This is a genomic window from Syntrophotalea carbinolica DSM 2380 (assembly GCF_000012885.1).
Lineage (GTDB): Bacteria > Desulfobacterota > Desulfuromonadia > Desulfuromonadales > Syntrophotaleaceae > Syntrophotalea > Syntrophotalea carbinolica.
Genome location: NC_007498.2, coordinates 3,620,615 through 3,665,893, shown reverse-complemented (window position 1 = coordinate 3,665,893; position 45,279 = coordinate 3,620,615). Strand labels below are relative to the sequence as shown.

The 45,279-nt window shown below is 56.4% G+C and carries 44 protein-coding genes and 1 tRNA gene (1 of these 45 running past the window's edge); 28 read left to right on the top strand and 17 right to left on the bottom strand.

Translation table 11 applies throughout. The features are described 5' to 3' along the window. The first annotated feature begins 261 nt into the window (after positions 1 to 261). The 18 genes from rpmH to dinB all read left to right on the top strand — a co-directional run bounded on the left by rpmH (position 262) and on the right by dinB (position 16,835). A complete protein-coding gene (rpmH, locus tag PCAR_RS18530) occupies positions 262 to 414 on the top strand; it encodes a 50S ribosomal protein L34 (protein ID WP_011342937.1) in 153 nt (50 codons plus the stop codon). Positions 415 to 423: 9 nt separating this feature from the next. Beyond that, positions 424 to 792 (top strand): ribonuclease P protein component, encoded by a 369-nt coding sequence (rnpA, locus tag PCAR_RS19305; protein ID WP_081425113.1) that lies wholly within the window; start codon positions 424 to 426, stop codon positions 790 to 792. Continuing rightward, positions 789 to 998, top strand: a complete 210-nt coding sequence (yidD, locus tag PCAR_RS16985; RefSeq protein WP_011342935.1) for a membrane protein insertion efficiency factor YidD — start codon at positions 789 to 791, stop codon at positions 996 to 998. Before rnpA ends, yidD begins: the two co-directional genes overlap by 4 nt. 42 nt (positions 999 to 1,040) lie before the next feature. Continuing rightward, a complete protein-coding gene (yidC, locus tag PCAR_RS16980) occupies positions 1,041 to 2,669 on the top strand; it encodes a membrane protein insertase YidC (protein ID WP_011342934.1) in 1,629 nt (542 codons plus the stop codon). 167 nt (positions 2,670 to 2,836) lie between these two features. Beyond that, positions 2,837 to 4,207 (top strand): tRNA uridine-5-carboxymethylaminomethyl(34) synthesis GTPase MnmE, encoded by a 1,371-nt coding sequence (gene mnmE, locus PCAR_RS16975; protein WP_041532046.1) that lies wholly within the window; start codon positions 2,837 to 2,839, stop codon positions 4,205 to 4,207. Between the two features lie 65 nt (positions 4,208 to 4,272). Continuing rightward, on the top strand, positions 4,273 to 6,132 hold the full coding sequence (mnmG, locus tag PCAR_RS16970; protein WP_011342932.1) for a tRNA uridine-5-carboxymethylaminomethyl(34) synthesis enzyme MnmG: 1,860 nt from the start codon (positions 4,273 to 4,275) through the stop codon (positions 6,130 to 6,132). 7 nt (positions 6,133 to 6,139) lie between these two features. Further along, complete coding sequence (gene rsmG, locus PCAR_RS16965) at positions 6,140 to 6,793, top strand: 16S rRNA (guanine(527)-N(7))-methyltransferase RsmG (RefSeq protein WP_011342931.1); 654 nt, start codon at positions 6,140 to 6,142, stop codon at positions 6,791 to 6,793. A gap of 89 nt (positions 6,794 to 6,882) precedes the next feature. Then, entirely contained in the window at positions 6,883 to 7,647 is a 765-nt protein-coding gene (locus PCAR_RS16960) for a ParA family protein (protein ID WP_011342930.1), read from the top strand. Between the two features lie 2 nt (positions 7,648 to 7,649). Then, positions 7,650 to 8,504 carry a ParB/RepB/Spo0J family partition protein gene (locus PCAR_RS16955; RefSeq protein WP_011342929.1) on the top strand — a complete coding sequence of 285 codons (855 nt, stop codon included), beginning with the start codon at positions 7,650 to 7,652 and terminating at the stop codon, positions 8,502 to 8,504. 19 nt (positions 8,505 to 8,523) lie between these two features. Further along, a complete protein-coding gene (locus PCAR_RS16950; RefSeq protein ID WP_011342928.1) occupies positions 8,524 to 8,931 on the top strand; it encodes a bactofilin family protein in 408 nt (135 codons plus the stop codon). Between the two features lie 119 nt (positions 8,932 to 9,050). Then, a complete protein-coding gene (locus PCAR_RS16945; protein WP_011340668.1) occupies positions 9,051 to 9,476 on the top strand; it encodes an ATP synthase F0 subunit B' in 426 nt (141 codons plus the stop codon). Further along, positions 9,473 to 10,048 (top strand): ATP synthase F0 subunit B, encoded by a 576-nt coding sequence (locus PCAR_RS16940; RefSeq protein ID WP_011340669.1) that lies wholly within the window; start codon positions 9,473 to 9,475, stop codon positions 10,046 to 10,048. The genes PCAR_RS16945 and PCAR_RS16940 overlap by 4 nt, the downstream gene beginning before the upstream one ends. A gap of 2 nt (positions 10,049 to 10,050) precedes the next feature. Beyond that, positions 10,051 to 10,590 carry an ATP synthase F1 subunit delta gene (gene atpH / locus PCAR_RS16935; RefSeq protein ID WP_011342927.1) on the top strand — a complete coding sequence of 180 codons (540 nt, stop codon included), beginning with the start codon at positions 10,051 to 10,053 and terminating at the stop codon, positions 10,588 to 10,590. Between the two features lie 80 nt (positions 10,591 to 10,670). Beyond that, positions 10,671 to 12,179: a F0F1 ATP synthase subunit alpha gene (atpA, locus tag PCAR_RS16930; RefSeq protein ID WP_011340671.1), complete on the top strand. Its 1,509-nt coding sequence runs from the start codon at positions 10,671 to 10,673 to the stop codon at positions 12,177 to 12,179. 94 nt (positions 12,180 to 12,273) lie between these two features. Continuing rightward, a complete protein-coding gene (gene atpG / locus PCAR_RS16925; RefSeq protein ID WP_011340672.1) occupies positions 12,274 to 13,140 on the top strand; it encodes an ATP synthase F1 subunit gamma in 867 nt (288 codons plus the stop codon). A gap of 300 nt (positions 13,141 to 13,440) precedes the next feature. After that, a complete protein-coding gene (atpD, locus tag PCAR_RS16920; protein WP_011342926.1) occupies positions 13,441 to 14,847 on the top strand; it encodes a F0F1 ATP synthase subunit beta in 1,407 nt (468 codons plus the stop codon). A 203-nt stretch (positions 14,848 to 15,050) separates the two neighbouring features. Continuing rightward, positions 15,051 to 15,467 carry a F0F1 ATP synthase subunit epsilon gene (locus tag PCAR_RS16915; RefSeq protein ID WP_011342925.1) on the top strand — a complete coding sequence of 139 codons (417 nt, stop codon included), beginning with the start codon at positions 15,051 to 15,053 and terminating at the stop codon, positions 15,465 to 15,467. Between the two features lie 138 nt (positions 15,468 to 15,605). Next, positions 15,606 to 16,835: a DNA polymerase IV gene (dinB, locus tag PCAR_RS16910; protein WP_281047803.1), complete on the top strand. Its 1,230-nt coding sequence runs from the start codon at positions 15,606 to 15,608 to the stop codon at positions 16,833 to 16,835. Here dinB and PCAR_RS16905 read toward each other — a convergent pair. Together PCAR_RS16905 and PCAR_RS16900 are read right to left on the bottom strand one after the other, a co-directional pair. Then, positions 16,821 to 17,594 carry a sugar phosphate isomerase/epimerase family protein gene (locus tag PCAR_RS16905; protein ID WP_011342923.1) on the bottom strand — a complete coding sequence of 258 codons (774 nt, stop codon included), beginning with the start codon at positions 17,592 to 17,594 and terminating at the stop codon, positions 16,821 to 16,823. The genes dinB and PCAR_RS16905 overlap by 15 nt on opposite strands. After that, positions 17,587 to 18,600 carry a potassium channel family protein gene (locus PCAR_RS16900; protein ID WP_011342922.1) on the bottom strand — a complete coding sequence of 338 codons (1,014 nt, stop codon included), beginning with the start codon at positions 18,598 to 18,600 and terminating at the stop codon, positions 17,587 to 17,589. Before PCAR_RS16900 ends, PCAR_RS16905 begins: the two co-directional genes overlap by 8 nt. A 210-nt stretch (positions 18,601 to 18,810) precedes the next feature. Here PCAR_RS16900 and PCAR_RS16895 point away from each other — a divergent pair, with 210 nt between their 5' ends. From PCAR_RS16895 to PCAR_RS16875, 5 genes are all read left to right on the top strand, one after another. Beyond that, on the top strand, positions 18,811 to 20,199 hold the full coding sequence (locus PCAR_RS16895) for a glutamate--cysteine ligase (protein WP_011342921.1): 1,389 nt from the start codon (positions 18,811 to 18,813) through the stop codon (positions 20,197 to 20,199). Between the two features lie 61 nt (positions 20,200 to 20,260). Further along, entirely contained in the window at positions 20,261 to 22,255 is a 1,995-nt protein-coding gene (tkt, locus tag PCAR_RS16890) for a transketolase (RefSeq protein ID WP_011342920.1), read from the top strand. A gap of 92 nt (positions 22,256 to 22,347) precedes the next feature. Further along, positions 22,348 to 22,992 (top strand): RNA polymerase sigma factor, encoded by a 645-nt coding sequence (locus PCAR_RS16885; protein ID WP_011342919.1) that lies wholly within the window; start codon positions 22,348 to 22,350, stop codon positions 22,990 to 22,992. Continuing rightward, a complete protein-coding gene (locus tag PCAR_RS16880) occupies positions 22,989 to 23,438 on the top strand; it encodes an anti-sigma factor family protein (protein ID WP_011342918.1) in 450 nt (149 codons plus the stop codon). Before PCAR_RS16885 ends, PCAR_RS16880 begins: the two co-directional genes overlap by 4 nt. 36 nt (positions 23,439 to 23,474) lie before the next feature. Next, entirely contained in the window at positions 23,475 to 23,945 is a 471-nt protein-coding gene (locus PCAR_RS16875; RefSeq protein WP_011342917.1) for a DUF3106 domain-containing protein, read from the top strand. A 215-nt stretch (positions 23,946 to 24,160) separates the two neighbouring features. On the opposite strand, the gene PCAR_RS16865 is transcribed toward PCAR_RS16875, so the two are convergent. The 3 genes from PCAR_RS16865 to PCAR_RS18200 form a co-directional block, all read right to left on the bottom strand. Further along, on the bottom strand, positions 24,161 to 25,867 hold the full coding sequence (locus tag PCAR_RS16865) for a hypothetical protein (RefSeq protein WP_041531438.1): 1,707 nt from the start codon (positions 25,865 to 25,867) through the stop codon (positions 24,161 to 24,163). Positions 25,868 to 25,984: 117 nt separating this feature from the next. Next, a complete protein-coding gene (locus tag PCAR_RS16860) occupies positions 25,985 to 27,367 on the bottom strand; it encodes a histidine kinase (RefSeq protein ID WP_148204445.1) in 1,383 nt (460 codons plus the stop codon). Between the two features lie 397 nt (positions 27,368 to 27,764). After that, entirely contained in the window at positions 27,765 to 28,292 is a 528-nt protein-coding gene (locus PCAR_RS18200; RefSeq protein ID WP_011342914.1) for a peroxiredoxin family protein, read from the bottom strand. A 281-nt stretch (positions 28,293 to 28,573) separates the two neighbouring features. Between PCAR_RS18200 and PCAR_RS16850 the strand changes: the two genes are divergently transcribed. From PCAR_RS16850 to PCAR_RS16840, 3 genes are read left to right on the top strand one after another with little or no spacing between them, the layout of a single operon-like run. Next, entirely contained in the window at positions 28,574 to 29,653 is a 1,080-nt protein-coding gene (locus tag PCAR_RS16850) for a hypothetical protein (protein ID WP_011342913.1), read from the top strand. Further along, entirely contained in the window at positions 29,650 to 30,396 is a 747-nt protein-coding gene (mqnB, locus tag PCAR_RS16845) for a futalosine hydrolase (protein ID WP_011342912.1), read from the top strand. The genes PCAR_RS16850 and mqnB overlap by 4 nt, the downstream gene beginning before the upstream one ends. Beyond that, positions 30,396 to 31,226, top strand: a complete 831-nt coding sequence (locus tag PCAR_RS16840; RefSeq protein ID WP_011342911.1) for a 1,4-dihydroxy-6-naphthoate synthase — start codon at positions 30,396 to 30,398, stop codon at positions 31,224 to 31,226. Before mqnB ends, PCAR_RS16840 begins: the two co-directional genes overlap by 1 nt. 114 nt (positions 31,227 to 31,340) lie before the next feature. On the opposite strand, the gene serA is transcribed toward PCAR_RS16840, so the two are convergent. The 6 genes from serA to PCAR_RS16805 form a co-directional block, all read right to left on the bottom strand. Then, positions 31,341 to 32,948 carry a phosphoglycerate dehydrogenase gene (gene serA / locus PCAR_RS16835; protein ID WP_011342910.1) on the bottom strand — a complete coding sequence of 536 codons (1,608 nt, stop codon included), beginning with the start codon at positions 32,946 to 32,948 and terminating at the stop codon, positions 31,341 to 31,343. 260 nt (positions 32,949 to 33,208) lie between these two features. Beyond that, positions 33,209 to 33,466, bottom strand: coding sequence for a hypothetical protein (locus PCAR_RS16825; protein WP_011342909.1), 258 nt, complete (start codon positions 33,464 to 33,466; stop codon positions 33,209 to 33,211). A gap of 24 nt (positions 33,467 to 33,490) precedes the next feature. Beyond that, positions 33,491 to 34,510: a 3-deoxy-7-phosphoheptulonate synthase gene (gene aroF / locus PCAR_RS16820; protein WP_011342908.1), complete on the bottom strand. Its 1,020-nt coding sequence runs from the start codon at positions 34,508 to 34,510 to the stop codon at positions 33,491 to 33,493. Between the two features lie 320 nt (positions 34,511 to 34,830). Further along, on the bottom strand, positions 34,831 to 36,261 hold the full coding sequence (locus tag PCAR_RS16815) for an alpha,alpha-trehalose-phosphate synthase (UDP-forming) (protein WP_011342907.1): 1,431 nt from the start codon (positions 36,259 to 36,261) through the stop codon (positions 34,831 to 34,833). Positions 36,262 to 36,320: 59 nt separating this feature from the next. After that, positions 36,321 to 37,583 (bottom strand): glycosyltransferase, encoded by a 1,263-nt coding sequence (locus PCAR_RS16810; protein WP_011342906.1) that lies wholly within the window; start codon positions 37,581 to 37,583, stop codon positions 36,321 to 36,323. Beyond that, entirely contained in the window at positions 37,583 to 38,257 is a 675-nt protein-coding gene (locus tag PCAR_RS16805; RefSeq protein ID WP_011342905.1) for a DUF5752 family protein, read from the bottom strand. The genes PCAR_RS16810 and PCAR_RS16805 overlap by 1 nt, the downstream gene beginning before the upstream one ends. 166 nt (positions 38,258 to 38,423) lie before the next feature. On the opposite strand from PCAR_RS16805, the gene PCAR_RS16800 reads away from it, so the two are divergent. Then, positions 38,424 to 38,499 (top strand) — tRNA-Phe (locus tag PCAR_RS16800). A 219-nt stretch (positions 38,500 to 38,718) separates the two neighbouring features. Continuing rightward, positions 38,719 to 39,114 carry a YkgJ family cysteine cluster protein gene (locus tag PCAR_RS16790; protein ID WP_011342904.1) on the top strand — a complete coding sequence of 132 codons (396 nt, stop codon included), beginning with the start codon at positions 38,719 to 38,721 and terminating at the stop codon, positions 39,112 to 39,114. 134 nt (positions 39,115 to 39,248) lie between these two features. On the opposite strand, the gene PCAR_RS16785 is transcribed toward PCAR_RS16790, so the two are convergent. The 6 genes from PCAR_RS16785 to PCAR_RS16760 all read right to left on the bottom strand — a co-directional run. Beyond that, positions 39,249 to 39,941 carry a lipid-binding SYLF domain-containing protein gene (locus PCAR_RS16785; protein WP_011342903.1) on the bottom strand — a complete coding sequence of 231 codons (693 nt, stop codon included), beginning with the start codon at positions 39,939 to 39,941 and terminating at the stop codon, positions 39,249 to 39,251. 39 nt (positions 39,942 to 39,980) lie between these two features. Then, positions 39,981 to 40,520, bottom strand: coding sequence for a Slp family lipoprotein (locus PCAR_RS16780; protein WP_011342902.1), 540 nt, complete (start codon positions 40,518 to 40,520; stop codon positions 39,981 to 39,983). Positions 40,521 to 40,604: 84 nt separating this feature from the next. Beyond that, on the bottom strand, positions 40,605 to 41,183 hold the full coding sequence (locus PCAR_RS16775; RefSeq protein ID WP_011342901.1) for a cob(I)yrinic acid a,c-diamide adenosyltransferase: 579 nt from the start codon (positions 41,181 to 41,183) through the stop codon (positions 40,605 to 40,607). A 98-nt stretch (positions 41,184 to 41,281) separates the two neighbouring features. Continuing rightward, positions 41,282 to 42,655 carry a UbiD family decarboxylase gene (locus PCAR_RS16770; RefSeq protein ID WP_011342900.1) on the bottom strand — a complete coding sequence of 458 codons (1,374 nt, stop codon included), beginning with the start codon at positions 42,653 to 42,655 and terminating at the stop codon, positions 41,282 to 41,284. Next, a complete protein-coding gene (locus PCAR_RS16765) occupies positions 42,633 to 44,246 on the bottom strand; it encodes a hydantoinase B/oxoprolinase family protein (RefSeq protein ID WP_011342899.1) in 1,614 nt (537 codons plus the stop codon). The genes PCAR_RS16770 and PCAR_RS16765 overlap by 23 nt, the downstream gene beginning before the upstream one ends. Next, positions 44,243 to 45,279: the 3' portion of a hydantoinase/oxoprolinase family protein gene (locus tag PCAR_RS16760; RefSeq protein ID WP_011342898.1), read on the bottom strand. 946 nt of this gene lie beyond the right edge of the window; the window shows 1,037 of its 1,983 coding nt (coding positions 947–1,983); its start codon lies beyond the right edge, outside the window — the gene reads right to left on this strand; the stop codon is at positions 44,243 to 44,245. The genes PCAR_RS16765 and PCAR_RS16760 overlap by 4 nt, the downstream gene beginning before the upstream one ends.

Below are 45,279 nucleotides of genomic sequence, written 5' to 3'. Positions count from 1 at the left end.
ATAAACAGCTGTGGATATGTCCTTTTTACCCTCGTTTTTAGAAGGTTTTGGCGTTTTTTGACCGCGCAAAATCCTGCTGTTAAGCTAACAGAGGGATGGGGGGCTTGGCAAGGGGTTTTTTAACTGTGAGCACCCTGTGGGTATAATCTGGATTTTGTTTTATTGCTTGACAAAAAGCCGTCAACGTGGTTAATAATGCGATTCGCTTAAATGTTGAAAAAACAAAGGCTTTAACCATCATAGATTCAGGAGTTTCCGAACATGTCTAAACGGACCTATCAACCGAGTCGTATTCGTCGCAAAAGAACCCATGGCTTCCGTTCCCGTATGCAGACCAAAAACGGTCAAGCGGTCATTCGTCGTCGCCGTGCCCGCGGGCGTAAGCGCTTAGTGGTAACGATTCCCGTTAAGTAATTTTTTTAGATGATGAAAACTCTGGGCTTCAGCCTGTCCCGGTGCAGTAAAATCCGCTGCTCGGATGAGTACCGTCGACTGCGTAGAAATGGGAGGCGGCGGCATACCCGGAATTTCATCATATACACTCAGTTGCGTGAAAATAGCGGCCCTGCCAGGTTGGGACTGACTGTTAGTCGCAAAGTTGGCAGGGCTGTCACACGTAATCGTGTCAAGAGACTGTTGCGGGAGTTTTTTCGTCTTCATCAGTCATTTATCGGCTGTGGACAGGATGTTTCGATCGTTGCCAAGCCAGGGGCGGCAAACCTCGATTATTGGCAAATATGTGACGAACTGGCGTTCTTGTTTCGACCTGATATAGTTGAAAAATCCCCATGATCCGGAAATTCCTGATCGTCTTGATCATCGCATATCAGCGATATATTTCACCTTTTACGGCGCCTTCCTGCCGATTTTATCCTTCCTGTTCCGAATATGCCCGCCAGTCCCTTATCAAGTATGGATTGATCAAGGGGGTGGTGAAAACTTGCGGTCGTCTTTGCCGCTGTCATCCCTTTCATCCCGGGGGATATGATCCTGTATAGTAGTCGGATCATATCTTTGGGGCCATTGGAGTGTCTCGTCTTATGGAAAACAAAAATGTTATTATAGCTCTTTTGCTCATGGTGTTGATTTGGACGGGCTATACCACTTTTTTTGTCAAGCCCGCTCCGGCTCCTGTCAATGACGAGCCGGCCGTTGCCGAATCATTTCCTGCCGTTACTCCCGAGGTTGTCGGGGAAAGGGTCGTTCCCTCCGTAGATCATGTTATGGCCGCTGCCGCGTCATCGGATATCGCTCCGCGGGATTTTGTCGTGGATACCGAGGATTTTCGGGCCGTATTTACCAATGTGGGCGGGCGACTTAAAAAACTGGAGCTTAAAAACTACCGTGAAACCCTTAAGGAGGATTCAGGGCTTGTTACTCTGGTCGATGCCGATAATGCACTAAGCACTTTCGGTATTCTTGGTCAAGGGGATATAGCCCTGGCTGAGAACACGGTCTATGCGACAGATGTCCCTGCCGAAGGATTAACTCTCGGTTCCGATGATAAAAAAGATCTTCGCTTTACGGCCGTTCTGAGCAATGGCGTGGTTGTGGAGAAGGTCTTTTCACTTAACGGTAAAGGATACGATTTTAATCTTCAGGTCCGGGTAGTTAATCCGGGAGACAGACCTATTCAGGGTAGTCTGGAACTCTTGATGGTTCAGCCCTGGTCGGAAGATCGTGAGGGTTCCCGGTATTCCTTCGTCGGGCCGGCAATTTACGCGGACGATGAGCTGAATACCTATAAGGTCAAGGAACTTGAGGACGGCGCCATCCGGCATGATAACAGTGGTATCTGGACCGCATTTGAAGACAAGTATTTCATGACGGCCGCTGTACCTCTCCGGTCCGAACAACATGCCTTTGTTTTGGAAAAGGTCGGCAATGCCGTCAAAAACATCGTATCCAGCGGAAACTTATCGGTAGGTGGGCAACAATCGGTGACTCTCGATTATCTGCTGTATGCCGGGCCCCGCGACCTGGATGTTCTGGAGCAGGTTAATCATGGTCTGGACAAGGCGATAGATTTCGGTTTTTTCGATATGCTCGCCCGACCCTTGCTTTCCGTTCTTAAATTTTGTCATAAAAATTTAATATCAAACTACGGCGTGGCGATTATTCTGCTCACGGTGTTCATAAAAGTTCTCTTTTGGCCCCTGACGCATAAAAGTTACAAATCCATGCGCGATATGCAGAAGCTACAACCGGAGATGCAGCGGTTGCGCGAAAAATATAAAAAAGATAAAGAGCGCATGAATCGCGAGATCATGGAATTGTATCGTAAAAACCGTGTTAACCCCATGGGCGGTTGTTTGCCCATGTTCGCGCAGATCCCGGTTTTCTTCGCTTTATATAAAGTGTTGTTGGGATCCATTGCTCTTCGTCATGAGCCTTTTATTTTCTGGATTCAAGATTTGGCTGCCAAGGATCCTTATTACATTACCCCTTTGATTATGGGGGTTACTATGTTCTTTCAGCAAAAAATGAGTCCTACCACCATGGATTCCCAGCAAGCCAAAATCATGTTGTTCATGCCGGTTATTTTCACCTTTATGTTCCTTAATTTCCCCTCCGGCCTGGTTATCTACTGGTTGGTAAACAATGTTCTTACCATAGCCCAGCAGTGGTTCATTAATCGTGAAGGGGGGCAACCGGTCAAGGCCGGTTGATATAACCAAGGATAACCAGGTGCTTGTATGCTTTCCCGTGAGCGTCCGGCACCTGGTTTTTTTGACCGAAATTGATTTCAATGTTTTCTTCCGTAGAGTCTTAATCTATACAATATGCTTGAACATTTTTATCTGAGGCATCGGATGTATTCATGAACGACTTATCCATGATCAACGACGATACTATTGTGGCTCCGGCCACTGCACCCGGTGAAGGTGGTATCGGCATCGTGCGTCTTTCCGGGTCTGGGGCTGAAAAACTTTTACTTAAGTTTTTCAGCCCCAGGCGTTTTTGCGAACGTCTTGATTCTCATTTCTTATATTATGGGAAGTTTACGGACGAAACCGGAAAAATCGTCGATGAAGTAATGGCGGTTATTATGCGTAAGCCACGTTCCTATACTCGGGAAGATGTGGTAGAGATTCACTGTCATGGTGGCGGTCTTCTGGTACGGAGTATAATAGACGTCTTTCTTGCTGCCGGTGCACGATTGGCTCGCCCCGGAGAATTTACTTTGCGCGCATTCCTCAATGGCCGCATCGACCTGACTCAGGCAGAAGCTGTTATCGACCTTATACGGTCCCGGTCCAATCTGGCCAGCGATGTAGCCTTGAGTCAACTCGAAGGACGTCTTGCTCAACAGATAGGTGTTTTCGGTCAGGTTATTGCGGATCTGCTTGCTCAAGTCGAGGCGGCAATCGATTTTCCGGAAGAGGATATTGAACTTGACGATCAACAGATGCTCGGGGCTTCTGCCGGCGCCTTGATCGCCGACATGGATAGGATTATTGATACCTTCGAGTCCGGGCGTGTTTTGCGTGAAGGATTGCGGGTTCTTATCTTTGGCAAGCCAAATGTTGGTAAAAGTTCATTAATGAACGGTCTTCTCGGGGAGGCTCGCGCTATCGTTACCGATATTCCGGGTACGACTCGGGATACCATTGAGGAAGATCTCGTTCTCGGCGGATTGCCCCTGCGGATTGTCGATACAGCAGGTATCCGCAATACTCTGGATCCCGTGGAGGAAGAAGGTGTTCGTCGAGCGCGGTCCAAAGTTGAATCTGCCGATCTTGTGCTGCTGGTTATTGATGGTAGCCAGGAGATGGGTGAGGATGATCTTCTTGCCCTGGAGTTTTGTCGTAACCGGGAAGTATTGGTGGTTATAAATAAGTGTGATTTAGCTACCCTTCCCATTTCCAGTGCTTTGGATGGGCTACCCTATGTAAGGACATCCGTCTTGGAAAAAAACGGGCTTGACGGATTGGTGTCAGCGATACAAGAACGCTTTGTCCATAATGCTCATGTCGCTGAGAACAGGGAAACTGTTGTTTTGACTCAGCGGCGGCATCGGCAAGCCTTGGTGAAGGCGAGACAATCCCTTGGTCGTTTCAGGGAAACCCTCGTTCAGGGAATGTCGCCGGAGTTTGGGGCTGTTGAACTCCGTGATGCATTGGATGCTGTTGGCGAAATTACCGGGGAGACAACCCCCGATGATATTTTAGAGCGGATCTTTACGCGATTCTGCATTGGAAAATAGTATGTTTCACGTGAAACATATGCACAAAAACTTTATAAAAAAAGAGTTAGGGTAGTAGAGATATTATGGCCGAATATGGAAAAGACTACGAAGTTATAGTGGTGGGTGCAGGGCATGCCGGTTGCGAGGCGGCTCTGGCGAGTGCGCGAATGGGCTGTAATACTCTGTTGCTTAATCTACACTTGGATGCCGTGGCTCAGATGTCTTGTAATCCTGCTATTGGCGGTTTGGCCAAGGGGCACCTGGTGCGAGAGATTGACGCATTGGGCGGGGAGATGGCCAGGGTGATTGATGCCACTGGTATTCAGTTTAGGACGCTCAATACAAAAAAGGGTCCTGCCGTCAGAGCTACAAGGGCACAGGCGGATCGACGCGCATATCAATTCCATATGAAGCAGGTTGTCGAAAATCAGCCCGCATTGGATTTGAAGCAAGGCTCGGTGAGCCGCTTGATCTTACAGGGAGATAAAGTCAGCGGAGTGGAAACAACCGATGGTTTGCGTTTTTTCGGGCAAACCGTGGTGTTGACCACGGGCACGTTTATGCGCGGGTTGATTCACGTTGGACTTCAGCATTTTCCTGGAGGGAGGGCTGGTGAACCTCCGTCGCTGGGTTTATCGGACCATCTGGCCGAACTCGGATTGCGGGTGGGGAGGCTAAAAACCGGTACGCCTGCACGACTGGATGGAAATACCATAGATTATGACCGATTAGTGCCGCAGCATGGAGATGTTCCCCCTAAACCTTTTTCTGCAGATACCGAGAAAATAACCAGTCCACAGGTGCCGTGTTTTATCACAGCCACAAATGCGCACACGCACGACATTATTCGGCAGGGGCTTGACCGGTCTCCTTTGTATCAAGGGGTTATTGAGGGGGTCGGCCCAAGGTATTGTCCTTCGATTGAAGATAAAATCATGCGATTTCCGGATAAGGATAGTCATCATGTTTTTTTGGAGCCGGAGGGACTTGGTACCAGGGAGGTTTATCCGAATGGCGTATCGACTTCGTTGCCCCCGGATGTGCAGTTGGCCTTTTTACGCACTATTCCCGGATTGGAACATGTGGAAATTATGCGTCCCGGGTATGCCATCGAGTATGATTTTGTCGACCCGATACAACTGAAGCCAAGTCTGGAAACCAAAAAAATTAGAAATTTATTTTTGGCCGGACAGATTAACGGCACGTCGGGGTATGAAGAAGCGGCTGCGCAGGGGTTGATGGCCGGAATCAATGCTGTGCATGCCCTGCGCGACTGTCCGCCTGTTGTCTTGGGTAGGGATCAGGCCTATATTGGGGTGATGATCGATGATCTGGTCACATGCGGGACGTCGGAACCTTATCGCATGTTTACCTCCAGGGCGGAATATCGACTGCTGCTGCGAGAAGATAATGCCGATCAGCGGTTGACCCCCCTTGGGCATCAAGTGGGGTTGGTAAGTGACGAAAGATGGCAACGTTTTACCCGCAAGATGGATAAAATCGTCGAAGGACGGGATTTTCTGGAAAAAAGGCGCCTGTCTTCGTCCGATAAGGAGGCCATCGGCAGGCTCGGGCTGGAAGATTTAAAAAACGGTCTTTCGCTTGTCCAGATTCTGCGTCGCCCGGATATAAATATTGAAGATCTCGTCTTTTGTGATGACCGTTTGGCGGATATTCCGGAAAATGTTCGCGAACAGCTGCAGATAGAGATAAAATACGAAGGCTATATAGCAAGGCAGTATGAAATGGTTGAGCGATTCAGACGTTCCGAACAGATAGCCATACCGTCAGATATGGATTATTCCCCTATAGAGGGTTTGTCTATCGAAGTGAGGGAAAAATTACAAAAGGTACGACCTCAAAATTTAGGTCAGGCCGCACGTATTCCCGGGGTAACCCCGGCGGCGGTGGCTATATTGTCGGTGCTTTTACGCAGGAATTAAATATCTCATGCAGAATAGATTACAGGAGCTATTAACGCGTATTGGTTTGTCTCTGGAAAAGCCGGTCTGCGACCGGTTGCTGTGGTATTTGGATGAAATGCTGCGCTGGAACCGTCGTATTAATCTTACGGCGATAGAAAATAAAGAAGAGGCTTTGGAAAAGCACCTGCTTGATTCCCTGACCGTAGTACCTTTGCTCCGAGGGGATGAACGACTTCTGGATATGGGTTCGGGGGCAGGTTTGCCGTCCATACCGATAAAGATTGCACGACCGCAAATGTGTGTATTATCTGTGGATAGTGTGCATAAGAAAATCGTGTTTCAACAGCATGTTGCCAGGCAGCTTAAATTGCAGGGATTTGAAGCCAGGGCATGTCGCATTCAGAGTTTGAGCCAGGGAGAATCCGAGACTTCCTTTGATGTTGTGACCGCTCGTGCCTTGACCCACCTGTCAGATCTTTTATCTATGGCGGAACCCTTGTTAAATGACAAAGGTCGCTTGATAGCCATGAAAGGACCGGATGGAGAGGCGGAATTAGCGGAATGCGCCCAACAGATAAGGAAAGCGGGGTTCGTTGCCGAACCACTGCAACACTTGTCCCTGCCCCTGTCCGGTTCTGAACGAACACTTGTAGTGTTGAAACGAAAACCGGGGCGATAGCTCTCCGCGAAAGCAGGCCTTTTCACTTTAAAGAACAGGGTATCTATGGTAGGATTTTGCCCCGGATACTGGGAAAAGGAGATCCACATATGGGTCAAATTATTGCCATAGCTAATCAAAAGGGAGGCGTGGGGAAGACGACCACGTCCATCAATCTCTCCGCTTCTCTCGCCGTTGCGGAAAAAAGAACCCTTCTGGTCGACCTCGACCCCCAATCAAATGCCAGTAGTGGCGTGGGGATCGCCGATGAAAATATTCAATACACGACATATCAGGCGCTGCTTGGACAGGTTGAAACAAGTCAAGTCGTAACAACGACGGGTATTGAGTTTCTCAAGGTACTCCCTTCAACTACCGATCTTATCGGAGCGGAAATCGAATTAATAGGCGAGGAGGATCGGGAAACCCGCTTGAAAAAAGCGTTGAATCAGATTCGTAATGATTTCGATTACATTCTGATCGACTGCCCCCCTTCCCTTGGTCTATTGACCATCAATGCGCTTACCGCCGCTGATTCTGTGTTGGTGCCTCTGCAATGTGAATATTATGCGATGGAGGGGTTGAGTCAGTTGACCCGTACTATCGACTTGATCCAGAGACAGCTTAATCCGGCTCTATCCCTGTGCGGCATCCTTTTAACCATGTTTGACGGCAGGAATAATCTTTCTCACCAGGTCAGCGACGAAATCCGCCGCCATTTTTCTGAACGCGTATTTAAAACGGTAATCCCACGTAACGTTCGTTTATCCGAAGCTCCCAGTCACGGTCTCCCCGTTCTACAATACGATATTTCCTCCAGGGGAGCGGAAGCATATCTGGCCCTGGCCAGGGAACTTATCCATACAGGCGAATAGATATGGCGAAAAGACCCGCACTCGGTAAAGGGATCGGCGCGCTGCTGGATCCTTCCATTAAAGAAGAATCGCATCGTTTCTTTTTCTGTCCCATTGAAGAATTGCAGCCGCTGAAAAATCAGCCGCGCAAGGTTTTCGACGATCAAAAGCTGGCAGAACTTGAAGCCTCCATAAAGGTCCGGGGAATCATCCAGCCACTGGTGGTCCGGCGCCTGTCTGATCACTATCAGATTATTGCCGGCGAGCGCCGTTGGCGGGCTGCTCAGCGGGCAGGTTTAAAAAAGGTGCCGGTACTTATCCAGGAAGCGACGGAGGATGCGGCAATCGAGATGGCTCTCATAGAGAACATCCAGCGCGAAAACCTCAATCCTATCGAAGAAGCCGCCGCCTACCAAAGTCTTATTCAGGCTTTCAGCCTGACTCAGGAGGACGTCGCAGGGCGGGTTGGTAAAGACCGCTCGACGGTTACCAACTCTTTGCGTTTGCTGCGTCTGCCGGATCGTGTGAGAGAGGATCTCTCCGCCGGTTCCCTGACGATGGGCCACGCTCGAGCGCTGCTTTCGCTGGAATCGGTCCCTCTGCAGCTGTTAAAAGTGCGAGATCAGGTTCTAGCCAAACGATTATCGGTACGGGAAACCGAAGCACTGGTCAAGCGCACTAAAAAATTGGCCATGTCTCCTCCCCCCCCACCTAAAAAAACAGATCCCAATATGCAGGCCTTGGAAGATAACCTTAAACAAAGCCTGGGAACCAAAGTTAAAATTGTGTCAAAGAAAAAGGGGGGCAAAATCGAAATTAGTTATTTCTCTGCTGACGATCTTGACCGCCTTCTGGAACGTCTTGGAATATCATGTTGAGTAAAGGAAGGAATCTCTGATGGGACGCAAAGAAAAAAAGTCTTCACCCAAAGATACATCCATTCAATCAGGAGAAATCAGGGCTTTTCTCGGCGAGGGCAGCAAATTTGAAGGTACGCTGGTGTTTGATGATATTGTGCGTATGGATGGGCACTTTCAGGGCAGCGTCACTTCAACCGACACCTTGATTGCGGGCCATTCCGCTCAAATACAGGCTGATATCAAGGTCGGCACTCTTATTCTGTCAGGCTCATTTAAGGGTACTATCGAGGCTCGTAATAAAGTTGAACTGCGTGCTCCTGCTGTTGTCGAGGGAACCATCCAGACTCCGGTATTGGTTGTTGAAGAAGGGGTTGTTTTAAATAGCTCCATTACCATGCCGACAGGGCAAGCTGATTTCGCCGGTACGGCCGGCGCTACCGAATAAATACAAATCAAGAATGGGTGGTGATAAGTAAAATATCGGTATTTTAGGTTGTCACCACCCTTGTTTCGTCCAGTTACAAAAAAGTTAAACAGCCTCGGTTTATTATGGAGGAAAAATAGTTGGACAAGATCGATTGGACGCTCCTGGTACAGGCGGGCAATTTTGTGCTGCTGATCGTCATCCTGCAGAAGTTGCTGTATCGGCCGCTGCAGGCCATTCTGGATCAACGCCAAACCCGCCAGGACAACGCAGAGCAGCGCAGCCAAGAGTTGGAGGCGCAGATCGCGCAGCAGCAACAAGCCTTTGATGAGCAGCTTTCGCAGGCGCGGCAGCAGGCCCAGCAGGCCCGCAGCGCCGCGCTGGAGCAGGCCCAGAAGCAAGAGGCGCAACTGCTCGGGCAGGCCCATGATCAGGCCGCGCAGACGCTGGCCCAGGTGCGGCGCGATGTCGCCGCCCAGGTCGAGGCCGAGGCCGGCCGGTTGCAGACCCTGGCCGTGCAGCTCGGCGACGAAGTGGCCGCGCGTCTGTTGGGGAGGCCGTTATGAGCCGACATTCACGCCGTATGCGGATCCTGTGCCTGTGCGCCACCACCCTGCTGATGGCGGGCAGCGCCCTGGCCAGCGAGGCCGGCGGGCACGCCGACGGCCAGCTCAAGGATTTTCTTTACCGGCTGCTCGATTTCGGCATCACCTTCGGGGCCCTGTACTTTTTGCTGCGCGGTCCCTTGAAACGGGCTCTTTCCGCCCGTCGGCAGCGGGTCGCCGAGGCCCTCGAACAGGCCCGCCAGATGCAGGCCAGCGCCGAGCGGCGTTTTGCAGCCTGCCGGCAGCAGCTGGCCGACGCCGACGCCCAGATCGCCCAGTTGACGGCCGATCTGAAAGCCGAAAGCGCCCTGCAGTGCCAGCGCATCGAAGAACAGGCGCGCAAGATGGCCGACGACATCCGCAGCGAAGCGACGCGCAGCGCCGCGCGGGAAATCGAAGCGGCCCGCAAGCAACTGCATCAGGAAGCCGTGCGGCTGGCCATGGAGTTGGCCGAACAACGCCTTAAACAGCAGATCGCGCCGCAGGACCAGGCGCGGCTGGTCGACGAATATCTCCGCAAGACAGGGGAGTGAATGTGAAAAGTACAGCGATATCAAGAAGATACGCCAAATCTCTGGTCAATCTGGCGGCCCCCGACGGGCAGCTGGAGAGCACCTATACGCAGCTGGAGCAGATCCAGCAGGCGTTCGCCTGCGAGCCGCGGCTGTACAAACTGCTGGCCAGTCCGACCCTGGCCGCCGACAAAATCGCAGGCCTGCTGGAAGGCATCGGCAACTACCTGCAGCTTAGCACCACCCTGCGCAACCTGCTGGGATTGCTGCAACAGCGCCAGCGCCTGGAATATTTCGACGCCCTGGTGGCCGACTACCGCGAACTGGCCGATGTGCAACTGGGGCTGGTGCGGGCCCGGGTGTGCAGCGCCGCGCCGCTGGATGCCGAGGTGCAGCAGGCCATCAGCGCCCAGCTGCAAAAACGCTATGGCAAACAGGCGGTACTGGAACTGGCCGTCGAGCCGGAACTGTTGGGCGGCGTGCGCATCGAAGTCGCCGGGCAGGTGCTGGACGGCACCATCCGCTCCGGTCTGCGGCGGATGGCGGGATATCTCAACAGCTGAACACGACCAGTCGGTGACAGATTACGGATTGCCATTCAATAAAGATGTTTTCGCAAAAAGACATAGGGTGAAAAGACGTTATGGACATCAAAGCAGAAGAAATCTGCGCCATCATCGAGCAGCAGATCGAAAACTTCGACCGTGAGATCGAAATCAGCGAAATGGGCACCATCATCTCCGTCGGCGACGGCATTGCCCGCATCCACGGTTTGAACCGGGCCATGGCCGGCGAGCTGCTGGAGTTTCCCGGCGACGTCATCGGCATGGTGCTCAACCTCGAAGAAGACAACGTCGGGGCCGCCATCCTCGGCGATACCCACCACATCAAAGAAGGCGACAGCGTAAGGCGTACCGGCCGCATCGTCGAAGTGCCCGTCGGCGAAGCGCTGATCGGACGGGTGGTTAACGGCATCGGCCAGCCCATCGACGGCGGCGGCGCGCTGGAAGGCGCCGAAGCGCGGCAGGTGGAGATCAAGGCCCCCGGCATCGTCACCCGCAAATCGGTGCACCAGCCGGTACAGACCGGCCTCAAAGCCATCGACGCCCTGGTGCCCATCGGCCGCGGCCAGCGCGAACTGATCATCGGCGACCGCCAGACCGGCAAGACCGCCCTGGCCATCGACGCCATCATCAACCAGAAGGGCCAGGACATGGTCTGCATCTACGTCGCCATCGGCCAGAAACAGTCGACGGTGGCGCAGGTGGTGGACAAACTCAAACAGCACGGCGCCATGGACTACACCATTGTGGTCAGCGCCGGCGCCAGCGAACCGGCGCCGCTGCAGTTCATCGCCCCTTATGCCGGGGTCACCATGGGCGAATACTTCCGCGACAACGGCCGCCACGCCCTGATCGTGTACGACGATCTGTCCAAACACGCCGTCGCCTACCGGCAGCTGTCCCTGTTGCTGCGGCGTCCGCCCGGCCGCGAAGCCTTTCCCGGCGACGTCTTTTACCTGCACAGCCGCCTGCTGGAGCGGGCCGCCAAACTCAACGACGAGCTGGGCGGCGGCAGCCTCACCGCGCTGCCCATCATCGAGACCCAGGCCGGCGACCTGTCCTCCTATATCCCGACCAACGTCATCTCCATCACCGACGGCCAGATTTTCCTCGAGGCCGACCTGTTCTACTCCGGGGTACGGCCCGCCATCAACGTCGGCCTGTCGGTGTCCCGCGTCGGCGGCAGCGCCCAGGTCAAGGCCATGAAGCAGGTGGCCGGCACCCTGCGCCTGTCGTTGGCCCAGTACCGCGAGATGGCCGCCTTTGCCCAGTTCGGCTCGGATCTGGACGCCGCCACCCAGAAACAGCTGGCGCGCGGTGCGCGGCTGGTGGAAATCCTCAAGCAGCCCCAGTACCAGCCGCTGCCGGTGGAAAAACAGATCCTGGTCATCTACGCCGCCAACAACGGCTACGTCGACGACTATCCGCTGACCGTACTGCGGCGCTACGAAGAGGAACTGTACAGCTTCCTGGAGCATCGCCACGGCGACTTGCTCAAGGATTTGGCGGAGAAAAAAGCCATCGACACCGATCTCGAAGCACGCATCAAGGCGGTGCTGGCGGCCTTCGGCGAGCAGTTTACACCCTGAAAAGCAGTGACTGGTGATTCGTGATTGGTAACACCATGGGTTCCATAGGGCTCATCAGGGAACTTAACAGCTTTGCTTTCGCAGAAAGAAAACCATGGCAAACCTGAAGGACATCAAAAAGCGCATCAGCTCGGTAAAAAGCACCCAGCAGATCACCAAAGCCATGAAGATGGTCGCCGCGGCGCGTTTTCGCAAAGCGCAGGCCGCCATCATGGCGGCGCGGCCTTATGCCGCCAAGATGCAGCAGGTGCTGGCCTCCCTGGCGCTGCGCGAAGACCCGGCGGTCCATCCGCTGTTGCAAAAGCACGAGCGGCGCGGCCGGGCGCTGGTGCTGGTGGTCAGCTCCGACCGCGGGCTGTGCGGCGGCTTCAACCTTAACGTCGCCAAAAGCACCGCCCAGCTGGTGACGGACAACCGCGACGGCTTTGACAGCTACGAGCTGCTGGTGATCGGCCGCAAAGGCCGCGAGCAACTCAAAATGCGGGGACTGATCGCCGACAAGGTTTATGAAGATATCACCGCCGATGCCACCTACGCCACCGCCGCCCTGATCGGTCAGGAAGTGGTGGAAGGCTACGAACAGGGCCGCTTCGACGCCGTGTATCTGGTCTACAACGCCTTTTACAGCGCCATCCGCCAGGAGGTCAGCATCGATCGCCTGCTGCCCATCACGCCGGCTGAGGCCGACGACCAGACCCCGCCAGTGCAGCCGCTGTACGAGCCGGCGCGCGGCGAAGTGCTGGCGTCGATCCTGCCCAAGCATGTCGAGGTGCAGATCTATCGGGCGCTGCTGGAATCGGCCGCCTCCGAGCACGGCGCGCGCATGAGCGCCATGGACAGCTCCAGCAAAAACGCCGGCGAGATGATCGACAACCTGACCCTGCAGTACAACCGCGTGCGGCAGGCGGTCATTACGACCGAGCTGGTGGAGATTATCTCGGGGGCAGCGTCGGTCCAATAAACCGGTGAGTCTCCTTTTTTACTGCAGAGTTCGCGGAGTGCGCAGAGACATGCATAAACAAAAGATTTCTCCCTCAGCGTTCTTTGCGTGCTCGAGAGAGCGCAGCGAACGGGCGGTGAAAAGAACTTAGAACCACAGTATTTTACCGCAGAGTTCGCAGAGAACGCGGAGAACGTCAAATAGGACAGTTTAACTACGATTTACGGCGAATTTCAGCATAAAGAAAAGATTTTCTCAGCGTCCTTTGCGTGCTCGAGAGAGCGCAGCGAACGGGCGGTGAAAAGAAGAGGAAGGCATATTATGAGCAACGGCAAAATCACCCAGGTTATCGGCCCGGTCATCGATGTCGAATTCGAAGCCGGGGAGCTTCCCGAGATCTATTACGCCCTCAAGGTCAGCAATCCCAGCCTCGGCGACGAGCCCTGGAACCTGGTGGCCGAGGTCGCCCAGCATTTGGGGGAAAACACCGTGCGCGCCATCGCCATGGATTCCACCGACGGTCTGGTGCGCGGCCAGGAAGTGCTCAACACCGGCCGCCAGATCAGCGTGCCGGTCGGGCGCGGCACCCTGGGGCGCATCCTCAACGTTATCGGCGAACCGGTGGACGAACAGGGGCCGGTGGAGACCGACACCACCTGGGAGATCCACCGTCCCACCCCCGAATTCGTCGACCAGTCGACCAAGGTCGAAGCGTTTGAAACCGGTATCAAGGTCGTCGATCTGCTCGCGCCCTACGCGCGCGGCGGCAAGATCGGCCTGTTCGGCGGCGCCGGGGTCGGCAAGACCGTGCTGATCATGGAACTGATCCACAACATCGCCAAGAAACACGGTGGCTTTTCGGTTTTCGCCGGGGTCGGCGAGCGTACCCGCGAAGGCAACGACTTGTGGAACGAAATGAAAGAATCCAACGTGTTGGACAAGACCGCTCTGGTCTACGGGCAGATGAACGAACCGCCCGGCGCTCGTGCCCGCGTGGCGCTGTCGGCGCTGACCGTGGCGGAGTACTTCCGCGATCAGGAAAACCAGGACGTGCTGCTGTTCGTTGACAACATCTTCCGCTTTACCCAGGCCGGTTCCGAGGTTTCGGCGCTGCTCGGCCGCATCCCCTCGGCTGTCGGTTATCAGCCGACCCTGTCCACCGAAATGGGCGAGTTGCAGGAGCGTATCACCACCACCAAACACGGCTCCATCACCTCGGTACAGGCCATCTACGTGCCCGCCGACGACCTTACCGACCCGGCGCCGGCCACCACCTTTGCGCATCTCGATGCCACCACGGTTCTTTCGCGACAGATCGCCGAGCTCGGCATCTACCCGGCCGTCGACCCGCTCGACTCCAGCAGCCGGATTCTCGATCCGCAGGTGCTCGGCGAAGAGCATTACCAGGTTGCGCGTGACGTGCAGTATGTGCTGCAGCGCTATAAGGATTTGCAGGACATCATCGCCATTCTGGGGATGGACGAGTTGTCCGAAGAGGACAAGCAGACCGTCTCGCGGGCGCGCAAGATCCAGCGCTTCTTGTCCCAGCCGTTCCACGTGGCGGAGATTTTTACGGGTACGCCGGGCAAATACGTGGAACTGAGCGAGACCATCCGCGGTTTCAAGGAGATCGTTGAAGGCAAGCACGACAGCGTGCCCGAGCAGGCTTTCTACATGGCCGGCGGCATCGACGAAGTACTGGAGAACGCCGCCAAGATGGCGTCGTAAGAGGCCTGATTTAACCGCGGAGATCGCAGAGGCCGCAGAGAAATTCTATAAAAAACTTTTGATTTCTCTGGAAACCAGGAATAAACAGCAGAGCATGCAAAGAGCGCAGAGTTCTTCTTTAAGATTTTTGCCCTAGCTTTTTGCCTCTCTCAGCGTGCTCCGCGTTCTCTGCGGTAAATCGAATTTGAAAAGGATAACCATCCATGGCGCAGAAACTGAAACTGGAGATGGTGACGCCCGCCGCCCAGGTGCTCAGCGAGGAGGTCGACGAGATCGCCGCCCCGGGCAGCCTGGGGCAGTTCGGCGTGCTGCCGGGACATACGCCTTTGCTGACCACCCTGCAGGTGGGGGAATTCAGCTACCGCAAGGGCAGCGATGTCTATTACCTGGCGGTGAACTGGGGGTATGTGGAAGTGGCCGAGGACCGGGTGCTGGTGCTGGTGGAAACCGCCGAAACCCAGGACCATATCGACCTGGCACGGGCCAAAGCGGCCCTGGGACGGGCCGAGGCGCGATTGCGGGAGCTGACCCCGGCGGACAAGGAATACCACAACATGCAGGCGGCCCTGCAGCGCGCCATGGTGCGGATTCAGGTGGCCGGGCGTGGTGGGCGCGGCTGACGGAATCCGCAGCAGGCATCTCTTTGTAATAAGAGAAATTTTAAGGAAATCTAAGTAAGTGCTTATTGCCGACTTTGGATTTTATCGATCGAAGACTGGTTAATGGTTTGAAAGGCGGCTTGTAAAAAGCCGCCTTTATTGTATCCGGTTTGTCGCCAAGGGGATATCATGTCGGGGACGCAGCCCGAAAAACGCATCATCCTGCATCTGGATATGGACGCTTTTTACGCAAGCGTCGAGCAGCTGGATAGTCCGGAGCTGAAAGGACAACCGGTTGTGGTCGGCGGGCATCGTTCGCGTGGGGTGGTGTGCGCCTGTTCCTATGAAGCCAGAACTTTCGGCATTCATTCTGCCATGCCCATGAGCCGTGCACTTCGATTGTGTCCACAGGCCATCGTGCAACCGGTACGGATGGCCAGGTATCAGGAAATCTCACGGCAGGTGTTCGATATATTCGGTCGGTACACAGACCTGGTTGAACCCTTATCGGTGGATGAGGCGTTTCTCGATGTTACCGCCAGTCGACGTCTTTTTGGCGAAGGCTGGGATATTGCCGAAAAAATCCGTCGGGATGTCAGGGATGAACTGGGACTGCCCATCAGTGCGGGTATTGCACCGAATAAATTCCTGGCCAAATTGGCTTCGGAGCAGGCTAAACCGGATGGTGTTTTTCAGGTACCGGAACGGGTGGATGATTTTCTACTGTCATTGCCCCTGAAGCGGCTATGGGGGGTGGGCCCGGTGCTGTTGAAGTCTTTGCAGAAAATGGGGTTGCGGACGGTGGCCGATTTACGCCATATGGATCGTGCTGATATGGAACGGTGCTTCGGGCAGGCCGGTGAGCGGCTTATACAATTGGCGCATGGAGAGGATGAACGACCGGTAGAACCGCAACGCAGCCTCAAATCTATTGGTCATGAGGATACATTTGACCAGGATATTTTTGAACGTGAAACAATGCATGTGGCGCTTCTTGATCTGGTGGAGCGGGTGGCGGCACGTTTAAGAAAGCATGGTCTGATCGGTACAACCCTTACACTCAAGGTGAAATATGCAGATTTTTCGACAGTAACACGTTCCAGAAGTGTTGCGGATGGGATCTGCCATGCCAGGGACATGCTGCACCTGGCGAAGCAACTGCTGGAGAAGACAGAGGCCGGGAAAAAACCGGTGCGCCTGCTTGGCGTCAGCCTGGCCAATTTGATGGATGCAGACAGCGGACAGGGTTTATTGTTCGATGAAGATCGCCGGAACCAGCTGAAAGGTTTGGAACAGGCCATGGATCACGTGCGAGAAAGGTACGGCGAAAAAGGGCTCTGTCGTGCAACCCTGGTAGGACATCGCCGAAGGAGTTTAACGCGGGAGTAACGATTTGACACTGCCGACACAGCGCAAAAGAGCTTCACAGTCATGGATCTCAAGGGTCATGCTGGGTGAGCTTTGCAGATTTTTCATATAATCGAAAAGCAGAGGAAAATCGATGTTCCCCTCCCCTATCGCCAGATGGGCATCGCGATCGCCGCTGTTGTCGTGAATATGCAGATGACGTATCCAGGGTGCAAGAGCCTCAAACCACTGCTCCATGGAACACTTGGCAAACAGGTTCCAGTGTCCGGCATCGAAGCAATGACCCAGCCATGGCGAATCGAGGGTCTTCAATACCGCCGCCAGCGTATCGGGAGTTTCCTCGAAAATATTTTCCAGCACCAGCAGGCACTCCTGGCTTGCAGCCTGTTCCAGAAGGGGCGGTAAAAAGTCCAGGCAGGCATCGATCCAGGGTTGACTCTGGCCACCGTAACGCCAGCGATCAAAGCCGGGATGAAGGACCACCAGTCGAGCCTGAAGGAGTTCGGCAACCTCCAGGGTCTGCATCCAGCGCTGACGCGTCGCTTCCCGAACCAGGGGTTCTATCGCTCCGGGGTTGAGATCCATAAAGGGGGCATGTACCGTCACGCCAAGCCCCTCTTCGGCGAGCTGTTGGCCGGCTCGTTTGACGGCCGGCAGTAACGACGGATCGAGATCGGGCCATTTAAAAGCGAGTTCAGGTTGCAGACGGTGTTTCAGCAGCAGGGGAAAGTGCTGATCCCATTGGCTGAACGGGATATGAACATGCATTGGATCACGCATTGACAGTACCTCCGCAGGCCACCTGTTCGAGCTTGCGGATGGCAGGCGGCTCGCCAAGGGTAATGAGAATATCCTCAGCGTCGATAGTGGTATTGGATTCAGGATTGAACAGCATGGCGCCGCTGCTCTTTTTGATGGCGATAATCATGATGCCCCAGGCGCGGCGGATATCCGATGACACCAGGGATTTATCCACCAGTGTAGAGGTCGGTGCCACGCGGATTTCCTCGAGCTGCAGCTCCAGACTTTCACTGCCGACGGCGATATCGATGAAATCGACCACCGATGGCCTCAGGACCGCCCAGGCCATACGGTTGGCACCGATGCGATAGGGCGAGATTACCTTGGTGGCACCGGCGCGTTTGAGTTTGATTTCCGATCCTTCTTCGACGCTACGGGCCAGAATAAACAGGTCCGGGTTGAGGCCGCGGGCTGTCAGGGTGATGTAAACGTTGGCAGATTCTGAGGTAACGGCCGTGATTAATCCTTTGGCACGCAGGATACCTGCCTGTATCAGGGTGTCATCATCGGTGGCATCGCCTTGGACGAAAAGAATGCCTTCTTTGGCCAGGCTATCACAGATAGCCTGATCACGTTCCACGATGACAAAGGGCACGGGTCTGGAGATGAATTCCTGACTGATAAGCGTCCCGATGCGGCCGTACCCGCAAATGATGTAGTGGCCTTCCATCTGGTTGATGCGTTTTTCCAATTTTCTTCTCCCGAGCATATGCAGGATTTGTCCCTCAACCATCAGTTGCAGGAGGCTCCCGGCAGCATAGGCGATGGTGGCGACACCGAAGACAATGAGGCTTATGGTAAAAATCTTGCCTTCTGTGGAAAGGTCATGTACCTCTTTATAACCGACGGTTGCCAAAGTGATAACCGTCATATAAAGGGAGTCAAGAAAATCCCAGCCTTCTATGAGGATATATCCGGCGGTGCCCAGCCCGATAGCCAGGACCAGAATCAACAGAGAAAAACGCAAGTGACGGACAGGATTCATGTTCTCTCCGGGATCAGAGGTACTGGGATAATAGCTTTCAATGGATAAAAAGGCAAGATACCCGCTATGCCTCGGGTGTGAGATGAACGCAAAATCGTGCTAAGGTGTTATTTACGGTTATTATAAAATGAAATTATTCAACCTGCAGAGGATCTCTCGGCTGTCCGAACGGCCAGCGAGTGGTTTGGCCCGCACGGCAACAGGAGAAGCATGTCGACTATTGTGAAAACCCGTCTTGATGAACCCGTTAGCTGTCATGACGACCTGGTAAAATATCAGCTGCGCAATATAAGGCCGCGCGATCAGTGGGGAGTTGGCGTCGAAGTGGAAAAGCTTGTGGTGGATCGGCAGACCGGTCAAGCCGCGGAATTTTCGCGGATTGAGGCCCTGCTGAGCCACCTCGAAAGCGCTGGCGGATGGCAAGGCCAGCGTGAAGCCGGCCGCCTGATTGCCCTGATGGGGGAATCGTCGTCCGTGACCCTGGAACCGGGCGGGCAGCTTGAATTATCCGGTAAACTCTGTACCGATCTTTGTTGTTGTCAACGGGATCTGTCGCGTCATGTTCGACGAATTGACAGCGCGGCGCGGCCTTTGGGGCTGGCGTTTCTGGGCCTGGGGGTGCATCCCATTACACCTTTGCAGGACATCGACTGGTTGCCCAAGCCGCGATATGCGATTATGCGTGAATATATGTTGCGTACCGGTGACCTCGGCCAGCATATGATGAAACTCAGCGCCGGTTTGCAGGTCAATCTCGATTTTTGCGACGAAGCCGATTGCATGGATAAAATACGCACCGGTCAGTTGCTGGCTCCCCTTTTCTACGCCCTGTTTGCCAACTCACCCTTGATGAACGGAAAACCGTCGGGGTTTCTTTCCACCCGAGGGGAGATCTGGGCGCGCACCGATCCCGATCGATCGGGGATCATTCTGGAACTGTTCCGGCCAGGCGCAGGTTTATCCAGTTATGTCGATTACGCCCTCGATGTACCCATGTATTTTATTCTGCGTCAGGGCCATCTGATCGATCTTACCCGCCGCCGATTTAGCTTTCGGCGTTATCTGAGCGAAGGTTTTGAGGATTTCCGCCCTACCCTTGCCGATTGGGATCTGCATCTATCCACGCTGTTTCCGGAAGTGCGTCTGCGCCCGCAGATCGAACTGCGCAGCGCCGATAGCCTGCCGCCGCACCTGGCCATGGCGGTCGCGGCCTTGGCCAAGGGATTGATGTACGACGACGAGGCGCGTTATCAGGTAGCAAAGCTGCTCGACCCCGGCGACGATGCACAACGCATGGAGGTGTACCGCAATTCCTGGCGTCTGGGTCTTCGAACCCCGTGCGGAAACCACACATTGCGGGAGGTAGCCTGCGAATTGCTCGCGGTTGCCCGTGAAGTATTGCGGCGCGTGGGTCCCAGAGATTGCCCGTGCGGCAGCGAGGCGCGTTTTCTGGATGGTATAGAGGAGGTGGCACACAGTGGCGTGACCCTGGCGGAGCGGTTGCTGCAAGACTGGCAAGGAGCTCCGGAACAACGCCTGGCAGCATTGCTGACCCATTGCGCTTATCCCGAAAACTCCCCCGGGGAGTTCTGTCTTTGACAAATATCTGACCTACCGGTTTCCGTTAGGCCGGAGCACCGGTCAACTGAGGAGGACAATCATGGAACATGAACGTCTGGATCAGAAGCTGGCTCGCGAATCTATCGATACCGTCCGTCTGCTTGCCGCCGACGCGGTCGAAAAGGCGCGCTCCGGGCATCCCGGAACGCCCATGGAAGCCGCTCCCATCGCTTACCTTCTCTATACCCGTCACCTGCGACACAACCCGGACAATCCCGATTGGCCGGGCCGCGACCGGTTTCTTTTGTCCTGCGGGCATGCCTCCATGCTGCTTTACAGTATGCTGCATCTGACGGGTTACGACCTGTCGATGGAGGACCTGAAACAGTTTCGGCAGCTCGATAGTCGTACGCCCGGACATCCGGAATTCGGCCATACGCCCGGCGTGGAAACGACCACAGGGCCACTCGGTCAAGGGGTGGCGGTCGGCGTCGGCATGGCCATGGGCGCACGGCTGCTGGCGGACAAGGTGCATCCGGAATTGTTCGATTACCGCATCTACGCCTTATGTTCCGACGGCGACATGATGGAGGGGGTCGCGGCGGAAGCGGCTTCGCTGGCCGGTCATCTGCAGTTGGGCAACATGATTTATGTCTATCTCGACAATCGTATTACCATCGAGGGCGGCACCGACCTGGCTTTCAGTGATGAAACGGCCAGCCGATTTCTTTCTTACGGCTGGCATGTGCAACATGTCGAAGGTGAAAACCTGACGGAAATCGATGCAGCGCTGGTTTCGGCCCGCAGGGATCCGCGCCCCTCTCTGATCATCGCCCGCACCCATATCGGCATAGGCGCTCCGCACAAGCAGGATACCGCCGAGGCCCACGGCGCGCCGCTGGGAGCGGAAGAGCTGCAATTGACCAAGGAATTTTACGGCCGGGATCCCGACCTCGCCTTCCAGGTTCCCCAATCAGTCGCGCAGCATATGGCGGAGGCCAAACTGCGGGGCAAATATCAGGAACAGACCTGGCAGGAGCACCTGAGGCAAGCCCTTGCCGCCAATCATCCGAACCTCGCAGCCTGGCAACAGGGCCAAGCTGCCGGCATACCGTCCGATTGGCAAGCTGCCCTGCCCTGTTTCAGCGTCGATGACGGTGCTCTGGCAACCCGTCAGGCCAGCGGTCTGACCCTCAATGCGCTGGCAGAAAAAATTCCTTTGCTGGTGGGTGGCTCCGCCGACCTGGCGCCATCCAACAACACGGCACTCAAAAAGGCCGGATCTTTCAGGCCGGGTAAAGCCGACCGGAATATCCATTTCGGTGTACGCGAACATGCCATGGGGGCTATTCTCAACGGTTTGGCCCATACCCCGGGGTTGATTCCTTTCGGCGGCACCTTCCTGGTTTTTTCCGATTACATGCGCCCGCCCATGCGGCTTGCCGCCATGATGGGGCTGGCGCCGATCTACGTTTTCACCCACGATTCCATCGGTTTGGGCGAAGACGGACCCACCCATCAACCGGTCGAGCATCTGGCCGCTTTGCGTGCCATTCCCAACCTTACGGTGATTCGCCCCTGCGACGCCAACGAAACGGTACAGGCCTGGCGTGCAGCCCTGGAAAATCGTCGCGGGCCGACGGCACTGGTGTTGACACGTCAGAAACTGCCGGTGCTCGATCGTCATATGCATGGCGGTGCCGAAAATTTACAGCGCGGCGGCTACGTTCTGGCCCGGGAGCAAAGCACCCTGAGGGTGTTGATTATCGCCAGTGGTTCAGAGGTTCAGATCGCTCTTGAGGCGCGGTCCCTGTTGCAGTCCGAGGGGTACGGCGTCAGGGTGGTCTCCTTGCCCAGCTGGGAACTTTTCGAAACTCAGACGCAAGCTTATCGCGACGAGGTGCTGCCTCCCGGCGACGCGTTACGGGTGGCCGTTGAAGCCGGTATCGGTATGGGGTGGGAGCGCTACCTCGGTCATTCCGGCATGCTGATTTGCATGGACGGTTTTGGCGCCAGTGCTCCCGGTGGCGAGTTGATGAAAAAATTCGGGTTTACCTGCGAGCATCTTGTGAACCGAATAAAAATGCAATTATGACCGCTGTCCGAAAAAAAACCCGCCGGGATGTAAACCTTTTGTCGGTTGATGCGTCTTATCCGACAAAAGACCATTCAAGCGAGGGACCGGATATGGATTACCGGAATACGGCAGCCGTTATAGAGGTGGATGAGGTGCCGGAACAGCTTAGCGAACCGATGACGGACAGCGAATCCCTGTTGCTGGAAAGAATTCGCCAGGGAGACGAGGGTGCCTTTACACAGCTGGTTTCAGGCCATCTGTCCTCGGTGGTCAATCTTGCTTACCGTATGCTGGGGGATCGCCAGGAAGCTGAAGATCTGGCCCAGGAGGCGTTTTTGCGTCTGCACCGTTCCCTGCCCTCTTTTCGCGGGGATTGCCGGATCAAGACCTGGCTTTACAAGGTTGTCTCCAGGCTGGTGATCGACCATATCCGGCGGGAACAGGTACGGCGCCGCATCTTTTTTTTCCGCAAACATGAGGACGATCCCGATCCGGTGGCCAATTTTGCCGATCCTTCGGCATCGCCCAGTGACCAGCTTCTGGGACAGGAAACTCGGCAAAAGTTGTTCAAGGCCATGGAGAAACTCTCCGGACGGCAGCGCGCCGTGTTCGTCTTGCGCCATCAGGAAGGTCTGCCCCTCAAGGAGATCGCCCAGGTGCTGCATTTGAAGGAGGGTACGGTCAAGGCTCATCTGCATCGCGCCGTGCAATGTATACGTCAAGAATTTACCGATCAGGAAGAGGTAACGTCATGAAACGCCAGGCGACTTGCAACGAAAAGGAACTGGTGCTGTTCTATTACGGGGAACTCGATGCTGCCGGGCGGCAGCGTCTGCAGAGCCATCTTGCCGACTGCCCGGCGTGTCGCAGTCGTCTGGATGCACTGCAACGCTCGCTGGATCATTTGTCCATGCCGGGGGTGACCCTGTCCGAAATCGAAAAAACCCGTTTGACTGCGGTTATCACCGAAAAAGCCTCGCAAAGGGCCAAGCCGCAACGCTGGCTGCTGGGGTCGGCCGCAGCGGCGGTGGCGACACTGGCGATAAGCCTGATGATACTGCCAGGCAATTTTGCCAGATGGACAGGGCAACTGCCGCAATCGGAAACCGAGATCGGTATGCTGCAGGATATGGAGTTGTTGCAGAATATCGATTTGCTTGAAAATCTCGATTTGCTGCAGGACTTTGAACGCATCGGCTAGCCCGTCGCAAGACGCATGGCAAGCATGGGGGACGGAATGAACGGAAAATGGTGGAGTTTACTGCTGGCGGGATTGTTTTTGGCTCCTCTGTCGCAGGCTTGGGCCCGGCAGGCCCCGCAGCGGGAACCTGTCTGCGTGTTGGCCGACAACGGACAGCGGTGGCAGGACCTTACACCGGAACAGCGAAAGGAACTGAAGGGTCGCTATCGCCAATACAAGGAATTGACTCCCGAGCAACGGCAACGATTGCAGCAGCGATACGACAAGTATCGCGACCTTACGCCTGAGCAGCGCAAACGCCTTAAACAACGTATGGAGCGCTGGCAGAAACTGCCCGAGGAAAAGCGTCAGGAATTGAAACAGCGCTATCATCGCTACCGTCAATTGCCGCCGGAAAAACAACAGGAACTGCGCAACAAATGGCGGGAACTCAAGAAGCTGCCTCCCGAAGAGCGTCACCGGCGTTACAAAGAGTTGCAACGGTCATACGATAATGATCGTGGTTGACCCCGAAGCCTGATTCACAACAAAGCGCCCTTTCTTTCGTGAAAGGGCGCTTTGTTGTCTGAAAAAGATTCAGGATCTTTTGCCTTGAAGCGGTTGCCGTTCCGGTTTAGCTCTGGGAGGTTATCGGAGCCCGCGGTTTGCGGTGAAGGCGTCTGGAAACAACAAAGCCCCGGTGTGAACCGGGGCTTTGTTGTGAGGTGTCAAGATCTTAACAATTATTTAACCAACGGGAACACCAGCAACTGGCTGTCGCCGTTTTTGCCGAAGACAGAGCCGGGCTGGGTGGCCACCATCAGCACACGTTGCTGATCGAGGGTCAGCCCCTGCAGCGGTAAATCGAGTTCTTCGCCGAGGGTGCCCTTGACGAACATGCCGTCGCGGAACTTGACCACTGCCAACCAGCTTTTGCCGATATTGGGGGTAATGCCGGGCGCCGACATGAAGGACGACTCGGAAGCAACGGTGAGCAGTTCCACGCTGCCGTCGTGATCGAGGTCCACGGCGATCGGCGGTACCTCGAATGAAACCGTATGGGTCTCGGTTTCGCGGGCGTCGGGCTGTTCTTCGAAAATGATGCCGCTCAGGGAACCGCCCATCATTTTGGGCGACTTGTAGCGTTGCTTGGTGCCGGAGTAAACATACAGCAGTCCGTTGCGTATAAAAACAGTTTCGGGCTTGCGGTCGCCGTCGAGGTCGGCCATCAGGCTGCCGCCGACGGTGAATCTGCGGGGCAGCTCAAAGTCCAGATCGCGGGTTTCCAGCTCGCCGTTACGCAGTTGCAGTTCGCGAACGATGGTACCCCAGAAGGATTCGTTATCGAAGGTCTGGGCCAGCAACAGCTCGCGGCGGCCGTCGCCGTCGCGGTCGAAACTGCCCAGACTGTAGGGCAGATGCTTGCCGACGGGAGTGAAGGTCTGGTTTTCATAACGATAGACCGTAGAAGTCAGGCTGTTTTCCTTCCAGGCGGAGACGGCGAGATAGAGTTCTCCTGCGGCAGGTTGCCACCAGTGCAGGGCGAAGACCTGGGGCATGGTCGCCGGCTGGAATTCCGCAACCGGAACCATCTTCTCCCCGGCTTTGTAAAGCTTGATGATCGTGCCGTCGGTAACCGCCATGAGTTGTTCGTTCCGGAAGCGGACAAAATCGGCCATGACCGCGCTAAAGCCGAGGGCGCCGAGAGTCTGAAAGCCGGGCATGCTGATATCGTATTGCACCCCATAAGGGCTTGCGACAGGCCTGGCCGGAGCTTCGAGGCGGTAGGGAGTGGCGGGTGCGACCGGGGCCGCTGCTTGCAATGGTGCCGAAACCGCAGGCTGCAGTTCGGCGGGCAGCGGGTAGGCGCGTACGACTTTGAAGTTGGCATCGCGTACGGTGATGCCGTCGCGCGTGGCGACGACCAGAAGATCTGCGGCCGTTGTGGCAGCGCCTGGCCGGGCCGGTTTTTCGGCCTGGGCAGCAGCGAAATCCTGCCAGTTCAGGGCGGGCAAGGCGGCTTTGAGGGAGCTGAAAAAGCCTTCGGCTTTGCCGGTGTAATCCCAAAAAGCGGCGCGCAAACCGGAGTAACGACGAATACTATCGCCACGCTTGATGGCGCTGTGGCTGGAGATGGCCTTGGTATGGGAAAAACCGTCTTTGATCCGGGTGACCTGCAGCACACCTTTGCTGGTGTCGAGGGTTCCAATGACTTTGCCGGTTACGGGATGGATAATTTTTTCCCCCGCCTGTACCACATTGAAAAGATCCCCTACCACCAGATCTTTGGTGGCATCGAGATCGATGAGATACTCGTCCTGCACCGGCAGCACCACATAGCCCGGCACCGGCTGCAGATCCTTAACCAGGCCTTCCAGGGTCCCGGCTGCGGCTGTGCCGACCATTGCCAGCAGCAATGCCGCCAGCCATACACTTACTTTGGAAATCAAGGCCAAACCTCCTATCAAGCGGTTCCTAAAATGGTTATTTCGATCGCCCGACCGGCATAAAAAAAGGGGCCGGGCAAAACCCGGCCCCAACGTATCACATCAATAGTTAGGAAACAATTAGAACTTGAAGCGCAGACGGGCGTCGGTGCGGAACACGTCGTCGCCGTCGCCACCACCCATGGCTTCCCAGGCATCGCCAGCCACCAGGTAACCGGCGTTGATGTCGGCGGTCAGGCCCTTCATGATGGTGTAGCTGGTGCCAACTACGAACTCATGACCGATTTCGCGATCGCCGAGCAGAGTGGCTTCAGCGGTGTTGTGGTAGAAGTACTTGGCCCAGACCTTGGTTTTGGCGTTCAGCTTGCGGGCGGCGCCAACGTAGAGCAGCGCGTAGCCCTGATCGAAGACATAGGGCGCCTGGCTGAAGGAGTTGTCATCGCAGTAGTTGTCGAAGATGATGACAGAACCGAGGATCGAGGTGGAGATATCGATGACGTCGAAGTTTTCGGCATCGCCATCAAGAGGATCGTCGTCGCCCGAAGCGTACAGACCGCCGAGGGTGAAGGTGTTTTTGCCCATGGCGTAATCGAGCTGGCCATGGAACAGATAGGCATTGCGGTCGCGGGACATGCCCAAGTCGCTGGAGTTCACTTCGCCGGTCAGATAGATGCCGGTGAACAGGGCGGACAGGTTGTTCCATTTGCCCTTGCCGGACAGACCGATCCAGATTTCTTCGTCCTGAACGTCAGAGGCAAGAGAATAAAAGGTACCATCGGTCAAATCGGTGTAACCTACGGCTTCCTCGCCCTGATCCATGTAGACAACGAAGGCATTGAGGCTGTTGCCGTTGTCGAAGGTGTAGGTCAGGTCGGCGGCGTAGGCGTCGTCATAGGCGCTTTTGCGGTCGCCACCAGCGGTGTTGTTGGCGCCGTTCCAGTCGTTGCGGAACCAGCCCAGGCTGTAAGCCCACTGGCCGTCTTTGCGCTTCCATTTGACGCCGCCGGCATTGTCGGTCCACAGCAGGTAGTTGTAACCGACAGGCTGCAGGCCGACGGTCAGGCGGGAAGCCGGGTCGAAGGGAACTTCGATGTCGGTGTAGGCCCAGCGCAGTTCGAATACTTTGTCGTCGCCGCCAAAGTCTGCACCATCGCCGCCGAATTTACAGGAACCGACCTCGAAACCGACCACGCCTTTGACTTTCTTCTCGTCGTCGGATACGACCATGTGGAAGCGGTATTTGATTTCGCCGAAGAAATCGCTGTCATTCTTGGATTTCTTGGTATTCGGAACGGATACTTTTTTCTGTGATGCGACAACAGGAATGCCTGCTACAGATCCGGAACCGAGGTATTTTTCGCTGTCTTTGCTGGTGCGGACCAGGGCATTAGACTGGGTGCTGAAAGAAAAGCGGTTGTTGAGGTCGCCATGCCATTCGACGTTGATAGCCATGGCGGGGACGGCCATGGCCAGGGCGAGCAGAGTCGCCAGGACAATACGCATCTGTTTCACGGTGTTGTTCTCCTTCCATCTGAAAAAAAATTAGTTTGGCGCGGGGATTTTGTCATGCCTCGCGACAAAACACATAAATGGGGCGAAAAGCCACATGCTCTTCGATCCCCGGGTGGTGGAGACAGGCGCCTCTTCAGCATTTTTCTCTAGCGCCTGCCGGTAAAAAAGTCGACAGATGTTCTGGTTTTTCTATGATGAAACACAGGGTATATCGACGTACGGAGTTGCCTGATTCAACTTACATGCCAATCGCTATATAATGTGGCATACAACCAGCTCGCCACCATATAGGAGAAAAAAACGGTTTTAAAGCTGCTGATTTGTTCCCTTTGGTGTTGTGTAAACGCCACAGTGTGTAACGTTATACAACATCAAAGGCGATACCTTTTCACTCATTGGAGGTCTTCTCGGTATCAGCTTGCCGATCGAGAAGGCGCTGGATAGTGTCGGTAATCTCCGTTGCATCGAGACCCAGGGAATCCTGTACAATGCGTCGCGAACCGTCCAGGATCAACACTCTGGGAATAGGATAAACCCGATAGGCACGGTGAACCTGTCCGTCGTCGAGCAGCGCTTCAAATGTCGCGGGGAGTTTTTTTCCCTTCAGGTAGTTGCCAACGGTTGCGGCCGGTTCCTGGATAAAGATATCGATGAGCGGGATCTTGTGATCGTCGAAAAACTGTCGGATGGTCTGCAGTTCGGACAATTGTGCCTTGCAGCCCGGACACCAGGTGGTGCCGATGACGAGAACGACAGGATGCCCTTCAAGGTCCGAGAGCCGAACCGACTTGTCGTTGAGATTGTGCAAGGTGAAATCGGGTGCGATGGTACCGGCGGGAAGCTGACAAAGCGCAGGAGAGGCAAGGCTTGCGATGAAAAATGACGCAATAATGGCGTGTGCCAGTAACTTTTTCATGATTTCCCCTGAATTTTCATTCCATAAAAAGTCAAACACGCGATTATTCGGCCAATGGTAACGATTAGTCAAGGGAAAATTTGACTTATAGGAGACAGTGTTTGGTTTTTTTTGCCGGCGCAGGCTTGTGACCGGTTTGCAGTCGTTGACTTTCCATGGGCAATCAACTACTTTTAGCGCAGATTCAATAGCCTTCAAGTCTGACGATTGCGCGCACTGTCAGGGCCATCCCAGCGTGCGTGCCAGGCTAAAAACCATCAGATCAGGAAGGAAGTCCATATTTGTCGATCTCAACGTTTGATTTCCCCCTCGGCATTCATCCCTGGCCCAGCGAAAAACGTCGTCTGCGGCGGTTTCAGGAGGGGTATACATTCGGCTTGCTGGAGAATTCCAGCGATTCCTACCGCTTTACCGTCATGGCGGGTGCCGACAAAATCGACCGGCTGTTTCACGCTTTTGCCGCGGCCATGCCTGACGAGTGTTTTTTTATTCTGGAATATTATGCCGACGAGGACGAACCTCCCAACGAGGAAAATTCCGAGCCCCTGCTTTATTATTCCCCCTACCTGCCCAAGCAGCAGATTCTCGAGGCGTTAAAGCCTTATTTTTCCCGTCTGGTCCATGACGGTTTTGTCGGGTTCGGTCTGGCCAACAACCAGGTCGGTATGGAGCTGTTTTACTCCGAGGAAAAAGTCATGACCTGTTTTACCTGCAACCATATCCGGGTCATGGATATTTTGGGGGGCTGCGGTCTGCCTTACCAAAGCAGGCAGCTGTTTACCTCCGACCTTGGGCATGACCATCTGTCGTTGCTGTGCTATCGCCCGGAGACCTTGCCGGCGGATCTGGCGACACTTAAGGAGCAGAGTCTCGATTATCTCCATTTTTGCCGGGAGATTACCGAAATACTGGAGATGTATCCGGTAGAGGATGATTTGTCCTTTTTCCTTTCGCAAAAAGAGCAGCAGACGATCGAACAATGCCTGCTTTCGCATCCTGAATTCTGCGGCTTGGCGGAGGAGGACTTCGGTGATCTGCTGCTGAGCTGGAGTGATTTCGTTCAGGAATGTGAAGCCGGCTTTGAAGGTGGACTGGAAGATTACCATGACGGCCTGCGCCTGCGCGATCTGATCCAGTATGTCATTGAAGGTGTCCCTGCGTTGCTGGCTCGTAAGCTCATGGATGTGGTGGCCGAGGCGGACCGGCGTCTGCGCCATAATCTGATCGACTGTCGCAAGCGTCTCGATGCGCCGCGAAACCTTCCCTTGCGCGACGATCGTTTCTGGTATCGCGGCATGGTAAGGAAGCAGGGGGTGGTATTGCGTCGTGATTTAATCCGTCAAGGGTGGTTTCAGCCATGATCGCCATCGTAGCGGCGGTTCCGGATGAAACCTGGATGTTGCGTCGCAGATTGTTCCCCTGTGAAGTCAAGCGTTGCGGGCATCGCGATCTTTATTGCGGCAGCATGTTCGGTCACAAGGTGATAGTGCTCCATACCGGGGTCGGTAAAATCAATGCTGCTTCGGCGGTTACCGCTTTGCTGGAGCACTGCGAGCCTGCGTCGGTGATTGTCACGGGATGTTGCGGGGCCTATCCCGGGCAAGGTCTTGCCAGGGGGGATCTGGTGCTTGCCAGTGAAGAGATCTGTGCGGACGAGGGCGTTTTGACTCCGGACGGTTTTCAGGATTTTCAAACCCTGGGTTTTTCTTTATTGCGCAGTAAGGGCATCGGTATGCGGAATCGATTCAGCGTCGATACCAAACTGCAGGAGATCGCGCGGTCTCATCTTGACCGGTTTGCCCGGGAGTCGGGTTTTGAACTCGGAATCGGGCCGCTGGTGACGGTTTCCACCTGTTCGGGAACCTTGCAGTCCGGACAGGCGATGCAGAAGCGGACCGGCGGCCTGGCGGAAAATATGGAAGGGGCTGCCGTAGCCCAGGTCTGCGGACAGTACAATGTGCCGTTTTTGGAAATACGCGGGGTATCCAATATGGTGGAAGATCGGAATTTGGCAAACTGGGATCTCGACGGCGCTGCCGAAAGAGCACAGCAGGCCCTTATGACGTTGCTGCGCGGTTGGTTTTCGCCGGGTATGCTGGCCTGATGCGTTGCCTTTCCCTGGGGATCTCGCCCTGCCCCAACGACACATCGGTCTTTTTCGGTCTGCTCAGTGGCCAAATCCCCCTGCCCGGCTTGAGGTTGCACCTGCGCATCGAGGATGTGGACACCCTCAACCGGTTGGCATTTGACCGGGTTCTCGATGTAACCAAACTGTCTTTCTATGCCTACGGTCAGCTGCGTCGGGATTACGCGTTGTTGCGAAGCGGAGCCGCCCTGGGGCGAGGTTGCGGACCTCTGGTGGTCGCGCGGGAGAACCTTTCCGGCAGATGCCTGGTCGGCAAGCGCATCGCCGTGCCGGGACACATGACCACGGCCTGTCTGTTGTTGCGGCTTTATGGGATGGAACTGTGCCACTTGGAACCGATGCCGTTTCACGCCATTGCCGCGGCGGTCGCCAGCGGGGCGGTGGATGCCGGGGTGCTTATCCACGAGGCCCGTTTTACCTGTGAAGCTCAAGGCCTGGTCAAGGTGCTCGATCTGGGTAGCTGGTGGCAGACGTTGACCGGGCTGCCCTTGCCTTTGGGGTGTATCGTGGCGCGACGGAGTCTTGGCAGGGCGACTCTGGGACAGATCGAGGATGCCGTGCGGCACAGCATCGATACGCTGCAGGCGATGCCCGATGCCGCGCGCGACTTTATTCGTCGTCACGCCCAGGAAAACGACGATGCCGTTCTCGATGGCCATATCGGTCTCTATGTCAACGAATTCACCCATGATTTAGGGGCTGAGGGCGAGGCCGCCGTAAAGGAGCTCTATGCCAGAGCCGAAGCCGAAGGATTGCTGCCGGCCTGTTCATGCGGCCTGTTCGGGTAAGGGCCTGCGGGCTTCACGGGCAAACCCAGGATTGAGGAAGCAGATACTAGCGGTTTATATAAAAAAAGCGGCCCTGTTCGGGGCCGCTTTTTTTTAGGCTGTAACCAGGGACATTTAATTGTCGCAGATCCCGTTTTCCATGTGGATGCTGCGAATGAACGCGGCATCGATACTGGTGGCGAGCTGCTCGAGAACCTCGGCCGGTGCCGGGGTGTCGAGGGACAGCACTACCATGGCTTCACCGGATTTGGCACGGCGTCCCAGGTTCATGGAGCCGATATTGATGCCGGCTTCGCCGAGGATGGTGCCGATTTTTCCGATCAAACCCGGCTTGTCCGCATAGCTGATCACCAGCATGTGCTCTTCGGGCTGAAAATCCGTATTGAAATCGCGCATCTTGACGATTTTGGGGATGCCTTCGAAGATGGTCCCGGCTACCGTGCGTTTGCCGGCAGGGGTCGTCATGGTGATGGTGATGAGATTGGAAAAAGACTCCGCTTCGGTGGAGCACACCGTTTCGACGGAGATGCCCATCTGTTCGGCGATCAGCTGGGAATTAACCATGTTGACATCCTGCTCGGTGGAGCGGTTGAGCAGCGAGGCCAGGCCGCAGACGGTCAGCGGGGCACAATCGTAACGAGCCAGTTTGCCGTTGTAGGAGAAGGTCACCTTGCTGGGGTTGGCCGGCGCCAGTTGCACGATGAATTCGCCCATTTGCTGAATCAACGACAAAAACGGCTGCATGACCTGCATCAGGTCGGCATCGAATCTGGGGATATTGACGGCGCTGTCCAGGGGTTGGCCATCCAGATAGCGAACGATCTCTTTGCTGACATCGACCGCCACGTTTTTCTGCGCCTCGAAGGTGTTGGCACCCAAATGGGGCGTGACAATCATGCGCGGATGAGCGATAAGCTGTTTGACCAGATCCGAGCGCGGCGGTTCTTCGCTGAAGACATCGAAAGCCGCGCCGCGCACTTTGCCGCTTTGCATGGCGGCAAGCATGGCGGCTTCGTTGACGATTTCACCCCGCGCGACATTGACGATGATCACGCCGTCCTTCATGGCATCGAAATGACGGGCGTTGAGCATGTCGATGGTTTCTTCATTGCGGGGGCAATGCAGAGTGATGATATCGGCATAACGTACGATATCCTCTTTACTCACCAGTTTGACGCCGAGGTCCTCGGCGCGTTTGGGTGAAATGTACGGATCGCAGGCAATGACATTCATTTCAAATGCCTTGGCCCGCAGCGCTACACGTCCCCCGACCTTTCCCAGGCCGATGATGCCGAGGGTTTTGTCCTTGAGTTCGCAGCCGGTAAAAGGAGCGCGCTGCCATTCGCCCTGTTTCAGGGAAGTGTTGGCCACGGGCACGTTGCGGCATAAGGACAACATGACGGCCATGGTGTGCTCGGCTGCGGAGTTGACGTTGCCGTAGGGGGCGTTGACCACAATGATGCCGCGGCTGCTGGCCGCATCGACATCGACGTTATCGATGCCGACACCGGCGCGGGCGACGATTTTAAGATTGCGGCAGTGTTCGAGCAGGGCCTCGTCGACCGTGGTGCCGCTGCGGGTGATGAGCGCGTCGAAGCGGCCGACAATGCGATACAGTTCTTCAGGAGCAAGTCCCAGGCGTACTTCGATCTCAATACGCGGATCATCGAGTAGCGGTTGCAGACCTTCCTGGGAAATTTCGTCGGTAATAAGGACCTTCATGGTTATTCCTTGCGGTTACAGGGTGCTGTACGGCGGCGTTCCTCGGCAGGTTGACCTGGGAATACGGCTCCGGGCAGGCGCCCTCGAATTACAACTCTTTGCACCTATAAAACAGCAACCCGTTTCCGGAAAAAGCCGCAGATGCTTGCCTGCCGCCCGGAACGGGTCTGATAAGTTGCGGATTCAGAAAAAAACGACACTATACAAAAAAACGGCCGGCCTTTCAATAGTTAAGAAGGCCGGCCGTTTTTGACGCGTGGTTACTTGATAATTTTGAGATGACCGGGGCCGGGAGCCGGAGCTTTCGGCTCAGGCGGCGGCTCCGGGGCTCCATCGTCCACCGAAGGCAGGATGCCGGTCTGTAGCATGTTGTCGATGGATGCAGCGATGGTCAAGCATTGTTTCATGCAGACCTTCCGCACCGGGCAGGAACTGCAATCGGCTTCTCCCCCGGCGATGCGCAGCGCATGGATGACCAGCGCAACGCTTTCAGGCTGGGTCAAAGGGATCAAAAACATGGTGTGACTCCCGGCAATTGAAGCTTAAAGGCTTCGGTCAGCCGCAGCGGCAAAGCGGCGCAGTTTTTCCATAACGGCGGAAAAATCTTCCGGCGTCAGAGATTGAGGCCCGTCGCAGGATGCCGTCTCCGGATCGTTATGAACTTCTACCAGCAACCCGTCGCAGCCTGCTGCAACCGCTGCATAACACATGGCGGGAACCAGGCTGGCATGGCCCGTGGAATGGGATGGATCGATCACGACCGGCAGGTGGGTCTGCTCCTTAAGCACCGGAACCGCCGACAGGTCGAGGGTGTTGCGGGTGGCGGTTTCGAAGGTGCGGATACCGCGTTCGCACAGAACCACGCGCTGGTTGCCTTCGGAAAGGATGTATTCGGCGCTCATCAGAAATTCCTGGATGGTGGTCGACATGCCCCGCTTGAGCAGTACCGGTTTATTCTGCTGGCCAAGCAGACGCAGCAGCGGGAAGTTCTGGACATTGCGGGCACCGACCTGCAAAACATCGGCATAGCGTGCCACCAGGTCGACGTCGCGGGGATTGACCACCTCGGTAACGATGGGCAGGCCGGTTACCTCACGTGCCGCGGCCAGCAGTTTCAAGCCCTCTTCTTCAAGGCCCTGGAAGGCGTAGGGGCTGGTGCGGGGTTTAAACGCCCCGCCTCGCAGGATCTTGGCACCGGCTGCTTTTACCGCCCGGGCCGTTTCCAGCAATTGCGATTCCCCTTCAACCGAGCAGGGGCCCGCCATGACCAGCAACTCTTTTCCGCCGATGCTGACCCCCGGGGCCAGTTCGAAAACACTCGGCTCCGGTTTGATTTCCCGGCTGGCCAGCTTGTAGGGTCTAAGGATCGGCACCACTGCTTCCACATGGGGCATCGACTCCAGGGACTGTAGTATCGCTTTGCCGCGTTCGTCGCCAATGGCACCGATCACGTCGCGCGACTCGCCGTGAATCACGTGCGCTTTGTAACCGAGTTCGCGGATGCGTTTTTTGACTTCTGCCAGCGCCTCCTTGCCGGCGCCCTTTTTCATGACGATGATCATGTCTTCCTCTCCTCTGGTGATAAGGGGGTTGACCAGCGACCGATCTGTTTTCCCCTGAACCACCAAAAGAAAAACCACGGTATGCCGGCTGGCATCAACCCGTGGTTTTTATGAAAAGTGCTTTGGAGCGCTACATCCTTAGTCACTAGCCGCGGGTCGATGGTTCATAAAGAACCCAAAAAACCCGAACCAAAAGAAAAAGCTGCGACTGAAAACGGATGGCGCCTGCATTGGATGATCCTCTGAAAGAGTCTGAATGTTTTTATGACTAACAGATCACCCTGTCAAAAGCAAGTAAAAACACGCTGTTGCTCAAATCGCTAGTTGTCCCCGTCGGCCGACTCGACAAAGCGCCGCAACCAGCGATGAACGTCGTTGCGGCGGATATCGGACCGCAGGTGCATCATGTGTTGGCGGCGCTCTTCCGGTTCCATGGTGAAGGCTTGGTAAATGGCATCGGCGGTGCCGTCGGTATCGTAGGGATTGACCAGCAGAGCATGTTTGCCGAGTTGATCGGCGGCCCCGGCAAATTCACTGAGAATCAATACGCCGTTGTTTTCCACGGAACTGGCGCAGTATTCCTTGGCAACCAGGTTCATGCCGTCGCGCAACGGGGTGATCAGGGCGATTTCGGAGGTGCGGTAGCGCGCCAGCAATTGTACCCTTTCCAGGCAACGAAAGACGTACAGGATCGGCAGCCATTCCGGTTTGCCGAAACGGGCGTTGATACGTCCCGCCAATTGATCCAGTTGTTCTTTGAGATTGGCGTAGTCGGGTACCAGGGTGCGGCTGGGGACCACGACCTGAAGCAGCGATATCCGTCCGATCAGTTCGGGGTATTTTTCCAGGGCCCGCTCAAAAGCCAGAAACCTCTCCGGGATGCCCTTGGTATAATCGAGACGGTCGACGCCCAGCACCAGTTGGCGCCCGCGCAGGTTTTCATGCAGATACCAGGCTGCGTCCTCGACCTCGTGGGAGCGTGCCCCCTGATCGAATTCGGTGAAGTCGATGCTGATCGGATAATGTCCGACCTTGATAATCCGATCCCCCCACTGCAACAGCGTATGATGGCGCTTGCGGCTGACGACCTCGACTTCCGGCACCAGCAGGGTGGCGGTCTGCACGAAATTACGCCGATCCCGCAGTGTCTGGAAACCGAGTTGGTCGTAAGCCAGCAGCCCCTTGATCAGTTCGATTTTCCACGGCAGTCTCCGGAAAAGGTCCGGGGAAGGAAACGGAATGTGCAGGAAAAAGGCCAAACGATCCTGCTGGCCCATGTCGCGCAGATGCGCGCCGACCAGCATTAACTGGTAATCGTGCACCCAGACAAAATCGTCGGGAACGGCCTGTTCGGCGATGGCCGCGGCAAATTTCTGATTGACGGCATTGTAGGCCTGCCAGTGGGGCAGCTCGAAACGGCAAAAACCGAGCAGGTCGTGAAACATCGGCCAAATGGCGGCGTTGGAAAAACCCCGGTAATAGAGTTCCACCTCTTCCTCGCTGAGAGGCACCGGCACCAGCTGGTATCCCTGCTGATCCTTGAATTCGCGCAGCAGCTTGTCGAGGGGCGCGTCATCTCCGCAGCCGGGCCAGCCGATCCAGACTCCATGGTTTTTGCGCATGATCGGGGCCAGGGCGGTAACCAGGCCTCCCGATCCAGGCTTCATGGACCAGCCATCCTCATTCTGTGCGATGACGGTGGGCAATCTGTTGGAAATAATCAGCAGACGTTTGCTAAGGCTTGGGGACATGGTGCATCACTCCTCTTTCTGCATGGATCTTTTTATGGACACAATAGATATTCCGATGGTCAACCGACAACGACCCGCTCCTCACAACTGCCTTGCAGGCCGACCAGTAAGGTCAGATATTCCCGCAGGTGGCGGGTTATGAGAAAATTGTCCATGACGAACTGGCGGGCCCGTTCGCCCATCTGTTGGCGCAGGTGGGTACGATGAAGTAGGTACCGCATGCGCAGAGCCGCGCCTTCCGGCGTGCGAACCAGAAACCCGGTATAGTGATTGAACACCTGCAACCGGATCCCACCGGTGTCGCCGCCTATGACCGGTTTGCCCTTCCACATGCCTTCCGTTACGGTCAAACCGAAACCCTCCCGGATCGATTTCTGGATAACGATGTCTGCGGCTCGCTGCAGAGCATTGATGGTACGGTGGGCATCCGAAGGCAGCAGCAAAACATGAATATCCGGATGACCTTCCGCCGCCTGCTGTACCTCCTGAAGAATCGCCTGCCCTTCCGGATCGTCGCTCGCCCCACCACCAGCCAGAACCAGCTGCAGGGGGGTCAATTTGGCGGCTAGATTGAAGGCCTGAATAACGCCCAGAGGGTCCTTGAACCGATCGTAGCGGGAGACCTGCAGCACCATGGGCCGTTCCGGATCGATGCCGAATTGTCCGTACACCGCTTCGATGTCCGCCGTGGGCAGGGCGCGGTTCTTTTCGCTTAACGGGTCGATACTCGGTGCAATGATGTATTGGGGATGCGGCAACGGCTGGGCGAATTCCGGCAGGGAAAAGATACTGGCATCGTAAGCGGCCAGCCACGGGCGCAGGTATTTCCAGACTGTGCGATACGGATGTCTGGCGTCGATATGACAGCGCCAGATCCATTTGCCGCGTCGTTCGGGAAAATGGGACAGCAGTGCGGCCGGCTGGGGGTCATGAATGAAGACGAAATCCGCCTGTGCAAGAACATCTCTTAACTGTTCGGCGCCTTGTTCGTTGGTCTGCTCGTAGGCGGATAACAAATTCCGGGGAATTTTTATGTGCATGCCCTGCAGGGCATTATGAAAGCTTTTGGTACATTCGTAAAAAGCCGGCGAACCGTTGATAACCTCCCAGCTTGCGTCGATACCCAGGGCCCTTTTCAATGGGATCAGCTTTTGCAGAATTTCCGCCACTCCTCCGCCTTCGCGGGTGGAATTGACATGCACGACCCGGGCGCCTCTGAGGGGCGCTGCCAGTTGCTCAAGATGCTGAATGACGGCGGACCCCGTCACAGAAGCATACTGTTCAAGGAAATCCCGGTTTTGGTCGTCGTGAGGGGGGCACATCAGCTTTGCTCCTCGAAAAACGCCTGAAAAAGAGTCGCGATATGGGTGCGTATTTCGTCCAGGGAGGAAAAGTAGGGGTCGAAACCGCTCAAGCGTTCTTGCAGATTCCGGTAACACTCGCCAAAACCGCCAAGCCACGCGGAAAAATCGTCGCAGCGTTGCTCGGTGCGGCTGCGCGCGTCGATGAAATGGTAAAAGATGCAGCCGGTGGACAGTGTGGGCAGATAGGCGGTCAAGTCTTTGGGGTTGTCAAAGCGCAGCCCCGTGTCGAAGACCACAATCTTGGAATGCAGAAAATAAAACAGATTGTCGGCCCGGGCCCAGGGGATCATTTCGCTTTCGTCCAGGCGTTGCTCCACGGTATCGACCAGTTCCAGACGCAGGGCCTCCAGGCTGGGAAAGTCCGTCGGCAACGTCATGCTGAGGCGCTCTGCCAGAGTTTTGTCGTGCAGGCCCCGATAGGCCCAGGAGGCAAAGTCGTTGTTGTATTCCGGTTCGTCAAATTGGGGGCGCAGCAGACGGCCCCAGAAATGATGGTCGATGCTGGCGATGGGCACTCTTTCCAGCGCGTCCCGAAATTCCTTGAGGTTTTGCACCTTGGTGCCCGTCGACAGGGTAATCAGGGCGCAGTCCTTTACTTCAAAAGGCGCTATGTTCGATGTAGCCGTTGCCATGGAACTCCTGTAAAACGGGTTCTAAATGGTGGATATGATTTGATGTTCGGTGTCTATGAAAGAATAACATAAGCTGCGGCAGAGGCAATTTGACGAGCTGCTTACAAAAAGTCCATGTTTTTTCTTGACAGAAGCGGGCGAATTCTTTATAAACGGAACTCGCATTGCCCAGATAGCTCAGTCGGTAGAGCAGAGGACTGAAAATCCTCGTGTCGGCAGTTCGATTCTGTCTCTGGGCACCATTTGCATATCAAAGCCTGCGTTACCGACGCAGGCTTTTTTTTTGCGCGAAGGGCGGCTCTTGTTCTTCGGTGCTCTCTCCGATCTATCCTTGCAAATTCTCCCGGCATTTATTAAGGTCTTTGGCCGTTGTGCAAAAAGCAGCGGCAGTTTCGGACAAGAGTGTCTTTCCCTGACCCCGCCGTAAATTTTCCGTTTATTCCATTTCCGAAGTTCAGATGATGAGACATCACGCAAGACAGGGTTGCCATGTCGATATGCCGTCGACCTGGGTCAAGTATCGCAAGGGGCTGTGCAACGATTGCCTGGGCGTTTGTTGCAGCCTGCCGGTGGAAGTGACCATTGAGGATCTGGTGCGTATGGAGCTGGTCGATGCCTTCGAGGTTGACGAACCGGCCAAGGAGATCGCCAAACGATTGCGCAAGCAGGGGCTTATCGATCATTTTAATTTCAAAAGCGAAATCTTCACGCTGGCGCGGCTGGCCAACGACGATTGCATTTTTCTCGATCAGAAAAGTCGTCGCTGCACGATTTACCCAAAGCGCCCCAATACCTGCCGTAATCACCCGCAGGTCGGTCCGCGGCCGGGGTATTGTGCCTATCAGTGTAAGAGCTAGAATCAATCGAGGACCAAGGACCAAGGACCAAGGACCAAGGACCAAGGACCAAGGACCAAGGACCAAGGACCAAGGACCAAGGACCAAGGACCAAGGACCAAGGACGGGGTTTTTCCATGTTGTAAAATGTTGTCCTAAGGCGCGTACGTGTCCACTGTCCTGCGCAAGGTTGTCGCCGAGGCCGGTCCGCGGACGCGGCCGGAGAAAATATCCTCGACCGTAACATTTTGTCGCCCGTAATAGGCGGCATTGTCCTGCCAGAGGATATTCAGCACCGAGCCTTCCAGGGAAACGCCGGCAAAAAATCCCCGGGAACGGCTGTAGGATAGAATCTCCGCCTTGAGCATCACGTCGGTGGCGCCTTCCACCCTTCGTCCCACTGGCCCGGCGGCCACCGCCGCGTCGGCGCCGAGGGTGAATTTGCCTCGTTTGATGTCTTCAATGCTGCGTTGGCTCTTGAACACCAGGATGACATCCGTTGACTGACCGCCGATCTGCCAGCCGAAGCTGCCACCGCCGATGGACAGGAAGGTCGGATTGCTCCACCCTCCCCCGGGAGTACGTACCAGCAGCACCCCTTCCCCATAACGCCCGCCGATGATGAAGGCCCCCTTGACCACCCCGGGAATGATGGCGATCCCGTAGGCATTGGCCAGCAGACTGGGGGGTATGGCCGATTCGGGAATCTCCATGATCTTGTCGAGGACGGCGACAGCCTGGTGGACGGTTGTTTCCTGCTCGGCGGCCGGTGCCGAACCGCTCCAGAGCAGTCCCAGCATGGTCAGCATACCGGCCAGCAGACGTATATAACCTTTCGGCTTCAACATGCCATCCTCCTGTCAGCAGAGATTGCGTCCCCTTTTCCCTTACCACCAATAGGGATGTCCACGCCAATAGGGATAATAGTACCCGTACGGGAACGGACCGTAGTAGGGGTAGTAGGGATAGGGGCGATCATAGCGTTGCTCGGGCCACAGGTAAAGTTCGCCGATTTCGAAAACCGGATAGTGGTAACGGGCTTTTTGCATAGGCCGGACCTCGACGCCGCGCAGGGTGCCGGTGAGGGTGACAAGTTTCCCTTCCTTATAAATGCTCGGGTCGAGCAGTCGGTCGCTGCGGGCCAAAAAGCGTCCACCCAGCTCATCGGGGTCCTGCGGTTCGTCCCGCTTGTCGAGGGTGTATTTGAGGATTTCCAGAGTGGAGCCGTCGTCGGTGATCCGGTTTTCCAGAATCAAGCCGCCGAGGATGATGGTCTTGCCCAGGTGCGTTTCCGGCGAGGCTTTCAGTTGGGGATATTCCACTTCGTAGTTGACGTCGTACAGGGCGTCTTTGGAGAGAACCGATCCACAACCTGTCAGCAGACCGAGCAGAGCTGGAAAAAGCACCAAGAATAGCGATTTTTTCATGGCCGTCTCCTAGGGGGTTGCTGCTTTGTTGCCGTTTTGTCTGGACAGAAAAAGCATGCCTCGGAGATTGGGTATGCCGGAGGCTCAATAATCGATGCCGGGCTGCGGTTCGATATCGCGCCGGAAGGCATGCTTGATCTCGCGGATTTCGCTGACCGTGTCGGCCCGCTCGATGATGTCGGGGTGTGCGTTGCGCCCGGTCAGCACCATGTGCAACAGCGGCGGCTTGCGGTTAAGCAGATCCAGTACCTGGTCCAGGTCGACCAGTTTCAGGTGCAGGGCGTTGTTGATTTCATCCAGAACCAGAAGATCGAACTTTCCGGAGACCATTTTCTCCAGGGTCAGGTCGATGGCGTCCTGGGCGTTGGCACGATGTTCCTCGTAGGGATAGGTGTTGCCCTGGATACCGCAAAAGCCTTTGCCGGTATGGTAGAGCTCAACCTGGTCGCCGAGCTTTTTGATGCCGTCCCACTCGCCGGCGTACAGGTCGCCTTTCATGAACTGGATAATGCAACTGCGCATGCCGTGTCCGCAGGCCCGCAAGACCATGCCCAGAGCCGAGCTGGTCTTGCCTTTGCCGTTGCCGGTCAGCACCACGGTCAGCCCGTAACGCTTTTCCGGTTGCAGATGCTCAATTTTTTCAGGCGGGGTGCCGCGAGTCATAACATCCTCCGTTAAAGGCTGCCGGGCGGTTGTCTTCTTTGCCCATTGTATCCCATTTTCCGTGTTGCTGCATCTTTCGGCACAGAACGGCAGGCAGGTCAGTCGAGACCGTACTCGGCCCAGCGTCGCTGAAGCAGGGATCGGATCTGTGCATCCGGGCGTAGCACCTGCAGTCCTGCCGGGTCCCGCGTGGCATCGATGCCAAGGCGTCCATCCCGCACCAGCAGGTCGCGTTTGGCATCGAGACGGTTCAGGGTGCGCCAGAAAAAAGTGGCCGGATTCCGTATTTCATCTGCGGTTGCCACCACCAGCAGACGGGAACTGTGCAGCGGCCCGTTCTGCCAAAGATCCTGCAGCAGGGATTTTCCCGAGGTGCCTGGCTGGACAGCGATGAGGGTGGCGCCGTGAAAGATCCCTTCAACGGGCATGTGGATATCGACGATGGCGGGATGGTCGATACGCAGCAGAGGCAGCAGCAGGCGTTCGGCAAGCTTTCCGAGGTAGCAGTTTTCCATGGGCGGCGGGCCGACAACCGTGGTGACCAGGATCGGGTCGTAACGATGGCTTACGGACGTTACTCGCAGCAGGGGCACCCGGGTGCGTGGCTGATAAAAGCCCGTGTGATTGCCGAACGGGCCTTCTTCAACCGTTTCGCCGGGATGCACCAGCCCTTCAAGAATATATTCCGCTGCAGCAGGAATCGACAGGTCGCTGGATAACGAGGTGGCCATGGCCATGGGGCGGTCGCAAAGAAGACCGGCCAGAGCCGCTTCATCGATATCGGGCGGCAGAGGAAAGGTTGCAGCAAACATCATGGCCGGGGCGCCGCCCAGGGCGATACTCACCGGCATGGGCAGATTGCGTGCATGCCAGGCACTGCAATGGCGCGCAGCATCGCTGCTCTCCTTCCAATGCACGGCGATTTGCCGCGGACCCAGAATCTGGCACCGGTACATGCCGCAGTTGCCCACGCCGCCGTCCGGGTGACGGCTGTAGATCTGGGGCAGGTTCAGGTAGCGACCGCCATCACCGGGCCAGCTGCGCAAAGCCGGTATTCGGGACAGGTCCGGCCTGGTCATGACCACCTGATGACAATCCCCGCGGCTTTGCCGGCGCGGGGCAAATTGCGGTTGTTGCAGCAGGCGGCGCAGGCGGGTTTCAGCATCCTCGCCAGGAACCTGCTCCAGCCCCCGTATCAGCCGACCGGCCGCTTCATCGGCATGTTGCACGTTCAGGGCCCAGGCGGCTCGCCGGGGTGCGCCGAACAGGTTGGTTGCGACGGGGGCTCGGTACCCGCGTACGCGCTCAAACAGGAGCGCCCGTCTTCCGGCCGCGCCTTTACAGACGCGGTCCGTAATGGCGGCGATTTCCAGCTCCGCATCGACTTCGACGGATATGCGGCGCAGGTCTTCTTGTGCCTCCAGCAAGGCCAGGAATTGACGCAGGTCGTTAATCGCGGTCGGATCGTTCATGGGTGCCCTTTTCGGGGGTGGCATGATCGTCGCCCCAGCCTCCGCCACCGGGAGTTTCGATGATGAGGACATCGCCGGTACGTGCGGCCACGGAACATTTTCCCGGCAGCTCCGTCAGTTGGTTCTCCCGCAGCAGGGCATTGCGTCCGGGGCGTCCGGCCCCGCCGCCGGCCAGGCCGTAAGGGCCCAGGTTGCGGCGGTCGCTGATAAGGGTGATCCGGCTCTCGCCTAGGATTTCCAGCTCCTTGATCACTCCCGTGCCGCCGGGGTGTCGGCCGCTGCCGCCCGACCCGTCACGCAGGGCATAGCGCTTTACCCGCAACGGATAGGCATGCTCCAGGGCTTCGGCGGGGGTGTTGAGGGTGTTGGTCATGTGGGTCTGCAAGCCGCTGGCGCCAGGCCCCAGGGGCCCGCCGCCGGCTCCGCCGGCAATGGTTTCGTAATAAGCGAACAGATCGCCACTGCGGGGATCGACCCCGCCGATGGTCAGATTGCTCATGGAACCGCAACTGGCGGCCGGGATGCGATCGGGCAGGGCCTGGGACAGGGCGCCGAGCAGTACATCGACAATGCGCTGGGAGGTTTCCACGTTGCCGCCGGCCACAGCTGCCGGAAAGATGCAATCGACCACCGTGCCCGGCACGGTACGCACCGCCAGCGGGCGCATGCACCCGGCGCTGCCGGGCATGTCTTCCGGCGCCAGCAGGCGAAACACATAGAACACCGCCGACAGGGTAATCGCCCGTACGGCATTGACGCAGCCAGGGACTTGCTCAGCGCTGGCGGAAAAATCGACGGATGCGCGCCGACCGGCCACCGTCAATTCGCAGCGAATCGGGATCGGTCCGCTGCCGGTGCCGTCATCGTCCAGGGCGTCCTCATAGCGATAGCAGCCGTCGGGTATCGCACTGATGACATCGGCCATCATGCGCTCGCCGTAATTGAGCAAGGCGCGGCCGTAAAGGTCGGTTTCATCCAGACCGTAAAGGGCCACGATCTCCCGCAACCGCCGCTCGCCGACACGGTTGGCGGCGAGTTGAGCATTCAGGTCGCCTTCGCGTTCTACCGGGGTTCTCACATTGGCTAAGAGCATCGCCAGCACTTCCTCTTGGAGCCGCCCCTGCCGCACGATCCGGACCGGCGGAATGCGCAAACCTTCCTGAAAGACTTCCGTGGATAACGGCAGGGAGCCGGCACTGATGCCGCCGACATCGGCATGGTGGGCCCGGTTGGCGAGGTAAAACGCCGGCTTTGCGCCGCCGCAGAAAACCGGCATCACCAGGGTAATATCCGGCAGATGGGTGCCGCCGCAGTAGGGATCATTGAGCATGACCATGTCGCCGGGCGCCATATTGATGCGGCGAATGGCCGCGGCGACGGATAAGGGCATGGATCCCAGGTGAACCGGGATATGGGCCGCCTGGGCGAGCATTTCGCCGTCGCTGTCGAACAGCGCGCAGGAAAAATCGCGGCGTTCTTTGATGTTGGGGGAGAAGGCGGTACGCTGCAGTACCGCGCCCATTTCCTCGGTGAGGGAGGCGAAACGGTTTTTGAGCACTTCAAGGCGGATCGGATCGATGTTCGGATTCATGCCTGGTCCCTTTCCAGCAGCAGGTTGAAGCCGCCGTCCACCCTGGCCTGCCAGTCCGGCGCAAGCACATGGGTGGAGGTTTCTTCGACGATAAGAGCCGGTCCGTGCAGCATGCTGTCGACAGGCAGGTCTGATCGCTGGTAGACGGGCCAGGTCGTTTCGCTACCGTTCCAGACCACCTGTCGGGTGGCCACCGGTTGCGGTGTTCCATGCATGGCGCTGCCGAGGTTGAGGTCAGGTTGGGGGCCGCCCCCCACGGCGCGCAGGCGCAGGGTAACGATCTCCAGCTCCCGGTCTTTGTCGTGATAACCGTACAGATCCTGATAGCGGTCATGAAAGGTGGCGCGAAAACCTTCCTGCAACGGCACCGTCACTTCGAAGGACTGGCCCCGATAACGCATATCGAGGGCACGTTCCAGACGCAGCGCCCCGCCGGTTACCCCTTCGGCGGCCATGTCGCGGCGGGCACGTTCTTCAAGGGGGGCAAACAAGGCTTCGAGGGAGGCCATGGAACTTTCGCCGGCGCGCAGCACGGACAGGGAATAATCGCGTATCACGTCGGCCAGCACCAGACCGACGGCCGACAGCAACCCCGGATGGGCCGGGATCAGGGCGGATGGAATCCCCAGTTTGTCGGCCAGGGAGCAGACATGCAGGCCGCCGGCGCCGCCGAACGGCAGCAGGGTGAAATCGCGCGGATCGTAGCCCTTGGCCACGGAGACCACCCGCAAAGCCCCGGCCATGGTGGCTTCCGCTACCTCCAGCACACCTTCGGCCAGGCGTCTGGCAGGCAGCTTGGCGCCTTCGGCCAGTTGTTCCATGGCATGGCGGCAGCGGTGTTCATCCAGGTGCATACGGCCACCGAGAAACCGGTCGGGTAACAGCCTGCCGAGATAGAGGTTGGCATCCGTCACCGTGACGTCGCAGCCTTTGCCGTAACAGACCGGACCGGGATCGGCCCCGGCGCTTTGCGGGCCGACGCGAAGCGCGCCCCCGACATCGACGCGGGCGATGGAACCGCCGCCGGCGCCAA

Excerpts from the sequence above, each read along its gene's own strand:
- rpmH (WP_011342937.1), top strand. The coding sequence starts at position 262 with ATGTCTAAACGGACCTATCAACCGAGTCGTATTCGTCGCAAAAGAACC.
- rnpA (WP_081425113.1), top strand. The coding sequence starts at position 424 with ATGATGAAAACTCTGGGCTTCAGCCTGTCCCGGTGCAGTAAAATCCGC.
- yidD (WP_011342935.1), top strand. The coding sequence starts at position 789 with ATGATCCGGAAATTCCTGATCGTCTTGATCATCGCATATCAGCGATAT.
- yidC (WP_011342934.1), top strand. The coding sequence starts at position 1,041 with ATGGAAAACAAAAATGTTATTATAGCTCTTTTGCTCATGGTGTTGATT.
- mnmE (WP_041532046.1), top strand. The coding sequence starts at position 2,837 with ATGATCAACGACGATACTATTGTGGCTCCGGCCACTGCACCCGGTGAA.
- mnmG (WP_011342932.1), top strand. The coding sequence starts at position 4,273 with ATGGCCGAATATGGAAAAGACTACGAAGTTATAGTGGTGGGTGCAGGG.
- rsmG (WP_011342931.1), top strand. The coding sequence starts at position 6,140 with ATGCAGAATAGATTACAGGAGCTATTAACGCGTATTGGTTTGTCTCTG.
- PCAR_RS16960 (WP_011342930.1), top strand. The coding sequence starts at position 6,883 with ATGGGTCAAATTATTGCCATAGCTAATCAAAAGGGAGGCGTGGGGAAG.
- PCAR_RS16955 (WP_011342929.1), top strand. The coding sequence starts at position 7,650 with ATGGCGAAAAGACCCGCACTCGGTAAAGGGATCGGCGCGCTGCTGGAT.
- PCAR_RS16950 (WP_011342928.1), top strand. The coding sequence starts at position 8,524 with ATGGGACGCAAAGAAAAAAAGTCTTCACCCAAAGATACATCCATTCAA.
- PCAR_RS16940 (WP_011340669.1), top strand. The coding sequence starts at position 9,473 with ATGAGCCGACATTCACGCCGTATGCGGATCCTGTGCCTGTGCGCCACC.
- atpA (WP_011340671.1), top strand. The coding sequence starts at position 10,671 with ATGGACATCAAAGCAGAAGAAATCTGCGCCATCATCGAGCAGCAGATC.
- atpG (WP_011340672.1), top strand. The coding sequence starts at position 12,274 with ATGGCAAACCTGAAGGACATCAAAAAGCGCATCAGCTCGGTAAAAAGC.
- atpD (WP_011342926.1), top strand. The coding sequence starts at position 13,441 with ATGAGCAACGGCAAAATCACCCAGGTTATCGGCCCGGTCATCGATGTC.
- PCAR_RS16915 (WP_011342925.1), top strand. The coding sequence starts at position 15,051 with ATGGCGCAGAAACTGAAACTGGAGATGGTGACGCCCGCCGCCCAGGTG.
- PCAR_RS16905 (WP_011342923.1), bottom strand. The coding sequence starts at position 17,594 with ATGCGTGATCCAATGCATGTTCATATCCCGTTCAGCCAATGGGATCAG.
- PCAR_RS16900 (WP_011342922.1), bottom strand. The coding sequence starts at position 18,600 with ATGAATCCTGTCCGTCACTTGCGTTTTTCTCTGTTGATTCTGGTCCTG.
- PCAR_RS16895 (WP_011342921.1), top strand. The coding sequence starts at position 18,811 with ATGTCGACTATTGTGAAAACCCGTCTTGATGAACCCGTTAGCTGTCAT.
- tkt (WP_011342920.1), top strand. The coding sequence starts at position 20,261 with ATGGAACATGAACGTCTGGATCAGAAGCTGGCTCGCGAATCTATCGAT.
- PCAR_RS16885 (WP_011342919.1), top strand. The coding sequence starts at position 22,348 with ATGGATTACCGGAATACGGCAGCCGTTATAGAGGTGGATGAGGTGCCG.
- PCAR_RS16880 (WP_011342918.1), top strand. The coding sequence starts at position 22,989 with ATGAAACGCCAGGCGACTTGCAACGAAAAGGAACTGGTGCTGTTCTAT.
- PCAR_RS16875 (WP_011342917.1), top strand. The coding sequence starts at position 23,475 with ATGAACGGAAAATGGTGGAGTTTACTGCTGGCGGGATTGTTTTTGGCT.
- PCAR_RS16860 (WP_148204445.1), bottom strand. The coding sequence starts at position 27,367 with ATGCGTATTGTCCTGGCGACTCTGCTCGCCCTGGCCATGGCCGTCCCC.
- PCAR_RS18200 (WP_011342914.1), bottom strand. The coding sequence starts at position 28,292 with ATGAAAAAGTTACTGGCACACGCCATTATTGCGTCATTTTTCATCGCA.
- mqnB (WP_011342912.1), top strand. The coding sequence starts at position 29,650 with ATGATCGCCATCGTAGCGGCGGTTCCGGATGAAACCTGGATGTTGCGT.
- PCAR_RS16840 (WP_011342911.1), top strand. The coding sequence starts at position 30,396 with ATGCGTTGCCTTTCCCTGGGGATCTCGCCCTGCCCCAACGACACATCG.
- serA (WP_011342910.1), bottom strand. The coding sequence starts at position 32,948 with ATGAAGGTCCTTATTACCGACGAAATTTCCCAGGAAGGTCTGCAACCG.
- PCAR_RS16825 (WP_011342909.1), bottom strand. The coding sequence starts at position 33,466 with ATGTTTTTGATCCCTTTGACCCAGCCTGAAAGCGTTGCGCTGGTCATC.
- aroF (WP_011342908.1), bottom strand. The coding sequence starts at position 34,510 with ATGATCATCGTCATGAAAAAGGGCGCCGGCAAGGAGGCGCTGGCAGAA.
- PCAR_RS16815 (WP_011342907.1), bottom strand. The coding sequence starts at position 36,261 with ATGTCCCCAAGCCTTAGCAAACGTCTGCTGATTATTTCCAACAGATTG.
- PCAR_RS16810 (WP_011342906.1), bottom strand. The coding sequence starts at position 37,583 with ATGTGCCCCCCTCACGACGACCAAAACCGGGATTTCCTTGAACAGTAT.
- PCAR_RS16805 (WP_011342905.1), bottom strand. The coding sequence starts at position 38,257 with ATGGCAACGGCTACATCGAACATAGCGCCTTTTGAAGTAAAGGACTGC.
- PCAR_RS16790 (WP_011342904.1), top strand. The coding sequence starts at position 38,719 with ATGAGACATCACGCAAGACAGGGTTGCCATGTCGATATGCCGTCGACC.
- PCAR_RS16785 (WP_011342903.1), bottom strand. The coding sequence starts at position 39,941 with ATGTTGAAGCCGAAAGGTTATATACGTCTGCTGGCCGGTATGCTGACC.
- PCAR_RS16780 (WP_011342902.1), bottom strand. The coding sequence starts at position 40,520 with ATGAAAAAATCGCTATTCTTGGTGCTTTTTCCAGCTCTGCTCGGTCTG.
- PCAR_RS16775 (WP_011342901.1), bottom strand. The coding sequence starts at position 41,183 with ATGACTCGCGGCACCCCGCCTGAAAAAATTGAGCATCTGCAACCGGAA.
- PCAR_RS16770 (WP_011342900.1), bottom strand. The coding sequence starts at position 42,655 with ATGAACGATCCGACCGCGATTAACGACCTGCGTCAATTCCTGGCCTTG.
- PCAR_RS16765 (WP_011342899.1), bottom strand. The coding sequence starts at position 44,246 with ATGAATCCGAACATCGATCCGATCCGCCTTGAAGTGCTCAAAAACCGT.